Annotated in this window: 57 protein-coding genes and 3 tRNA genes (1 of these 60 only partly in view); 26 read left to right on the forward strand and 34 right to left on the reverse strand. The window is 68.5% G+C overall.

Annotated elements, in window-relative coordinates; translation table 11 throughout:
* Positions 1 to 1608 carry the 3' portion of a sigma-70 family RNA polymerase sigma factor gene (locus KIT89_RS08545; RefSeq protein ID WP_297600296.1) on the forward strand. 291 nt of this gene lie to the left of the window's left edge, so the window shows 1608 of its 1899 coding nt (coding positions 292–1899); its start codon lies beyond the left edge, outside the window; it ends in the stop codon at positions 1606 to 1608.
* 42 nt (positions 1609 to 1650) lie between these two features.
* Here KIT89_RS08545 and KIT89_RS08550 read toward each other — a convergent pair whose 3' ends face one another.
* Positions 1651 to 1986 carry an Lsr2 family protein gene (locus KIT89_RS08550; RefSeq protein ID WP_297600298.1) on the reverse strand — a complete coding sequence of 112 codons (336 nt, stop codon included), beginning with the start codon at positions 1984 to 1986 and terminating at the stop codon, positions 1651 to 1653.
* Between the two features lie 223 nt (positions 1987 to 2209).
* On the opposite strand from KIT89_RS08550, the gene KIT89_RS08555 reads away from it, so the two are divergent.
* The 4 genes from KIT89_RS08555 to KIT89_RS08570 all read left to right on the forward strand — a co-directional run bounded on the left by KIT89_RS08555 (position 2210) and on the right by KIT89_RS08570 (position 5798).
* Positions 2210 to 3109 (forward strand): ABC transporter ATP-binding protein, encoded by a 900-nt coding sequence (locus KIT89_RS08555; RefSeq protein WP_297600300.1) that lies wholly within the window; start codon positions 2210 to 2212, stop codon positions 3107 to 3109.
* Positions 3106 to 3963 (forward strand): ABC transporter permease, encoded by an 858-nt coding sequence (locus KIT89_RS08560; protein WP_297600303.1) that lies wholly within the window; start codon positions 3106 to 3108, stop codon positions 3961 to 3963. Before KIT89_RS08555 ends, KIT89_RS08560 begins: the two co-directional genes overlap by 4 nt.
* 63 nt (positions 3964 to 4026) lie before the next feature.
* Positions 4027 to 5175 (forward strand): sensor histidine kinase, encoded by a 1149-nt coding sequence (locus KIT89_RS08565; protein WP_297600305.1) that lies wholly within the window; start codon positions 4027 to 4029, stop codon positions 5173 to 5175.
* Positions 5172 to 5798: a response regulator transcription factor gene (locus tag KIT89_RS08570; RefSeq protein WP_297600307.1), complete on the forward strand. Its 627-nt coding sequence runs from the start codon at positions 5172 to 5174 to the stop codon at positions 5796 to 5798. Before KIT89_RS08565 ends, KIT89_RS08570 begins: the two co-directional genes overlap by 4 nt.
* On the opposite strand, the gene KIT89_RS08575 is transcribed toward KIT89_RS08570, so the two are convergent.
* Genes KIT89_RS08575 through KIT89_RS08590 form a run of 4 tightly spaced genes read right to left on the reverse strand, consistent with a single transcriptional unit; the run spans position 5795 to position 8714 of the window.
* Complete coding sequence (locus KIT89_RS08575; RefSeq protein WP_297600309.1) at positions 5795 to 6898, reverse strand: UDP-N-acetylmuramate dehydrogenase; 1104 nt, start codon at positions 6896 to 6898, stop codon at positions 5795 to 5797. The genes KIT89_RS08570 and KIT89_RS08575 overlap by 4 nt on opposite strands.
* Before the next feature lie 4 nt (positions 6899 to 6902).
* A complete protein-coding gene (locus KIT89_RS08580) occupies positions 6903 to 7319 on the reverse strand; it encodes a MaoC/PaaZ C-terminal domain-containing protein (protein ID WP_297600311.1) in 417 nt (138 codons plus the stop codon).
* Complete coding sequence (locus tag KIT89_RS08585; RefSeq protein WP_297600313.1) at positions 7316 to 7765, reverse strand: MaoC family dehydratase N-terminal domain-containing protein; 450 nt, start codon at positions 7763 to 7765, stop codon at positions 7316 to 7318. Before KIT89_RS08585 ends, KIT89_RS08580 begins: the two co-directional genes overlap by 4 nt.
* A 28-nt stretch (positions 7766 to 7793) precedes the next feature.
* Complete coding sequence (locus KIT89_RS08590) at positions 7794 to 8714, reverse strand: hypothetical protein (RefSeq protein WP_297600314.1); 921 nt, start codon at positions 8712 to 8714, stop codon at positions 7794 to 7796.
* A gap of 398 nt (positions 8715 to 9112) precedes the next feature.
* On the opposite strand from KIT89_RS08590, the gene KIT89_RS08595 reads away from it, so the two are divergent.
* Positions 9113 to 9706: a hypothetical protein gene (locus KIT89_RS08595; RefSeq protein WP_297600317.1), complete on the forward strand. Its 594-nt coding sequence runs from the start codon at positions 9113 to 9115 to the stop codon at positions 9704 to 9706.
* Positions 9707 to 9721: 15 nt separating this feature from the next.
* Here KIT89_RS08595 and KIT89_RS08600 read toward each other — a convergent pair.
* From KIT89_RS08600 to KIT89_RS08625, 6 genes are all read right to left on the reverse strand, one after another.
* Positions 9722 to 9795 (reverse strand) — tRNA-Met (locus KIT89_RS08600).
* A gap of 31 nt (positions 9796 to 9826) precedes the next feature.
* Positions 9827 to 9898 (reverse strand) — tRNA-Thr (locus KIT89_RS08605).
* A gap of 45 nt (positions 9899 to 9943) precedes the next feature.
* Positions 9944 to 11782: a glycoside hydrolase family 13 protein gene (locus KIT89_RS08610; RefSeq protein ID WP_297600318.1), complete on the reverse strand. Its 1839-nt coding sequence runs from the start codon at positions 11780 to 11782 to the stop codon at positions 9944 to 9946.
* Complete coding sequence (locus KIT89_RS08615; RefSeq protein ID WP_297603949.1) at positions 11779 to 12696, reverse strand: sugar ABC transporter permease; 918 nt, start codon at positions 12694 to 12696, stop codon at positions 11779 to 11781. Before KIT89_RS08615 ends, KIT89_RS08610 begins: the two co-directional genes overlap by 4 nt.
* A gap of 58 nt (positions 12697 to 12754) precedes the next feature.
* On the reverse strand, positions 12755 to 14305 hold the full coding sequence (locus tag KIT89_RS08620; protein ID WP_297603950.1) for an ABC transporter permease subunit: 1551 nt from the start codon (positions 14303 to 14305) through the stop codon (positions 12755 to 12757).
* Between the two features lie 162 nt (positions 14306 to 14467).
* A complete protein-coding gene (locus KIT89_RS08625) occupies positions 14468 to 15694 on the reverse strand; it encodes a maltose ABC transporter substrate-binding protein (RefSeq protein WP_297600320.1) in 1227 nt (408 codons plus the stop codon).
* A gap of 295 nt (positions 15695 to 15989) precedes the next feature.
* On the opposite strand from KIT89_RS08625, the gene KIT89_RS08630 reads away from it, so the two are divergent.
* Positions 15990 to 17693, forward strand: a complete 1704-nt coding sequence (locus tag KIT89_RS08630) for an alpha-amylase family glycosyl hydrolase (protein ID WP_297600321.1) — start codon at positions 15990 to 15992, stop codon at positions 17691 to 17693.
* On the opposite strand, the gene KIT89_RS08635 is transcribed toward KIT89_RS08630, so the two are convergent.
* The 3 genes from KIT89_RS08635 to KIT89_RS08645 form a co-directional block, all read right to left on the reverse strand.
* Positions 17690 to 18796, reverse strand: a complete 1107-nt coding sequence (locus KIT89_RS08635; RefSeq protein ID WP_297600323.1) for a peptidoglycan DD-metalloendopeptidase family protein — start codon at positions 18794 to 18796, stop codon at positions 17690 to 17692. The genes KIT89_RS08630 and KIT89_RS08635 overlap by 4 nt on opposite strands.
* A 157-nt stretch (positions 18797 to 18953) precedes the next feature.
* Positions 18954 to 19781: an inositol monophosphatase family protein gene (locus tag KIT89_RS08640; protein WP_297600324.1), complete on the reverse strand. Its 828-nt coding sequence runs from the start codon at positions 19779 to 19781 to the stop codon at positions 18954 to 18956.
* Positions 19781 to 19865, reverse strand: a tRNA-Tyr gene (locus KIT89_RS08645). The genes KIT89_RS08640 and KIT89_RS08645 overlap by 1 nt, the downstream gene beginning before the upstream one ends.
* A gap of 142 nt (positions 19866 to 20007) precedes the next feature.
* On the opposite strand from KIT89_RS08645, the gene KIT89_RS08650 reads away from it, so the two are divergent.
* Positions 20008 to 21045, forward strand: a complete 1038-nt coding sequence (locus KIT89_RS08650) for a LacI family DNA-binding transcriptional regulator (protein WP_297600326.1) — start codon at positions 20008 to 20010, stop codon at positions 21043 to 21045.
* Here the strand turns inward: KIT89_RS08650 and KIT89_RS08655 are convergent.
* Positions 20990 to 21775: a lytic transglycosylase domain-containing protein gene (locus tag KIT89_RS08655; RefSeq protein ID WP_297600329.1), complete on the reverse strand. Its 786-nt coding sequence runs from the start codon at positions 21773 to 21775 to the stop codon at positions 20990 to 20992. The genes KIT89_RS08650 and KIT89_RS08655 overlap by 56 nt on opposite strands.
* A gap of 15 nt (positions 21776 to 21790) precedes the next feature.
* Between KIT89_RS08655 and KIT89_RS08660 the strand changes: the two genes are divergently transcribed.
* The 4 genes from KIT89_RS08660 (at position 21791) to KIT89_RS08675 (ending at position 25140) form a co-directional block, all read left to right on the forward strand.
* Positions 21791 to 22279, forward strand: coding sequence for a YajQ family cyclic di-GMP-binding protein (locus KIT89_RS08660; protein WP_297600332.1), 489 nt, complete (start codon positions 21791 to 21793; stop codon positions 22277 to 22279).
* 43 nt (positions 22280 to 22322) lie between these two features.
* Positions 22323 to 23813 carry a cardiolipin synthase gene (cls, locus tag KIT89_RS08665; protein ID WP_297600335.1) on the forward strand — a complete coding sequence of 497 codons (1491 nt, stop codon included), beginning with the start codon at positions 22323 to 22325 and terminating at the stop codon, positions 23811 to 23813.
* An 89-nt stretch (positions 23814 to 23902) separates the two neighbouring features.
* A complete protein-coding gene (locus KIT89_RS08670; protein ID WP_297600338.1) occupies positions 23903 to 24313 on the forward strand; it encodes a DUF1801 domain-containing protein in 411 nt (136 codons plus the stop codon).
* A 374-nt stretch (positions 24314 to 24687) separates the two neighbouring features.
* Complete coding sequence (locus KIT89_RS08675; RefSeq protein WP_297600340.1) at positions 24688 to 25140, forward strand: hypothetical protein; 453 nt, start codon at positions 24688 to 24690, stop codon at positions 25138 to 25140.
* Positions 25141 to 25167: 27 nt separating this feature from the next.
* On the opposite strand, the gene KIT89_RS08680 is transcribed toward KIT89_RS08675, so the two are convergent.
* Genes KIT89_RS08680 through KIT89_RS08690 form a run of 3 tightly spaced genes read right to left on the reverse strand, consistent with a single transcriptional unit; the run spans position 25168 to position 28437 of the window.
* Complete coding sequence (locus tag KIT89_RS08680; RefSeq protein ID WP_297600343.1) at positions 25168 to 26520, reverse strand: FAD-dependent oxidoreductase; 1353 nt, start codon at positions 26518 to 26520, stop codon at positions 25168 to 25170.
* A gap of 48 nt (positions 26521 to 26568) precedes the next feature.
* Positions 26569 to 27633 (reverse strand): polyprenyl synthetase family protein, encoded by a 1065-nt coding sequence (locus tag KIT89_RS08685; protein WP_297600346.1) that lies wholly within the window; start codon positions 27631 to 27633, stop codon positions 26569 to 26571.
* Positions 27634 to 27666: 33 nt separating this feature from the next.
* Entirely contained in the window at positions 27667 to 28437 is a 771-nt protein-coding gene (locus KIT89_RS08690) for a class I SAM-dependent methyltransferase (protein WP_297600348.1), read from the reverse strand.
* 81 nt (positions 28438 to 28518) lie between these two features.
* On the opposite strand from KIT89_RS08690, the gene KIT89_RS08695 reads away from it, so the two are divergent.
* Positions 28519 to 29766: an isochorismate synthase MenF gene (locus tag KIT89_RS08695; protein WP_297600351.1), complete on the forward strand. Its 1248-nt coding sequence runs from the start codon at positions 28519 to 28521 to the stop codon at positions 29764 to 29766.
* Positions 29767 to 29769: 3 nt separating this feature from the next.
* On the opposite strand, the gene KIT89_RS08700 is transcribed toward KIT89_RS08695, so the two are convergent.
* The 3 genes from KIT89_RS08700 to KIT89_RS08710 are packed head-to-tail and all read right to left on the reverse strand — an operon-like array spanning position 29770 to position 32638.
* Positions 29770 to 30594 (reverse strand): PPK2 family polyphosphate kinase, encoded by an 825-nt coding sequence (locus KIT89_RS08700; RefSeq protein ID WP_297600354.1) that lies wholly within the window; start codon positions 30592 to 30594, stop codon positions 29770 to 29772.
* A gap of 27 nt (positions 30595 to 30621) precedes the next feature.
* Positions 30622 to 32313 (reverse strand): 2-succinyl-5-enolpyruvyl-6-hydroxy-3-cyclohexene-1-carboxylic-acid synthase, encoded by a 1692-nt coding sequence (gene menD, locus KIT89_RS08705; RefSeq protein WP_297600357.1) that lies wholly within the window; start codon positions 32311 to 32313, stop codon positions 30622 to 30624.
* A complete protein-coding gene (locus KIT89_RS08710) occupies positions 32285 to 32638 on the reverse strand; it encodes a PLD nuclease N-terminal domain-containing protein (RefSeq protein ID WP_297600360.1) in 354 nt (117 codons plus the stop codon). Before KIT89_RS08710 ends, menD begins: the two co-directional genes overlap by 29 nt.
* Before the next feature lie 60 nt (positions 32639 to 32698).
* Here KIT89_RS08710 and KIT89_RS08715 point away from each other — a divergent pair, with 60 nt between their 5' ends.
* The 5 genes from KIT89_RS08715 (at position 32699) to KIT89_RS08735 (ending at position 36158) form a co-directional block, all read left to right on the forward strand.
* On the forward strand, positions 32699 to 32953 hold the full coding sequence (locus KIT89_RS08715; RefSeq protein ID WP_297600363.1) for a DUF4229 domain-containing protein: 255 nt from the start codon (positions 32699 to 32701) through the stop codon (positions 32951 to 32953).
* A 98-nt stretch (positions 32954 to 33051) separates the two neighbouring features.
* Positions 33052 to 33525 carry a thioredoxin family protein gene (locus KIT89_RS08720; RefSeq protein WP_297600366.1) on the forward strand — a complete coding sequence of 158 codons (474 nt, stop codon included), beginning with the start codon at positions 33052 to 33054 and terminating at the stop codon, positions 33523 to 33525.
* Positions 33526 to 33533: 8 nt separating this feature from the next.
* Positions 33534 to 34277, forward strand: a complete 744-nt coding sequence (locus tag KIT89_RS08725; protein ID WP_297600369.1) for a cytochrome c biogenesis CcdA family protein — start codon at positions 33534 to 33536, stop codon at positions 34275 to 34277.
* Positions 34270 to 35025: a response regulator transcription factor gene (locus KIT89_RS08730; protein WP_297600372.1), complete on the forward strand. Its 756-nt coding sequence runs from the start codon at positions 34270 to 34272 to the stop codon at positions 35023 to 35025. The genes KIT89_RS08725 and KIT89_RS08730 overlap by 8 nt, the downstream gene beginning before the upstream one ends.
* Positions 35022 to 36158: a sensor histidine kinase KdpD gene (locus tag KIT89_RS08735; RefSeq protein WP_297600375.1), complete on the forward strand. Its 1137-nt coding sequence runs from the start codon at positions 35022 to 35024 to the stop codon at positions 36156 to 36158. The genes KIT89_RS08730 and KIT89_RS08735 overlap by 4 nt, the downstream gene beginning before the upstream one ends.
* Here the strand turns inward: KIT89_RS08735 and KIT89_RS08740 are convergent.
* The 3 genes from KIT89_RS08740 to KIT89_RS08750 form a co-directional block, all read right to left on the reverse strand.
* The gene (locus tag KIT89_RS08740) at positions 36155 to 37132 is read right to left on the reverse strand and encodes a 1,4-dihydroxy-2-naphthoate polyprenyltransferase (protein ID WP_297600378.1); all 978 of its coding nucleotides are present in this window, start codon (positions 37130 to 37132) and stop codon (positions 36155 to 36157) included. The two genes, KIT89_RS08735 and KIT89_RS08740, sit on opposite strands and share 4 nt — an antisense overlap.
* Before the next feature lie 10 nt (positions 37133 to 37142).
* Entirely contained in the window at positions 37143 to 38276 is a 1134-nt protein-coding gene (locus tag KIT89_RS08745; protein ID WP_297600381.1) for an AMP-binding protein, read from the reverse strand.
* A gap of 104 nt (positions 38277 to 38380) precedes the next feature.
* Entirely contained in the window at positions 38381 to 39424 is a 1044-nt protein-coding gene (locus KIT89_RS08750; protein ID WP_297600384.1) for a serine hydrolase, read from the reverse strand.
* Positions 39425 to 39536: 112 nt separating this feature from the next.
* Here KIT89_RS08750 and KIT89_RS08755 point away from each other — a divergent pair, with 112 nt between their 5' ends.
* Positions 39537 to 40133: a TetR/AcrR family transcriptional regulator gene (locus KIT89_RS08755; protein WP_297600387.1), complete on the forward strand. Its 597-nt coding sequence runs from the start codon at positions 39537 to 39539 to the stop codon at positions 40131 to 40133.
* A 122-nt stretch (positions 40134 to 40255) separates the two neighbouring features.
* Here the strand turns inward: KIT89_RS08755 and KIT89_RS08760 are convergent, their stop codons facing one another.
* A complete protein-coding gene (locus KIT89_RS08760; RefSeq protein ID WP_297600390.1) occupies positions 40256 to 41170 on the reverse strand; it encodes a 1,4-dihydroxy-2-naphthoyl-CoA synthase in 915 nt (304 codons plus the stop codon).
* A gap of 41 nt (positions 41171 to 41211) precedes the next feature.
* On the opposite strand from KIT89_RS08760, the gene KIT89_RS08765 reads away from it, so the two are divergent.
* Together KIT89_RS08765 and KIT89_RS08770 are read left to right on the forward strand one after the other, a co-directional pair.
* A complete protein-coding gene (locus KIT89_RS08765) occupies positions 41212 to 42201 on the forward strand; it encodes an o-succinylbenzoate synthase (protein ID WP_297600393.1) in 990 nt (329 codons plus the stop codon).
* A 78-nt stretch (positions 42202 to 42279) separates the two neighbouring features.
* Positions 42280 to 42876, forward strand: a complete 597-nt coding sequence (locus tag KIT89_RS08770; protein WP_297600396.1) for a hypothetical protein — start codon at positions 42280 to 42282, stop codon at positions 42874 to 42876.
* Between the two features lie 113 nt (positions 42877 to 42989).
* Here the strand turns inward: KIT89_RS08770 and KIT89_RS08775 are convergent, their stop codons facing one another.
* Positions 42990 to 43418: a peptidoglycan-binding domain-containing protein gene (locus tag KIT89_RS08775; RefSeq protein WP_297600399.1), complete on the reverse strand. Its 429-nt coding sequence runs from the start codon at positions 43416 to 43418 to the stop codon at positions 42990 to 42992.
* Positions 43419 to 43566: 148 nt separating this feature from the next.
* Positions 43567 to 44529 carry a c-type cytochrome biogenesis protein CcsB gene (gene ccsB / locus KIT89_RS08780; RefSeq protein ID WP_297600403.1) on the reverse strand — a complete coding sequence of 321 codons (963 nt, stop codon included), beginning with the start codon at positions 44527 to 44529 and terminating at the stop codon, positions 43567 to 43569.
* Positions 44530 to 44637: 108 nt separating this feature from the next.
* Here ccsB and KIT89_RS08785 point away from each other — a divergent pair, with 108 nt between their 5' ends.
* Complete coding sequence (locus tag KIT89_RS08785) at positions 44638 to 45333, forward strand: thioredoxin domain-containing protein (RefSeq protein WP_297600406.1); 696 nt, start codon at positions 44638 to 44640, stop codon at positions 45331 to 45333.
* Here KIT89_RS08785 and KIT89_RS08790 read toward each other — a convergent pair.
* The 4 genes from KIT89_RS08790 to KIT89_RS08805 are packed head-to-tail and all read right to left on the reverse strand — an operon-like array spanning position 45330 to position 48904.
* A complete protein-coding gene (locus tag KIT89_RS08790) occupies positions 45330 to 46910 on the reverse strand; it encodes a cytochrome c biogenesis protein ResB (protein ID WP_297600408.1) in 1581 nt (526 codons plus the stop codon). The genes KIT89_RS08785 and KIT89_RS08790 overlap by 4 nt on opposite strands.
* Complete coding sequence (locus KIT89_RS08795; RefSeq protein ID WP_297600411.1) at positions 46888 to 47652, reverse strand: cytochrome c biogenesis CcdA family protein; 765 nt, start codon at positions 47650 to 47652, stop codon at positions 46888 to 46890. The genes KIT89_RS08790 and KIT89_RS08795 overlap by 23 nt, the downstream gene beginning before the upstream one ends.
* Positions 47649 to 48275 (reverse strand): TlpA disulfide reductase family protein, encoded by a 627-nt coding sequence (locus tag KIT89_RS08800; protein ID WP_297600415.1) that lies wholly within the window; start codon positions 48273 to 48275, stop codon positions 47649 to 47651. The genes KIT89_RS08795 and KIT89_RS08800 overlap by 4 nt, the downstream gene beginning before the upstream one ends.
* Positions 48272 to 48904, reverse strand: coding sequence for a histidine phosphatase family protein (locus KIT89_RS08805; RefSeq protein WP_297600418.1), 633 nt, complete (start codon positions 48902 to 48904; stop codon positions 48272 to 48274). Before KIT89_RS08805 ends, KIT89_RS08800 begins: the two co-directional genes overlap by 4 nt.
* 84 nt (positions 48905 to 48988) lie before the next feature.
* Between KIT89_RS08805 and aspS the strand changes: the two genes are divergently transcribed.
* Positions 48989 to 50329: an aspartate--tRNA(Asn) ligase gene (gene aspS / locus KIT89_RS08810; RefSeq protein WP_297600421.1), complete on the forward strand. Its 1341-nt coding sequence runs from the start codon at positions 48989 to 48991 to the stop codon at positions 50327 to 50329.
* A gap of 165 nt (positions 50330 to 50494) precedes the next feature.
* Here the strand turns inward: aspS and KIT89_RS08815 are convergent, their stop codons facing one another.
* Positions 50495 to 50674 (reverse strand): YegP family protein, encoded by a 180-nt coding sequence (locus KIT89_RS08815; RefSeq protein WP_297600423.1) that lies wholly within the window; start codon positions 50672 to 50674, stop codon positions 50495 to 50497.
* A gap of 232 nt (positions 50675 to 50906) precedes the next feature.
* Positions 50907 to 51266 carry a hypothetical protein gene (locus KIT89_RS08820; RefSeq protein WP_297600426.1) on the reverse strand — a complete coding sequence of 120 codons (360 nt, stop codon included), beginning with the start codon at positions 51264 to 51266 and terminating at the stop codon, positions 50907 to 50909.
* Between the two features lie 107 nt (positions 51267 to 51373).
* Here KIT89_RS08820 and KIT89_RS08825 point away from each other — a divergent pair, with 107 nt between their 5' ends.
* From KIT89_RS08825 to KIT89_RS08835, 3 genes are read left to right on the forward strand one after another with little or no spacing between them, the layout of a single operon-like run.
* Complete coding sequence (locus KIT89_RS08825) at positions 51374 to 52342, forward strand: ring-cleaving dioxygenase (RefSeq protein ID WP_297600429.1); 969 nt, start codon at positions 51374 to 51376, stop codon at positions 52340 to 52342.
* Complete coding sequence (locus KIT89_RS08830) at positions 52339 to 52980, forward strand: alpha/beta hydrolase (RefSeq protein WP_297600431.1); 642 nt, start codon at positions 52339 to 52341, stop codon at positions 52978 to 52980. Before KIT89_RS08825 ends, KIT89_RS08830 begins: the two co-directional genes overlap by 4 nt.
* A 51-nt stretch (positions 52981 to 53031) precedes the next feature.
* On the forward strand, positions 53032 to 53718 hold the full coding sequence (locus KIT89_RS08835; protein ID WP_297600433.1) for an RraA family protein: 687 nt from the start codon (positions 53032 to 53034) through the stop codon (positions 53716 to 53718).
* Here KIT89_RS08835 and KIT89_RS08840 read toward each other — a convergent pair.
* Entirely contained in the window at positions 53705 to 54688 is a 984-nt protein-coding gene (locus KIT89_RS08840) for a nucleoside hydrolase (RefSeq protein ID WP_297600435.1), read from the reverse strand. The two genes, KIT89_RS08835 and KIT89_RS08840, sit on opposite strands and share 14 nt — an antisense overlap.
* Positions 54689 to 54748 lie beyond the last annotated feature (60 nt).

Here is a 54748-nt window from a genome sequence, read left to right on the forward strand (position 1 = left end):
ACCGTCAACCCCGACGCCGTCGACGAGATCGTCGTCGAGCCCGAGACCTCTGCGCTCGAGAGCATGGTCGTCATGCAGGCGTTTCGTCGCCTGCCCGAGCGGTGGCGCACGGTGCTGTGGTACACCGAGATCGAGGGAATGGAGCCCGCCGAGGCCGCGCCGCACCTGGGCCTCAGTGCGAACAGCGCCGCCGCTCTCGCCTATCGCGCGCGCGATGGGCTCAAGAAGGCGTGGTTGCAAGAGCACGTCGGAGACGTCACGCGCTCGCGCGAGTGCCAGTGGGCCGCGTCGCACATGGGCTCGTATGTTCGGGGCTCGCTCTCGCGTGCGAAGCTCGAGCGGTTCGACCGCCACCTCGACTCGTGCGCTCACTGCGCGGATCTGGTCGATGAACTCAACGACCTCGGCCGCAAGCTCGCGAGTGTCATCTTGCCGATCACGATCGGCGGGGCAGCCGCCGCAGCCGTCGCGCTGCGCGAACGTGACGCCACGACGACGCTTGACGCGGCCGCAGTGGGGCGTCGATCGGGCATCAGCGAGCGCACCGCCGCGGTGGCGTCTGTGGTACTCGCCGCGATGGCCATCACCTCAGCCTTCGCGATTCCTGTGTTGCCGTTCTCGATGGCACCAGATTCTGCTGCGGTCGACGATGTCGCCGCGCCCGTGGTGGCTCCTCCACCCGATTCCACCGCGCGGCCGGCTGAGGTGCCGGCACCCGACGACGACGACGCGCCCGAGCAGCCCTCGACGACCCCACCGCGGCCTGCTCCGATCGCCGCCCCACGACCCGCCCCGCTACCGCCGGTGGTGCTCTGGCCCGCCGACGGCACCCTGACGAACGAGGCGCGACCCGTGTTCAGCGGCACCGGAACACCCGGTGCCCGCGTCAGCGCCTGGTTCGCCGGCAGTGGTGCGGTCTCGGCGACAGTCGGCACTGGCGGCCACTGGCAGCTCACGCCGTCGAACCCCTTGCCCGATGGTGTCTGGAACCTCGGCTTCACCCAGATCGACCGCGCTGGCACCCACTCATCAACCACCACGATCACACTCGCCATCGACACCATCGCCCTCGCCCCCGTCATCGACGCGCTCCCCGCCGACCTCGTTTTCTTGCCTGAGCTCTCGGGCCTCGCCGAGCCGGGCGCCTCGGTGACGGTACTGATCGAGGGCGCGCCGGTCGCCGAGGTGTCGGCCAATGGTGACGGCGTGTGGTCGACACCTCTGCCCGACCCTGGAGAAGATGCTGGCGTGGCAATCACCGCCCAACAGGTCGACCGCGCGGGCAACGTCTCGCCCGAGTCAGATCCGATGCCTCCGTTGAACTTCGTGCGACCGTGGTTCGCCGCGCCCGCCGAGGGCGCTGTGCTGCCGTCGCAAGGAGGCGCGACGGTCGTGGCACTGCAGCTCGCCGGTGAGCCGGGTTGGCGTGTCGAAGTGCTCATCAACGGGGTCGCAACGGGCAACATCCATACGCTCGAGGCCGACCCTCTCGTGCGCCTGACCCCCGCGTTGGCCGACGGCAGTCACACGATCGGCCTGCGCTACATCGACCCCGGCACGGGCCGAGTGGGTTCTCTGCACCACATCACGTTCACGATCGCCTCGTAGCCGGCACCCTGCCGAGGGCCGGGGCGCCGCGCGGCCGCCCGCCTAGCGCTGCGCGGCGGCGTATGCCTCGCGCACGTCGGCAGGTATGCGCCCGCGGTCGCCGACCGTGTAGCCGTTGCGCTGCGCCCACTCACGCACGGCGGCGGTGTCGCTGTTGCCGGCCGAGCGCTTGCGCGGTGCCGCCCCAGAGCGGCGGCCCGTCGAGCGTGCTTTCGCGATGAACGGTGCGAGGGCATCCCGCAGCGTCTGCTGATTGCCGCGCGACAGGTCGATCTCATAGCTCGCGCCGTCGAGCGCGAACGTGACGGTGCCGCCGTCGCCCGGGGCGATCACGGTGCCGTCGAGATCGTCGACAAGTTCGGTGGTAATGCGCTTCACGGTATTTCCCCCTCGATATGCGGCAATTTCCCCACAGTTTATCGCCCGTGCCGTTCGCCATTCAGGCTGGCGTTTCACAGATGGCCGAATAACCGATCACCAACGGATGCTCAGCCTGAGTTGCGAACACGCGCGAGACGTGGCCGGGGTCAACCGGTCGGTTGACGCGCAATTCAGCCGGGCGGCCGTTTCGGTGCGGCGGTGCACCCGCGATGCTGAACTCATGACAACTCACGAGAACGTCGTCGAGGTGCGCGAGCTGCGCAAGACCTATGGCACCTACACCGCTGTCGACGGCATCACGTTCGATATTCACCGGGGCGAGACCTTCGCCCTGCTCGGCCCGAATGGTGCGGGCAAGTCGACCACGATCGAGATTCTCGAGGGCTACCGCGATCGCTCGAGTGGCGACGTGCGTGTGCTCGGCGTCGACCCTGAGAAGGCGATGCTCGACTGGAAGGCTCGGCTCGGCATCGTGCTGCAGTCGAGCGGCGAGAGCGGCAATGTGACCGTCGCCGAGCAGCTTCGGCACTTCGCCGCCCTCTACCCGAACCCCCGCGATGTCGATGAGGTGATCGCCGCGATCGGGCTCGAAGGCAAAGAGGGCGCGCTGATTCGCACGCTCTCGGGCGGTCAGCGGCGCCGCGTCGACGTGGCCGTCGGCATTGTGGGCCGCCCCGAGCTGCTGTTTCTCGACGAGCCGACGACGGGCTTCGACCCCGAGGCCCGCCGCAACTTCTGGCAGCTGATCCGGTCGCTGCAGAGCGAGGGCACGACCATCCTGCTCACGACGCACTACCTCGACGAGGCGGCGCAGCTCGGCGACCGGGCGGGCGTCATCGCCCAGGGGCGCATGGTCGACCTCGCCCCGATCGACGAGCTCGGGGGTCCGGATGCCCGGGTTCCTGTCGTGCGCTGGCGCGAGAACGACGCAGCACGAGAGCAGCGCACTGAGGCTCCCGCTGCGCTCGTCGCCGAACTGGTGGCGCGCCTGGGCGGCGAGCCCGAGGGGCTCGAAGTGATTCGCCCGAGCCTCGAAGACGTCTATCTCGACCTCGTCGGTCGAGAGCATGCGAGCGAGCTGGGCGCTGAAGCCCTCAACGAGATGGAGGCAGCACGATGACTGCGACGATGAGCACCGAGCGGCTACGCCGCACCGAATCGAGCGTCGGCCGCGCCCTGCGGCTGGGCTTCTTGCGCATCGGTTATGAAGTGCGCGCCTATTTTCGCCAGGGCGACACCGTATTCTTCACCTTTCTCTTTCCGGTGGTGATGCTGACCATTTTCTCGGTGTCGTTTAGCGAATCGAGTTTCGGGCAGACGGCGTCGGGCGAGACGATCACGGCGGCGTGGTTCTTTCTTCCCGCCATGCTGGCCGCGGGCGTGCTGCTGAGCGGTCTGCAGAATCTCGCCATCGATATCGCCGTCGAGAAGAGCGATGGCACTTTGAAGCGATTGGCGGGTTCTCCGCTGCCGGTGGTGAGCTATTTCATCGGCAAGCTCGGCCAGTCGTTCACGACGGGGCTCTTGCAGGCCGGCGTGCTGCTGCTGCTCGGCTTCACGGTGTTTCAGGTGCCGCTGCCCGAGAGCGCCGAGAGCTGGGTGACCTTCGCGTGGGTGTTCTCGCTCGGAGTGCTCTGCTCGGCCATTCTCGGCATCGCGCTGAGTGCCGTGCCCCGCAGCGGCAAGAGCGCGACGGCGGTCGTGATTCCGATCGCGCTCGTGCTGCAGTTCATCTCGGGCGTCTATTTGCGGTTCACCGACCTGCCCGAGTGGTTGCAGAACGTGGCGGCGGTGTTTCCGCTGAAGTGGATGGCGCAGGGCATGCGCAGCGCCTTCCTGCCCGACGAGCTCGTCGTGCTCGAGCAGGGTGAGTCGTGGAACCTGCCCGGCATCGCGATCGTGCTCGCCATCTGGCTCGTCGCGGGGCTCATCGTGACGAGCCTCACCTTCCGCTGGATTCGCAAAGACGCGTGAGGGTCAGGATGCTACGCTCGCGCACCTCGATCGACCCGGCCACCCGTGGCTAGGCTCGGTCGCATGACCGCCCGCCGAGTGTGGAGCGCCGCCGTGCTGGGCATGGCGGCGCTCTTGGCGACGCTGCTCGTCATCACGGTCGACCCGCCGTGGCGGCTCGCTCTCGGCTTCGCCGGTATCGCCGTGTTGGTCGTCGGCTGGTTCGCGTTCGGGATGCGGCGCGTTGATGACCCTCGGGGGGCTCCCCTGCTCATCGCCGCCGTCGCGGTGGCGTGCGCCCTCATGGTCTCGGGCACTCCGACGATGGCCATCGTGCAGGGCATCGCCTACCCGATCGCCTGGGTGTTCTGCGCGAGCGTGCGCCGGGCGGTCGTGAACAACATCGTGATCGCCGCGGGGGTCACGACGGGTTTCATCGTGAGCTTGGGCGCTTCGCCGTCGGCGCTGCTGCAGACCGCGTTCACGATGGTCATCTCGCTGGGCTTCAGCCTCATCATGGGCTTCTGGATCGCCCACATGAGCGAACTCGGCGAGCGCAACGGCCGCTTGCTCGCCGAGCTGCAGGGTGCGCAGTCGCAGATCGCCGCGCTGCACCGAGACGCGGGTGCGACGGCCGAGCGCGAGCACTTGGCGCGCGAGCTGCACGACACGATCGCGCAAGACCTGACGGGGCTCGTCATGCTCGCTCAGCGGGCACGGCGCGAACTGGGCGACGCCGACACGTTGCGCATGATCGAAGAGAGCGCCCGCGCGACCCTCGCCGAGACGCGTGCGCTGGTCGCCGCCGGCGCGGCACTGGGCGACACCGACGAGGGGCTCGCGCCGGCGCTGGCTCGCCTCGCCGAACGGTTCGCACGCGAGACGGGCGTGCAGGTCGACTGCGTCGTGCAGCCCGACCTGGCGCTCGGCCGCGATGCCGAGGTGGTGGTGCTGCGCTGCGTGCAAGAGGCGCTCGGCAATGCGCGCAAGCATGCGCGGGCATCCCGAGTCGGCATCGAGGTGACCACCGCCGATGGCGACCCGAACCGCGTTCGGCTCGTCGTGGCCGACGACGGCATCGGGTTCGACCCCGAGTCGAGGGCCGACGGCTTCGGGGTGAGCGGCATGACCGATCGGCTGTCGCTCGTGGGTGGCGTGCTCACCGTGCGCAGCGCCCCGGGGTCTGGCACGACGATCGTGGCCGAGCTGCCGAGTGCGACGGTGACCTCATGAGCGACAGTGTTCGCGTGCTCGTCGCCGACGACCACGCCGTGGTGCGCGCCGGCATCGTCGCGCTGCTGGCTGCCGAGAACGGCATCGAGGTGGTCGGCGAGGCGAGCGACGGCGAGCAGGCGGTCGAGCTGGCGGTGGCGCTGCGCCCCGATCTCGTGGTGATGGACGTGCGGATGCCCCGCCTCACGGGCGACGAGGCGACCGCCATCATTCGGCAGCGAGCCCCCGAGGTTCGCGTGCTCGTGCTCACCACCTATGAGACCGACGCGAGCATTCTCGCGGCCATCGAGGCCGGAGCGAGCGGCTATCTGCTGAAGGCTGCGCCGGCCGACGAGCTCATCGCGGGGGTGCGCTCGGTGGCGGCGGGCGAGGTGGCGTTGTCACCCACCATCGCCGCCCAGCTTGTCGCCCGGGTGCGCGAGCCAGCGCCCGTCGCGTTGACGCCGCGCGAAACCGAGGTGCTGCGGCTCGTCGCAGAAGGGCTGTCGAACCGCGAGATCGGCGAGCGGCTGTTCGTCGGTGAGGCGACGGTGAAGACTCACCTGCTGCGCACCTTCGAGAAGCTCGGGGTCAGCGATCGCACGCGCGCCGTCACCCTGGCGATGGAGCGCGGGCTGCTCTAGAGCTGCTGGTTGATGAAGACCGGTTCGGGGTGCAGTGCCACGCCGAACTCGCTCATCACGCGGGTCTGAATGTAGCGGGCGAGTTGCGCGATCTCGTCCGCTGTCGCGGTGCCGTGCGGGTTGGTGAGGGCGAGCGTGTGCTTCTTCGAGACGGATGCCCGTGACCCCGGCAGCGCGAACCCTCGAGTGATGCCCGAGTGCTCGATGAGCCAGGCCGCACTGAGCTTCACCGTCGACTCGACGGGCGGCGGCGGGGGTGCTGGCTCGGCGCCGAGCGGCACGGCGAGGGCGGGCGGGTCGGGCTGCTGCGCCCACCGCGGCGCTTCGGGCGGCAGCGTTCTGGCGAAGCTCTCGCTGACGATCGGGTTGGTGAAGAACGACCCGGCGCTCACCGAGTCGGGGTCGTGCTCGTCGAGCACCATGCCCTTGCCCGCGCGCAGTGCGAGCGTGGCCGAGCGCACGCCCGCGAGCAGTGCGCGATCTCCGATCTCGACGCCGAGCGAGTCTGCCAACTGGGCGTAGGCGACGGGTCTGCTGCGCGCGTCGTCGTTCACTTCGAGCGCGAGTTCGACGCTCAACACCACGACTGGCCACCCCTGCTTGATCGCACTCGTGCGATACGCCAGCCGCAGCTCGGGGGCCGGCACGAGTCGACGCTCGCCCGAGATCAGGTCGAGCACCTCGACCGACACGAGGCTTTCGGCCAGCTCTTGACCGTATGCGCCGATGTTCTGAATCGGGGCGGCTCCGGTCGAGCCGGGAATGCCGCTGAGCGCTTCGACGCCCGCCCAGCCCTGGTCGACGGTGTGGGCCACCAGGGCGTCCCACGGCTCACCGGCTTGCACGCGCAGCCTGATCGGTCGGCGCGAACCCTCCACGTCGGGCAAGCGTTCGACGCCGCGCGAGCGCACGAGAATGACCGTGCCCGGCACGCCTTCGTCACCGACGAGCACATTCGAGCCTCCGCCGAGCACGATCCAGTGCTCGCCCCTCGATTGAGCGTCGAGCACTGCGTCGACGAGCTCGTCGGCCGTCGTCGCCTCGACGATGCGCTCGGCCTGGCCGCCGACCCGCAGTGTGGTGAGTTCTGACAGCAGCATGCGGTCAGTCGAACGCGGTGACGCGAACCTGGGCCTTGCCGAGCACCGTCTGGTCGGCGAACGCCACGGTGAGGTCGATGCGAGCGGAGGTGTCGTCCACTGCACCGACCGTTGCCGTGATGGTGAGGTCGGCGCCGTCACGGGGGTCGACGACGACGGGGCGCGTGAACCTCACCTGGTAGTCGCTGACCCAGCCGCGGGCATCCGCCCAGTCGATGACGGGCTGCACGGCGATGCCCATCGTGAGCATGCCGTGGGCGAGTACGCCGGGCAGTCCGACCTCGGCGGCGACGTCGTCGCGGTAGTGAATGGGGTTGAAGTCTCCGCTCGCGCCCGCGTAGCGCACGAGGCTGTCGCGCGTGAGGTGCACGGTGCGTTCGGCGACAACCTGGCCGGTCTCGAGGCCATCGAGCAGGCTCATGAGTCGTCCCCTCTGATGACGAGCGTCGAGCTGCTCGTGACGACGTGGGCTCCGGTGGCGTCGGTCATGGCCGACTCGCTCGTGACCATGGCGTTGCCGCCGAGCGTCTTGATGCTCGTGACGCGCAGAGTCGCCGTCAGTTCGTCACCGGCGACGATGGGGCGCGAGTAGGAGAAGCGCTGGTCGCCGTGCACGACGCGGCTGAAGTCGATGCCCGCGTCGGGCTCGGCCAGCAGCTGCTGCAGGGTGGCCTCGGCGATGACGATCGGAAACGTCGGCGGCGCGACCACGTCGTCGAAGCCTGCGGCTCGCGCCGCGTCGACATCGTGGTGCAGGGGCGCGGTGGCGAAAACCGCGCGGGCGAACTCGCGCACCTTCTCGCGGCCGACTAGATACGGGGCCGTCGGGGCGAACGCGCGCTCGGTCAGTTCAGGGTTCACGGGCACACTCTCAGTCTAGGCGGGCCGGCGCAGCTCAGAAGAGGGTGGCGCCGAGCACGCGGTCGAGCATGCCGCGGCCGAGCGCACGCTCGGCGGCGAACCCGCGTGCCTCGCCGCGCACGAGCAGCTCAAGCCCTCGAGTCGCGGCAATCGCACGCAGCGCGAGATCGTCGCGCTCGGTGGGTATGCGGCCGTACCCGTGCAGAAAGGCGGCACGCAGCCATGGCTCATCTCGCCAGGGCCCGTACTCGAGCCAGAGCAGATCGGTGATGCGCGGCTCGAACTGCACTGCGCTGAAGTCGATGAGCCTGACCCGGCCGCCGGGGTCGATGACCCAGTGCCGGGGTTCGAAGCGGCCGTGCACGGGAACATGGTCGAGCTCACCGAGGTCTATGGCGGCGACGATGCACTCGCGGGCTCGAGCACGCTCGAGGGCGAGGCGCTGCCCACGCTCGTCGGCGGGGTCGGTGCCGTCGCCCCACAGTCGTTCGGCGGCGACGCTCCAGCGTTCGAACTCGGCGGCGATTGCCGGCCCGAACAGCGCGTGGCGGCGAGGAGGCTCGGCGTCGTGCAGTCGACGCAGCACATCGCCCGCGCGCTGGTGAATGTCGCCGTCGCGCTCATGCGGAGTGCCTGCTGCCGCTTCGCCGAGCAGTCGCGATAGCACGAGCAGTCTCAGTGCGGGGTCGCTCAGCACGATGCGCGGCGCATCGCCGCCGAGCGCTGCGGCGTACTGCTGCAGGGCTGTTGCTTCGCGGTGGTGGGGTGCGGCATCCCGATGCCATTTGACGACCACCTGCTCGTCGCCCCTCGTCACCACGTGCAAGACGCGCGATGCGCGATGCGCCCCCCAGTGCTCGACGACGACGTCGACCGGGCCGAGGGTGCGGTGCACGCGGTCGAGCACTTCGGCGTCGCTCGCGAGTCGCGTGGGGGCATCGACGGTGATGCTCATGGCCACTCCTTCTCACGACCGGGTGCCCCTATGCGAAACCCCGGCCCGCCGTCGTCGGCGTTCCGGGGTCTCGGGGGGCTGTGTGTCAGCGGGCTGCTACTGGCAGCTTTCGCACTGCAGCATGTCCATCGGGTCGACGGGCACGGCGTAGCCGCCAACGGTCTCGTTGTCGTTGTCCATGATGGACCTCCTTCACTGCGTTGTTCTCTGGTCTGTGTAGGCGCCGAAGCGACTGGGTCATCACTATATAACGGGAATCACACGAATGTCATTCCCCTACATGTTGTGTTTTCGGCGTGTCGCGCACTTTTTTCGACTCGACGTTGCGGCCCACTCGCAGGGCCGCCGCTCTACGCTGGTGCTGCCCCTCTTTGCTCCGCTACGCACCTAGAGAAACCATGCGATTTCTGCCCCGCCGCACCACCGACGACACGATGTGGTGGCCGTCGACGGTCGGCGGTGCCGCGCACCTCGTCGACGAGGGTGTTCTCGTTGCCCGCTCGGCCTTGCGCATGACTCTCAAGAATCTCGTCATCATGCATTCGCTGCGGGATGCCCAGCCGTGGCAGCACGACACCATCACCTCGCTCGCGCGCGACGCCGTGGCCGACCTCATCGCCGAACTGGGCGCCACGGCCGATCGCCTCGAAACGGATGTCGAGCGCTTCGCCGCACGAGCCGGCCGTTCGAGTCGCACGCAACGGCATCGCGCAGAACTCTCTCGGCTCACGATGCGCGCCCGCACCGCGCGCGGGGTTGTCGAGCGCTTGCGCGAACTACACGACGACCCCGAGGCGATCGACGCTCTCGTGCGCGTCGCCCGCGACGACATGCTCACCGAGCTGACGCAAGCCCGGCTGCAGCCCGAACGCGAAGCGATGCAGCAGTCTGACGACGAGCGTCGTGCCGCGATGGAGAGCGTCAAGGCAGACCTGCTCGAACTGCAGCAGCAGCGCGAGGCGTGGCGCGAACTGCGCGAGTCGGGGTGGTAGCGATCGACGAGTCGGTAGCGAGGGCGGGACTCGAACCCGCGACACCACGATTATGAGCCGTGTGCTCTAACCACCTGAGCTACCCCGCCGGGCAAGACACCCCCGCGAAGGAGTATCCAGAGCCCCGAGTCAGGATTGAACTGACGACCCCTTCCTTACCATGGAAGTGCTCTACCACTGAGCTATCGGGGCGTGGCCGCGCGCGAAACCGCAAACGGCACCAGAGAAGATTAGCACCTAGTCGAGGGGCGCTACCCCCGGCAACTGCCACGCGGTGAGCGCCATCCCGGTCGATCGCACGCGCGTGCCGTCGAGCGTCGCCGAGCCGATGAGCCGCTCGCCGCGACCGGCGATGGCGCTCGCCGGCAGCGTCACGTCGACGTCGCCTCGCGCGGCGAGTACGAGCACGCTCTCATCGGCGGTCTCGCGCACGAAGAGCAGGCTGTCGTCGTCGACGTGCAGCCAGCGCATGCCGCCGTGACTCAGCGCCGGATGCTCGCGCCGCAGCCGCACGAGGCTCGCGTAGAGCTCAATCGGGTCGGCATAGTCGTCGAGGCGATCCCATGGAATGGTGGTGCGCGAGTGCTCGCCGTTTTCGCCCGTGAAGCCGAACTCGTCGCCCGCGAACACGACGGGAATGCCGGGCAGGGTCATCGAGAGCCCGGCGGCGACTGCGATCGCCCCCGGGCGGGCGCGGTTGGCGAAGCGCGCAGTGTCGTGGGTGTCGAGCGCGTTCATGCCGTGCAGGCGCGAGCGCCACGGCATCGCCCCCGTGAAGCGTCGGTGGGCGTGGTAGACCTGCGTCGCCGTGTACTGCGGCATGACGGGGTAGGGCAGCCCGAAGAACCAGTCGATCTCGCCGGGCGTGCTCAACCACGCCCACACGGGCCGTGTGAAGTTGGCGTAGGTCATGGCGCCGTGCCAGCCGTCACCCTGCAGGTCTTTCGCGGCGTCGTTCGTGTATTCCGCGAGCAGCAGGGTGTCGGGGTTGATGTCGATCATCGTCTGGCGAATGGTGCGCCGCACCACGTGGTTGAGGTCGTCGTCGCCGAACCTGCCGGTCATGTTGGCCACGTCGATGCGCCAGCCGTCGAGCGAGAAGGGCGGCTTCATCCACTTCGCCACGACCGAGTCGGGGCCTTCGATGAAGCGTCGACGCAGCTCGAGCGAGTTCCAGTTGAGCTTGGGCAGGCTCGGCACTCCGAGCCACGACTCGTAGTCGCGCTGCTCGGCGTCGAGCCAGTAGTAGAACTCGCTCTCGGGAGTGCCGGGCTGCTCGTGTGAGGCGCGGAACCACTCGTGGGCATCCCCCGAATGATTGCTCGTGAGGTCGCCCATGACGCGGATTCCGCGCTCGTGCGCTGCGGCGGTGAGCCGCGCGAGGGCCTCGTCGCCGCCGAGCAGCGGGTCGACCCGGTCGAAGCTGTGGGCGTCATAGCGGTGGTTCGAGCGTGCAGGAAAAAACGGTGTCAGGTAGAGCAGCGTAACGCCCAGGCGCTCGAGGTGGTCGAGGTGCTCGGTGATGCCGTCGAGGTCACCGCCATAGAACTGCACGGGTGTCGAAGGGCCCTGGTAGATGGGCTCGTCGCTCCACTCGGCGGGCTCGGCCCACTCGGGCAGCGGCCGAGCATCGGCAGCGGCCGAGCGCGCGAAGCGGTCAGGAAACACCTGGTACATGACCGTCTCGGCCCCCCACGCGGGCGGCGGCGCGTGCGTGACGAGCTTGAAGTCGTCGTCGTCGCGCGTCTCGATGTCGCTCAGCCCCGTGCTGCACAACCAGTCGACGCGGCCGTCGTCGTGCTCGAGCACGAAGCGATAGCCGTGCACGGGGTTGCCGACCGTGATCTCGGCCTGCCACCACTGCGCGCCCGCGATCTCAGCGATGCGCCTCGCCTCATCGAAACGAGGTTCGTGATCGGGGTTCGATCGAGTGCGCACCGCGACGATGCGCCCGTATTCGTTCGGGATGCGCACGCGCACCCGCACGACGTCACCGAGCCGCGGGCTCGGGTTCGAGACGTAGAGCGCCGAACCGTCGTGGTGGGGTTCGAGAGCGAGCGGCAGGGCCGCGGTCACTTGACCGACCCCGCGGTGAGGCCACCGATGATGTACTTCTGCAAGTACAAGAACAGCGCCATGACGGGGATGGCCGCGAGCACGGCGCCGGCGGAGAAGATCGTCCAGTTGCGCGAGGTCTCTTGCGAGACGAACTGGTAGAGCCCCACCGCGAGCGTCTGCGATTGCGGGTTCGTGAGCACGATCGAGGCGATGACGAACTCGCTCGTCGTCGCGATGAACGACAGCAGGCCGACGACGGCGAGAATCGGGGCGACAAGGCGCAAGATGATCGTGAAGAAGATGCGGGCGTGGCTCGCGCCGTCGATCTTCGCCGCCTCGTCGATCGACACCGGCACCGTGTTGAAGAAGCCGTACATGAGATAGGTGTTCACGCCGAGCGCGCCGCCGAGGTAGACCAGAATGAGGCCCGCTTGCGTGCCGATGCCGATCTGCGGAAACACTTCGCCGATGCCGCTCAGCAGCAAGAAGATGGCGACGACGCCGAGCAGCTGCGGAAACATCTGCACCAGAATCAGCGTGAGCAGCCCGACGCGACGCCCCGTGAACCGCATGCGCGAGAACGCATAGGCGGCGAGAGCACCGAGAAAGACGGTACCGGCTGCGGCGACGAGCCCGATGACCATCGTGTTGATGAACCACGCCGCGTAGGGCTGCTGCGGCAACTGGAACAGCCTGACGTAGTTGCCGAAGTCGATCGTTCGGAAGAGCGTGTTCGAGCCGACGAGCGTGCCCGTGGGGTTGAGCGATGCCGAGAGCACATAGAGCAGCGGAAACGCCGCGAACGCGAGCATGACGAGACCGATGAGGTGCCGCCAGCCGGTGTCGCGCGCCCAGAACAAGAAGCCCCGCCTGCGGCGTTCGGGAATCGTGGTCGGGCGCTCGCCCCGCTGCGTGGTCGCCCCAGCGACCATCGGGTTCAGGCGGCTGCCGATCTCGGCGCCCTCGGCGGGGTTGAAGGGGTTCGTCATGTCAGTTCAGCTCCTCGAGCACCTTGGTCTGACGGAAGCTGATGATCGAAACCGTCGCGACGATGAAGAAGATGAGAATGGCGAACGCGCTCGCGAGCCCGTAGTCGCGGCCGGTGCCCTCACCGAACGCCACCTTGTAGACGAGCGTGATGAGAATGTCGGTGGCCCCGGCGTCGACACCCGCGGTGACGTCGCGCGGCCCGCCGCCGGTGAGCATGTAGATGATGTTGAAGTTGTTGAAGTTGAAGGCGAACGACGAGATGAGCAGTGGCGCCACCGAGACCAGCAGCAGCGGAAACTTGATGAGCCTGAACACCGCCCAGGGTTGCGCACCGTCGACGGTGGCCGCCTCGGTGAGCTCTTCAGGAATCGACTGCAGCGCCCCCGTGCAGATGAGGAACATGTAGGGGAACCCGAGCCACAGGTTGACGAGCAGCACGCTGAACTTCGCCAGCCACGGGTCTGTCAGCCAGGGGATGGCGGCGCCGCCGAACAGCACCTGGTTGATGAAGCCGAAGTCTTGATTGAAGAGGCCGAGCCAGACGAGCCCCGAGAGAAAACCCGGAAACGCGTAGGGCAAGATCATGATGAGCCGGTAGGCCTTCTTGCCCCGCATGTTCGGCTTGTTGAACACGATCGCCAAGAAGAGCCCGAGCGCGAAGGTCGTGGCCACCGAGAGAATCGCGAACGCGAAGGTCCAGATGGTGACGCTGATGAGCGGGCCGCGGATGTTCTCGGTCGTGAAGGCCTTGACGAAGTTGTCGAACCCGACGTTGATCGTCCACCCCGGAATCAGCTCACGGCCGGCGTCGTTGACGAAGGCGCCATCGCCGCCGTCTCGATAGACCCTGCCCTCACGGTCGATGAAGGTGTCGGTGGCCTCGTCGTAGGTGAGCGACGAGAGATAGAGGTAGGCGTTGCTGCCGTCTGGCGTGCGCAGGGCACCGTCATTGGGGTCGTCGGTGAGCGGAACCGCGATGTTGGTGATGGCACGCTGATTGCCGAGCAAGTCGTTGAAGGTGAGGGTCGTGAACCCCGGCAGCGAGTCGGCGCGGCCCGTGGAGTCGGTGCCGAAGTCGGTGACGCGTTCGAGCGGTCGCTCGTCGCCGCCGAGAAAGACCCCGCCATCGGGGTCGGTGACGAGAAACGAGTACTCGCCGAACTGCTCGAGCACCGTGATGCGAAAGGCCGGCGAGTCGGGCACGCGCGACTGCGCGGTCAGCAGAATGGTGGTGATCGCGTCGTCTTTCGAACCGTTGCGCCCGTCGCCGTAGTTGGTGAAGGCGATGTAGCCGCTGTAGACGACGACGAAGATCTGAAAGACGGCGAGAAACAGCAGCCCGGGGGCGAGGTATTTCGCGGGCAGCCAGCCGGGCCGCAGATAGATCCAGTTGATGATGACGGTGACGGCGAGCACGGCGCCGAAGGCGACCCATGACTCTTGCAGAAAGAGCATGAAGAGCCCGAAGACCGCGATCGCATCGATGATGCTCAAGAGGGCGATCTTGATCAGGATGCCCCGCACACTGCTGCTCGATCGCGGCGGCTTCATCGCCTGCCCGGGTGGGGCTGCATGCACCGCGAGGGCGGTCGCCGAAGGGGGGTTGCTCATGGTTCTCCGAACATCATCGTCGCGGCACCGAAGTGGTGCCGGAAGACCATCGGGGCAGTGTGGGCTCCGATGGCTTCCGGCACCAGGGTTATAGCGGTGAGATTAGCCGTCGATCTTCGACTGGATGCTCTCGACCATGGCGCGCCACAACTCGACCGGGTCACCCTGGCCGTTGATGATGGCAACCTCGGTCGAACCCCAGTCAGACCACACGACGTCCATCGCAGGAACGTTCGGCATGGGGTTGCCGTTGGCACCCACCTCACCGAACGCGGCGACGTCGGCGTTCGACTTCGCGGCCTCGAAGGCGCTCAGCAGTGCCGGGGCACGGCCACCGACCTCGTAGAGAGCGGTCTGCACTGCCTCGGTGCCGATGTAGTTCACGAGAAACTCGTTGGCCGCGAGCGTGTTCTCGCTGCGCGAGCTGATGAAGAAGCCCTGCACGCCCACGAACGGTGCAGCAACCTCGCCACCGGCCGACGGAATCGGGTCGATCGAGTAGTTGATGCCCGCTTCTTGGATGGCCGGCAGGTTCCACGGGCCGGTCAAGAAGAACGGCGACTTGCCGGCGACGAATTCTTCGCGGGCGATGTCACCCGAGATGTTGGTGTTGAGAATGCCGGCGGCACCCCACTCGCGCAGCTTGATGGCGAACGCCTCGCCGCCCTCGTTGCCGAGAGCGAGAGCCGAGGGGTCGTAGGTGCCGTCTGCCGTGATCTCGAACACCGGAGCGCCGAACGAGGCCTGCAGCGGGTAGAGGTGGTACGGGTCGGCGGCGTTCGGGTCGAGGCCCACCAAGAAGGGGTACTCGGCGCCCGATGCCTGACCGGCGGCGATCAGGTCGTCGAACGTGGCCGGAACCTCAGCGACGAGGTCGACGTTGCGCAGCATGGCGATGTTCTCGACCGAGTAGGGCAGACCGTAGTTCTGGCCTTCGTAGCTCATGGCCGTGATCGCGACCTCTTGGAAGTCGCCGGCCTTGTCGCCGAGCTCGAGCGGAGCGACGACGCCGTTCTGCACGAGCTTGCCGAGCCAGTCGTGCGCGCCCACGACGATGTCGGGGCCGTTGCCCGTGGGCGCCTGGGTGATGAAGTCGTCGCGAATCGCGCCGAAGTCTTTGGTGACGAGCTCGACGGTCACGCCGCGCTCTTCTTCGAACTGCGCTGCAATGCTCTCGAGCACGCCGGCGCGGTCTGCGTCGACCCAGACCGTGAGCGAGCCCTCGTACTGCGGGGCCTCGGGCTCAGCGGCAGAGCATCCGGAAAGAACGATCGCGGTGGCCGCTGCCATCGCTCCCGTCATCATCAAGCTGCGTGATGTCACCTTCATCGGTGGTCACCCTTTCGTGTGCGGACGACCCCGGTGCCGACCGGTGCGGGATGCCCTGCACGATGTGCAGCGCCACCCGACGCTCGAGAGGCCGTTCTCTTGGTGTGCTCGCGGACTGCAAGCGCTTCCATTAGGCCATATGCCCCGCTATTCTGCAAGCGCTTCCATTCGAGATGTCACGAATTTGTTATGGAGAGAGCGAGAAGCCCCGTGATCAGGCCAAGAACGGCAAGAAAGTGCGCCCCAAGCATGGAACCGGTCTCACGAACGGGCGTGGTGACATAAAGTGGCCCACATGCCTCACGACATCGCCACCCCAGTGACGCGACCCATCGAGCACCAGGGCACCGCCCGGCCCGGCTCTGAATGGTGGCGCTCTGCCGTCATCTACCAGATCTACCCCCGCTCGTTCGCCGACGCCTCGGGCGACGGCATCGGCGACCTCGCCGGCATCACCGGGCGCTTGCCCGCCCTGCGCGAGCTCGGCGTCGACGCCATCTGGCTCTCGCCGTTCTTCCGCTCGCCCCAGCGCGACGCCGGCTACGACGTGAGCGACTACTGCGACGTCGACCCCATCTTCGGCACGCTCGACGACTTCGATGCGCTGCGCGACACGGCGCACGACCTCGGGCTGCGAGTGATCGTCGACCTCGTGCCCAACCACTGCTCGAGCGAGCATCCATGGTTCATCGAAGCCCTCGCAGCCGGCCCCGGCTCGTCCGAGCGCGAACGCTTCATGTTCCGCGAAGGGCGCGGCGAGCACGGCGAGCTGCCCCCCAACAACTGGCAGTCGATCTTCGGTGGCAACGCGTGGACGCGCATCACCGAAGCCGACGGCACCCCCGGGCCCTGGTATCTGCACATCTTCGACACCTCGCAGCCCGACTTCAACTGGCGAAACCCCTGGGTCTGGCAGCAGTTTCGCGACATACTGCGGTTCTGGCTCGACCGCGGAGTAGACGGCTTCAGAGTCGACGTCGCGCACGGCCTCATCAAGAAAGACGGCCTGCCCGACATCGTCGAGCCCGAACCCGGCGAGAGCCTCGCCGAAGCGATGATGAAGCCCGACGAGGTGCCCTACTGGGCGCAGCCAGAAGTGCACGATGTCTGGCGCGACTGGAACCGCGTGCTCGCCGAATACGAAGGCGACCGCGTGCTGTGCGCCGAAGCGTGGGTCGAACCGCTCGAGAAGGCCGCCCTGTGGGTGCGACCCGACGAGATGCACCAGGCCTTCAACTTCAGCTACCTCGGCACGCCGTGGGAGGCAGAGCGGCTGCGATCGGTCATCGACGAATCGATCGCCGCCTTCACGGGCGTCGGCGCCCCCAGCACCTGGGTGCTCTCGAACCACGACGTCGTGCGCCACACCAGCCGCTACGGCCTGTCGACCTACGGCGCGGCACCCGCGAGCGGCATCGGCCCCAAGACCGAAGACAAGCCAGACGACGTGCTCGGCCTGCGCCGCGGTCGCGCTGCCACCGCACTCATGCTGAGCCTGCCCGGCAGCGCCTACCTCTACCAGGGCGAAGAGCTGGGCCTGCCCGAGGTGATCGAACTCGACGACCACGTGCGCGAAGACCCCACCTTCCACCGCACCAACGGCGAGGTCTACGGGCGAGACGGCTGCCGCGTGCCGATTCCGTGGGAGTCGTCAGCGCCGGCCTTCGGGTTCAGCAGCTCGGGCGACAGCTGGCTCCCGCAGCCGGCGCACTTCGCCCGGTTCGCCCGCGATGCCCAGCACGGGGTCGAAGGGTCGACGCTCGAGCTCTACCGCGCCGCGCTCGCACTGCGCGCCGCGCACGAGCTCGGCATGGGTGCTGTCGACTGGGTCGAAGGCTTCGGCCCCGACGTCGTGGCGCTGCGCAACCGCGACGTCACCGTCATCGCCAACCTTGGCTCCGCACCGGTCGAGCTGCCCGGCGGCGAGATCGTGCTGGCGAGCGGAGAGCTCGACGGCCGCACCCTGCCCACCGACACGACGGTGTGGCTGCTGGCCTAGCTCGCGTTCGCCTGCAACCAGGCGAAGGGGTCGATGGCGATGTCGTCGATGCGAATCTCGAAGTGCAAGTGGGCACCCGTCGACACACCGGTGCTGCCCACCGTGCCCACGAAGTCGCCCACCTGAATCTCTTGACCGACGACGAGCGGTGAGCTGTCGCGCGTCATGTGCGCGTAGGTGCTCGTCACCCGCTGACCGTTGATGACGTGGGCGATGATGGCGTGGTTGCCGAAGCCACCGCTGTGCTCGGCCTTGATGACGATGCCGTCGGCGATCGCATAGATCGGCGTGCCAGCGCCCGGGTTGAAGTCGAGGCCCTGGTGGTAGCTCGAGCACGAACGGCACGGGGCCGCGCGCTCACCGAAGCCTGAACTGATCGGCACCGCGTAGGGGAACGGCCAGCGCACAGCGCCCGTGCCGCTCGTTGAGTAAGAGAAGTTGCGGTTGCCGTACTTCAGTCGCAGCATCTCGGCGTATGAGGTGACGCTCCACTCGTCTCGCGATGCCGTCGTCGCGGCATAGTTCTCGCCCGCCTCGACGTCGAGCACCTGGCCCTCGGCGGGCGGCGAGGCGTTCGACGCGTCGGTGAGCGTCATGGCCGCCATGGCGTTCGACGACGGCGGAGCCGACGGGTCGAACAGCGCCGTGGCGGGCACCGAGGTGCCGACGAGCAGCGCGGCGGCGGCGAGCATGACGATCGGGGGGAAGGCGCGCTTGGCGATGCGACGACGCAACGGCGGGCGAGGCGCGACCGCCTTCTGAGGCTCGGGGGCGGTGAGCGCGGCGACCGGGGGCTGAGCGGCGACGAGCGCAGGCTGTGAGCGCTTCGCCGATCGCTCGGGGCGACGCGCCCCTGCGCGCGAGCGCGGCGACGAGGTGCGCGCCCGCTCGGCTTCGCGCTGCGCGCGACGGCTCAGCGGCACGAGGTCGGTCGAGCGGCTCGAATCGATCGGCACGAGCGCAGCGGTGGCGACGTCGGCGACGGGCGACAGAGCAGAGGATTTCTCGGTGAAGGTGAAGCCCAGAGACTCGAGGTCAGCAGTGGGGGTGTCTCGGGAGTTCTCATCTGAACTCCCCGACAGCCACGGGAACTCGTCGTTCACAGTGTCAGTCAGCCTCAGTGGTCAGTGCCGCGAGCCGGGCAAACACGCGCCCCTTCGTGGTGCGTGAGGGGCCCATGCTCGACATGGCACGCGAATTATCACGGATTGGTAAACCTTACCCCCGCGCCGCCGGTCAGCGAAAGTCCTTGAAGCTGATTCATAGATCAGGTACCGCGCCGACCTCGTGCAGCACGGCTTCGAGAGCTGCAGCGAGTTCGGGATGCGCGGCGAGCAGAAAACGATGATCGCCGCGAGCGCCGTGCGCCCCCGACACGCGAGCCCCGGCCTCGGCGGCGATGAGCCCGCCCGCCGCGTGATCCCACGGGCTCAGCGTGCGCTCGAAGTAGGCGTCGACGCGACCGCATGCCACCGCGCACAGATCGAGCGAGGCGGTGCCCATGCGTCGCACGTCGCGCACGAGCGGCAGCAGACGCGCCACCGCCGCGCCCTGCTCGGCGCGCGTGTCGGCAAGGTAGGCGAACCCGGTGGCGACGAGCGCCTGTGAGAGCTCGACGGCGGGATTCACCTGCAGGCTGCGCTCACCCACGTGCGCACCGCCGCCGGCCGTCGCCGAGAACAGTTCACCGCTGGCAGGGTTGACGACCACTCCGGCGAGCGCGCGCCACGACTGAGGGTCGGCCTCGCCTTCGACGACCGCGATGCTCACCGCATAGTGCGGAACGCCGTAGAGAAAGTTGACCGTGCCGTCGATGGGGTCGACCACCCAGGTGAGCCCGGTCGTGCTGCTGTCAGCCGCCGACTCTTCGCCGAAGAAGCCATCGCCAGGCCGCTGCTCGGCCAGCCGAGCCCTGATGAGGTCTTCGACATCGCGGTCGACCTGCGTGACGACGTCGACCGCCGACGACTTGCGGTCGGCCACCTCGACGGTGCCGCGCCGCGCGTCGGCCACGAACTCTGCCGCCTCGAGGGCGATCGTTCGCGCAACCGTCAGCAGTTCGGCAGCGGGGCGCGATGTGAGAGACATGGTGGCGAGTGAGGGATTCGAACCCCCGAATGCTGAGCAGTCTGATTTACAGTCAGATCCCTTTGGCCGCTTGGGTAACTCGCCATGCACGCCCGACCGGTGTGTTCACCGAGCGGATGCGCCCGTCAAGAATACAAGAGCGGCGGGGTGCGCGTCACCACGCAGCATCGGCGCCGTCACCACTGCGGTTATCCTGACCACAACAAGAGAGCGAGGCTGCCATCGCATGACCGGCATCGACGACGTCGCCCGTCGCGCAGGAGTCTCGACGGCCACCGTCTCGCGCGCCCTCAGCGGCCGCGGGCACGTCGCCGCCTCGACCCGCGAGAAGGTCGAAGCCGCTGCCGCCGAACTGGGCTATGTGGTGTCGGCGAGCGCCTCGAGCCTCGCCACGGGCCGCACCCGCAACATCGGCGTCGTCGTGCCCTTTCTCAACCGCTGGTTCTACACCTCGGTCATCGAAGGGGCGCAGCGTCGCCTCATGCAGTACGGCTACGACCTCACGCTCTACAACCTGTCTGGCGACGACCACGAGCGGTCGAAAGTCTTCGACGACCACCTGCTGCGCCAGCGGGTAGACGCCGTGATCGCCGTGAGCCTCGAACTGACCGCCGCCGAGATCGCCTCGCTGCACGCGCTGAGCAAGCCCCTCGTCGGCGTCGGCGGGCCGCTGAGCGGCGTGCGCACGCTCAGCATCGACGACGTGGCTGTCACCAAGCTCGCCACCGAGCACGTGCTGTCGCTCGGGCACACGCGCGTCGGGCACATCGGCGGCGACGTCGATCGCGAGCTCGCCTTTCACCTGCCCACGAACCGGCGGCTCGGCTACGAGGCGGCGCTGCGCGAAGCGGGGCTCATCCCCGAACCCGACCTCTACTTTCCGGCCGTGTTCACCATCGAGAGCGGCTACACCGCGGCGAAGCAGATGCTCGGCAACCCGCGCCTTCGCCCGACGGCGATCGTCGCCGCGAGCGACGAGATGGCGATCGGCGCCATTCTGGCGGCGCGCGACATGGGGCTCGACGTGCCGGGCGAGCTGTCGGTGATCGGCATCGACGACCACGAGCTCGCAGCGTTCTTCGGCCTGTCGACGGTGGCGCAGTACCCCGAGCTGCAGGGTGAGCGCGCCGTCGAACTGCTCATGGAAGAACTGCAGCCCCGCAGCGGTCACGACCTCGACGACGAGAACACTCCGCTGCCGTTCGAGCTCATCGTTCGCTCGACCACTGCTCGGCCGCAACGGCGTAGCGCTGCGACGCGGTAGCGACCGCGTCGAGGTAGCTGCTCGGGCTGTTGTAGGCCGCGATGCCGGCACGCCACGACTCTTCGTCGCCGAGCGTCGGCACCGCGCGGCACAGGTAGTTGGCGGCCGCGAGCGCGGCGTCGTCGATGTTGTGCGGGTCGGCGACGCCGTCGCCGCTCGCGTCGATCATCCAATTGCGCCACGTCGCCGGAATGAACTGCATCGGCCCGATCGCGCGGTCGAACTCGGTGTCTCCGTCGAACTCGCCGCCGTCGGTGTCGGCGATGAGCGCCGTGGTCGAGCCGTCGAGGGCGATGCCGATGATGGGCGGGCTCACGGTGCCGTCTTCGGCGATGGATGCTGAGCCATAGCTGCCGTGCCGCGACTCGACCCAGCCGATGCCGGCGAGCGTGTTCCAGCCGAGCTCGCAGTCTGGCCGCTCGTCATGCTTCGCGAGTGCGGCGCCCGCGTAGGCGGCAAGAGCCCGCGGGGTGATGCCCGTGGCCTCGGCGACCGCGGCCACCCACTGCGGGTCCACTCTGCCCGAGACCCCCGGGCGAGTCGGAGTCGCCGCTTCGGGAGGCAGCGGCGCGGGTGCGGCCCAGCGCGGCGGGGGCTCTGCGGGGGGCTGGGGCGCAGCATCCACCACCGCTACCGGTGGGCGGGGCGTCAGCAGATGCACGAGGCCGGCCACGACGAGCGTGCCGAGCACGAGCCCCACGATGAGTCGGGTGATCGCGGCAGGGCTCATGGTTACGATGGTCGCATGGCTGATTCCTCATTCGACATCGTGAGCAAGGTCGACAAGATGGAGGCGGAGAACGCCGTCAACCAGGCGCAGAAAGAAGTCGCGCAGCGCTACGACTTCAAAGGCGTCGGGGCGTCGATCGAGTGGAGCGGCGAGAAGCTGCTGCTCAAGGCGAGCGCCGAAGAGCGCGTCAAGGCTGTGCTCGAGGTGCTCGAGTCGAAGATGATCAAGCGCGGCATCGGTGTGCGCAGTCTCGACACCGGCGAGCCCTACGCGAGCGGCAAAGAGTTTCGCATCGAGGTGGGGCTGAAGAACGGTATCTCGAGCGACGACGCAAAGAAGATCTCGAAGATCATCCGCGACGAGGGGCCGAAGAGCGTGAAGAGTCAGATTCAGGGCGACGAGCTGCGAGTGCAGTCGAAGAGCCGCGACGACCTGCAGGCCACGATGGCGCTGCTGAAGGGCAAAGACCTCGACGTCGCGCTGCAGTTCGTGAACTTCCGCTGACGCTCGCACCGGCCGCGTCACGCGCGCTCACTAGACTGCGCCCATGACCGACGACGTGACGATCAGCGGCGTGGGGGCCTGGATCGCGCTCATCGTCTCGCTGCTGGTGCTCGTCGCGCTGTTCGCGATCGCGATCGCGGCGCTCATCGTTGTTCCGCGCAATCGCCGGCCGCCGAGTGCGCTCGCCTGGCTGCTGCTGATCTACATTCTTCCCTTCATCGGGTTCTTGCTGTTTCTCATGCTCGGGTCGCGTCGCCTGCCGAAGCGTCGACGTGATCAGCAAGACGAGATCAACACCTACATTCTCGAGACGACCGACGGCATGGATCGAGTCAGCAAAGACTCGCCGTGGCCGCCCTGGCTCGAGCCGATCGTCGAACTGAACCGCAACCTGGGGGCGATGCCGCTCGTCGGTGGCAACACCGCCAAGCTGTACACCGACTACTCGGGTTCGATCGCGGCGATGACGGCCGCTGTGCGGCTGGCCGAGCGCTCGGTGCACGTCGAGTTCTACATCATGTCTGTCGACGATGAGACTGAGATCTTCTTCGAGGCGCTGGCCGACGCCGCGGCACGAGGGGTGACCGTGCGCGTGCTGTACGACCATGTCGCGTCGCTGCGCGTGCCCGGCTACCGTCGGCTGCTGAAGAGGCTCGACTCGATGGGGGCCGAGCATCGCGCGATGCTGCCGATTCGGCCGTGGCGGGGTCAGTGGCAGCGGCCCGACTTGCGCAATCATCGCAAGTTCTTGATCGTCGACGGGTCGATCGCGTTCACCGGCTCGCAGAACCTGATCGCTCGCCACTATCACCGCCGCACCCGCCGCGATGGTTCGCAGCTGGTGTGGGAAGAGCTCATGGTGCGGTTCGCCGGCCCGATCGTGGCGGGCATCGAGGCGCTCTTCGCCACCGACTGGTACAGCGAGACGGGTGAGCTGCTGCTGCGTGAGACGGTTATTCCGCCCGAGATCGACCCCGGGCAGGGTCTCGATGCGCAGGTGGTGCCGAGCGGGCCGGCGTTCGAGGGCGAGAACAATCTGCGGCTGTTCAACTCGCTGGTCTATGCGGCGCAAGAGCAGATTCAGATCTGCTCGCCCTACTTCGTGCCCGATGAGTCGATGCTCTACGCGATCACCACGGCGGCTCAGAGCGGGCTCGACGTGCAGTTGTTCGTCTCTGAGATCGGCGATCAGACTCTGGTCTTTCACGCGCAGCGCTCGTACTACGAAGAGCTGCTGCGCGCCGGTGTGCGCATCTGGCTCTACCGTTCGCCAACGGTGCTGCACGCCAAGCACTTCACCGTCGACGACGAGGTGGCGATCATCGGCTCGAGCAACATGGATATGCGCTCGTTCAGCCTCAACCTCGAAGTGTCGGTCATGGTGCGAGGCGAGTCGATCATTCGCGAGCTGCGTGAGATCGAGCAGTCGTACCGCGACAATTCGACCGAGCTGCTGCTCGACGACTGGTTGCGGCGCCCGGCGCACATGCGCATCTTCGACGATCTGGCGCGCGTGACTGCAGCGGTGCAGTAGGGGCGAGTTCGAGGGGCGCGGCTCGGTGGGCGCTGCTCAGGAGACGCCGCTCAGTAGACGCCGCCTCTTCTCGGGCGTACCGTGTCGGCATGACGCAGAAGACGTTGCCGACCAACGTGCCGGTCGACGAGTTCTTGTCGACGCTCGACGCCCGGCGCGCTGCCGAAGGTGCTGAGCTCGTCGACCTCTACCGCTCGGCGACGGGAGCCGAACCGGTCATGTGGGGGCCGTCGATCGTCGGCTTCGGGCAGTACGCCTACACGTATGCGAGCGGGCATGAGGGAGTCTGGCCGCGCACGGGGTTCTCGCCTCGCAAGGCCAAGCTGTCGCTCTACGGTCTGCAGAGTCACCCCGACTCGGCCGCTCTGCTCGATCGACTCGGGCCGCACACCTCAGGCGCAGACTGCGTCTACGTGACGAGGTTGTCGGCGATCGACCTCGACGTGCTGCGCGAGCTCATCACCCTCGGATGGTCCACCACCGCCGACACCGCCCTCTGACGCGCAGGCTTCTCGCAGCCTCCTCCTCCCGCCGCCCGCGACCTCGCCGGCCACTCCCCGCTCCCGCATCCCCGCATCCCCGCCTCGCCGCGGGGAGGCGGTTCACACTTCGGCCTCCTTCCACAACAGCGGAAGCGGTGAATCGACGTCGCCCTGTCCGCTGTTGTGGAAGGAACACACAGTCAATGCCGGGGTGGGACGAAGCGCCCCGGTTGCACCGCGATACATACGGTGTATGCATTGGGTGTGATGTGTGCCGCAGGTGGGGCGGCGTGATCGACGTCGCCTCCTTCACAGGGGCTGACGTCGCGGGCGCATTCTCGCGCGAGCGACAGAGAGTGCGACGCCGAGCATCCTGACTCCATGCTTTCTCGATGCGCGGATACGGAGGCTTCGAAGAGTTCATTCGGTCGCGAGGCGGCATCGTCGCCCGCTACGAGCTGCTCGCGGCGGGGTGGACCGCCGACGAGCTGCGCATCGCGTATGGCAACTACGGTCGACCACCCCGATTGCGCAGGGGTTGGTACTTCTCGAGCGACGTACCGGAGGTGGTGCGTCGCGCATGGAAGCACGGGGGTCCGCTCGCGTGCGTCAGTGCGCTGCAGTGGCACGGAGTGCTGCCTAGCACAGCAGACAGTAACGAGCCCGCGCACAGCTCGGCCCTGCACATCTGCCTGCCCCGGCATGCTCACCGTCGACGCGTCGAAGCCAACTCTCCGCTGCGGGTGATCAGGCACTGGCACGACGCGTGCCTTCGCGAGGGCAACCGATGGGCGGTGCCCATCGAGGTCGCACTCGAGCAGCAGCGATGGTGCACCGCCCGGTGACCGGGCACCCCACCCGGCGACCTGCACTCAGTCTCGCGAGATGCGAATCATCTCGTCGCGCGGCACGACCTTGATGCGCTCGCGGCCCTGCGCCTGGCCGAGAGCGACTTCGTGGGCGTCGAGGCGGTGCCATCCGTCGAGGTTCGTGAAGAGCACACCGCGCTCGTCGAGCAGATCGACCACGGCCTGCTCGTCGGGCTCAGCAGGGCTCCACCACGACCCCTGGTCGGTGACCAGATGCTGCACCGTCTCCATCGCATCACTCTTCGTGTGGCCGATGAGGCCGACCGGGCCGCGCTTGATCCACCCCGTGGCGTAGACGCCCGGCAGCTGGCGGTTGTCGTCGCCCAGCACCTGACCCTCGTGGTTCGGAATCACCCCGTGCCGCTCATCGAACGGAATCTCGGGCAACGGCGACCCGAAGTAGCCGACCGCGCGATAGATCGCCTGCACCGCCACCTCGCGAACCTCGCCCGTGCCGCGCACGCCGCCGGCACCATCGGGCTCAGTGCGCTCATACCGAAAGCCCGACACCGCACCCTCGGCGTCGGTGAGCACCTCGCGCGGCAGCGCATAGAAGTGCAAGTGCAGCCGGCGAGACGCCGACCCTGTTTCACGAGCCCGCCACTGGGTGAAGATGCGGTCGATGACCGTGATCTGCTTGTTCGACTCGATCGCCCGACGCGACGCTTCGTCATAGTCGAAATCTTCATCGTGCACGATGACATCGACGTCGCGAAGCTCACCGAGCTCGCGCAGCTCGAGCGGCGTGAACTTCACCTGCATCGGCCCGCGGCGGCCGAACACGTGCACGTCGGTGACCGGCGATGCCTGCAGGCCCCGGAACACGTTGTCTGGCACTTCAGTAGGCAGCAGATCTTCAGGGTGCTTGGCGAGCATGCGCGCCACGTCGAGCGCCACATTGCCGTTGCCGATGACCGCCACCGACTCGGCCGTCAGCGACCACTCGCGCGGCACGTCGGGGTGGCCGTCGTACCAGCTGACGAAATCTGCCGCGCCATAGCTGCCACGAGCATCGATTCCGGGAAGGTCGAGCGCAGCATCCCGAATCGCGCCCGTCGAGAAGATGACCGCGTGATAGTGACGCTTCAGGTCGTCGAGCGTGATGTCGACGCCGTAGCGCACGTTGCCGAAGATGCGAATGTCGCCCGAGTCGAGCACGTCGCGCAGCGCATTGATGATGCCCTTGATGCGCGGGTGATCGGGGGCGACGCCGTAGCGCACGAGCCCATACGGCGCCGGAAGCTGCTCGAAGAGGTCGATCGAGACATCGAAAGGGCGCTCGTGCTTGAGCAGAATGTCGGCGGCGTAAATGCCGGCCGGGCCGGCACCGACGATGGCGAGCCTGAGCTTGGTCATGCGAGTTGACGTGCTTTCTGTGCGAGGGGTGGGCGGCACGAAGACCGGCTACGTGCTGCGGTCGACGACCGCTTCGGCGAACTTCGACAGCGCCAGCTTCACCGGCCCATCGGGCAGAGGGCTCAGAGCGGCGACAGCTTCATCAGCCCAGCGCCGCGCCTCATCGAGCGTCTCGATCGTCACATCGTGCGCGCGCAGCTCGGCGATCGCCGCCGCAAGCTCTTCTTCAGAGTCGTCGACCTCGACGTGCCGCTCGATGCGCGCGAGCAGCGCCGCCGCGTCACCATCAGACAGCGCGGCACGACGCAAGAACAGCAGCGGCAGGGTGGCGACGCCGCTGCGCAAGTCGGTTCCTTGCGGCTTGCCCGTGTCAGAGTCAGGCTCGGCGAGGTCGATGACGTCATCGATGAGCTGGAACGCCACACCGATCTTCTCGCCGAACGCCACCACCGGGGGCCCGAAGTGCTCGGGCGCGTTCGAGAAGATGACACCCATCTGCGCCGCCGCGGCGATGAGCGAACCCGTCTTGTCGGCGAGCACCTGCAGGTAGTGCTCGATCGGGTCGTCATCGAGGCGCGGCCCCAGAGTCTCGTGCAACTGCCCGAGGCACAACCGCTCGAACGTGTCGGCCTGCAGCTTGATGGCACCCTCGCCGAGGCCGGCCACGAGCTTGCTCGCCCGAGCGAACAGCAGGTCGCCGGTGAGGATCGCCACCGAGTTGCCCCACACGCTCTGCGCCGACGGCACACCGCGGCGCATCTCGGCTTCATCCATGACATCGTCGTGATAGAGCGACGCCAAGTGGGTGATCTCGATCGCTTGCGCCGCCGTGATGACGGCCTCGTTGTTGCCCTCGCCCAGTTGCGCTGTCAGCAGCGTCAGCACCGGCCGGATGCGCTTGCCGCCGGCCTCGAGCAGGTAGCGCGAGGTGACGTCGGCCATGTCGTCGGCGAACGAGACCTCGCGCAAGAGGCCCTCTTCGACCTCGACGAGCCCGGTCTCGATCGCGTCGGCGAACCGGCGCTCTTCACTCGACGCGAACAGCTTCTCGCCGAGGCCGAGTGACGCGCTGAGCGTCTTGCTGCGGCGAGCGAGCGGAGGAAGGCGAGTCAACGGTCTACCGATCTGTCTGGGCGCGAAGTGCTGCTACTCGGCGGTCTCGCCGGAAACGGACGAAGGTCGAGGTGCGCGGCGGCGCGCACGGGAAGCGCGCACCTGCGCGTCGGCCGGCTTGTGGCCGCGGTGCAGGGCGACGACGCCCGCCGACAGGTTGCGGTAGCCGACGCGCGTGAACCCGGCAGCGCGCAGCCACTGGCTCAGCACGCCCTGCTCGGGCCAGGCGTCAATCGACTCGAAGAGGTAGCGATAGGCCGAAGGGTTCGAGCTCGCGGCCCCGGCGATGATCGGCATGACGTGCTTCAGGTAGAGCTGGTACGCCCCGCGCAGCAGAGCCATGGGGGGTCGTGAGAACTCGCACACCACGACGCGCCCGCCCGGCTTGAGCACGCGGTGCATCTCGGCCAGGGCCACGTCGGGGTGCTGCACGTTGCGCAGCCCGAAGCTGATCGTCACCGCATCGAACTCGTCGTCGTCGAACGGAAGCTTCTCGGCATCGCCCTGCACGAAGGTGAGGTCGGGGTGCCGCCGGCGCCCCTCGTCGACCATGCCTGCCGAGAAGTCGAGGGCGATGACCGTTGCTCCCGTGCGGGCGAGCGCGGCCGAACTGGTGCCGGTTCCGGCGGCGATGTCGAGAATGCGCTCACCCCGCTTCGGGTCGACAGCGCGCACGGTGGCGATGCGCCAGAGCGTCGCGTTGCCCCCCGACAGCACGGTGTTGGTGCGGTCGTAGCCGCGGGCGACGCCATCGAACATCGCCGCGACCTCGCGCGGTGTCTTCGACAGATCGGCCCTCGTCACGCCAGCAAGTCTAGTGAGCGCCTGCCCCGGGTTCGCCGTGAGCGGCCTGGGGAGGTGTCGAGTGCCCAGTACCCTGAGCAGGTGCCAGATTCTGCCGCGACCGGGGCTCGCCTGCGCGCGGTCACCGACGTGGTGGCATCGCACGACGACCTGCTTCAGTTCGCCGACCCGGCCCACCCGCTCGCGGCCCTGCGGCGCGGCGACGGCATCGTCGGAATCGGCGTCGCCGCCCTTCTCACCTTCACGGGCCCGCAGCGCCTCACCGACGCGGCTGACGCCTGGCGGCGCCTCTGCGCCGACGCCGACGTGGTCGACGAGGTGCATGCTCCGGGCAGCGGGCTCGTGGCATTCGGCACGTTCGCGTTCGCTGACCATTCCAGCGCGACCAGTGTGCTCATCGTTCCTGAACTCATCGTCGGCCGCCATGACGGCATCAGCTGGCTCACGCGCATCGGCCCGTCAGACGCGGTCGACTCGTCAGCCTCGGCCGCCGCTGCTGCGATCGGTGAGCGACCGCGCGCGACCCTCGCCGCCGCATCGCTCAGCCGAGAGGGCTTCACCGAAGTGGTCGGTCGGGCCGTCGACGCTATTCGCGCGGGGCGGGTCGAGAAGGTGGTCATCGCGCGCGATGCCGTGGCGAGCATCCCGCACGATGCCGACCGTCGTTCGCTGCTGCGCGAACTCGCCGACCGCTACCCAGACTGCGTGACGTTCGCCGTCGACGGCCTGCTCGGCGCGAGCCCCGAGACTCTCGTGAGCGTGCACGCTCGCGAGGCGAGTGCGCGAGTGCTCGCGGGCAGCACAGCGCGCGGCGCGAGCACCGCAGACGATGCCGCGGTGTGCGCCGAGCTGGCGACGAGCCAGAAAGATCTCGACGAGCACGCCTTCGCGGTGCGCAGCGTGCTCGACGCGCTGCACCCCCACGTGCGCGCGATCACGGCGAGCGAGTCGCCCTTCACGCTCAAGCTGCCCAACCTGTGGCACCTCGCGACCGACATCGAGATGCAGCTGGGCGATGGCGCGAGCGCACTCGACCTGGTGGCGGCACTGCACCCGACGGCGGCCGTCGCCGGTTCGCCTCGGGATGCTGCGCTCGAGCTCATCGCCGAGCTCGAGCCCTTCGATCGCGGGCGCTACGCCGGCCCCGTCGGGTGGATCGACTACGACGGCGACGGCGAATGGGTCATCGCACTGCGCTGCGCCCGCGTCGACGACGACGGAACGCTGACGGCGTACGCCGGCGCGGGCATCGTCGCCGACTCTGACCCAGACTCTGAGCTGGCCGAGACGCGGCTCAAGTTTCGGCCCATCGCCGAAGCGCTGCGGTAGCGCTCAGCTCGCCGCGAGGCGCGCCTTCTCGACCTCGACGTCGAAGTCGGCCACCGGCCACTGCGGGTCGATGCCCTCGAGCGCGTCGATGAGCAGCGACTGCACGGCGAGGCGCGCGAACCACTTGCGGTCGGCGGGCACGATGAACCACGGGGCGTGGTCGGCGTCGGTGCGGGTGATGGCGAGCTCGTAGGCGCGCTGGTAGTCGTTCCACAGCAGTCGCTCGTCGATGTCGCCCGGGCGGTACTTCCAGTGCTTGTCTGGCCGTTCGAGCCGCTCAGCCAGTCGAGCCTTCTGCTCATCGGCGCTGATGTGCAGCATGACCTTCACGATGCTGATGCCGCTGTCGACGAGGCGGCGCTCGAACTGCACGATGTCGTCGTAGCGCTGCTCGATCTCGTCGGCCGGCGCCAGTTGTCGAACCCGGCCGATGAGCACGTCTTCGTAGTGCGAGCGGTCGAAGACCCCGATCTTGCCTGGTGCGGGCAGCTGCTGCTCGATGCGCCACAGAAAGTGGTGCGCGAGCTCGTCGGGGGTCGGCTTCTTGAACGCCGCGAGCTGCACCCCTTGCGGGTCGACGGCTCCGACGACGTGACGCACGATGCCACCCTTGCCCGCGGTGTCCATCGCCTGCAGCACGAGCAGCACGCGCCGGTTCTCGCCCGCAGTGCTCGCCGCGAAGAGTCGCTCTTGCAGCTCGCTGAGGCGATCGGCCCCGGCGGCGAGCGCCGCCTGGCCTTCGCTCTTGCCCCCGTCGAACCCTGGTGTCGCCGAGGTGTCGACGTCGTCGAGGTGCAGCTCAGAGGGGGCACGCAGCAGTGAATGCATGCCTCGGATGCTACCGCGCACCCACGGTCACGGCTCGAGCGGCACCTCGACGAGCAGCAGTGGCTCGGGCGCCGTGAGCGCGTCGTCGAGGTCGGCGCGCGTGGTCGCACGCCGGTATGCCCAGCCGCCGGCCGCCGCGAGGGCGGCGAAGTCGACCGCGTGCGGCGTGCGCATGACGCGGTCGAAGTCGTCGGGGTCGGCCGAGTCGGCCACTTCGAGCTCGTCGAAGATCGTGCCACCCCGGTCGTTGCCCACGAAGACGTGCACGCGCAGCCCCTCGGGCAGTGCGACGAGCAGGGCACCGGCGTCGTGCAGCGCCGCGAGGTCGCCCATGAGCACGCGCGTGGTGCCGGCATGGTCGCCCCGTGCGGCCGCGAGCGCGATGCCGGTCGCGGTCGAGATCGTGCCGTCGATGCCGGCGAGACCCCGGTTGGCGTGCACGCGAATCGCCTTGCCGGGCACGATCGCATCGGCGACGCGGATGAGGCGCGAAGCCGCCACGACGAGACGATCGTGGGGCCAGGTGGATGCCCACAGAGCCCGCGCGAGCATCCCTCGGTCGATCGGCGCACGCAGCACCGCCAGCTCGGCCTTCGCGAAGGCGGCGCGCACGCCGCGGTCGCCCGGCACGGCGAGCGTCAAGTCTGGAGCGGGGTCTTCGGGCGCCTCGCTCTCGAGCACGGCGCGCGACATGCTCACCCATCCGCCCACCCAGCGCCGCACCACCGCCGGGTCGGGTGCTGCGGTGACGCGCACTCCGTCGACGATGCGGGCGCGGCGACCGGGGTTGTAGTCGTCTGCGCCCGGCGAGCGCACGACGATGACCTCGACGTCGCCGCGTTCGAGCAGTTGCGGCACTTCGCGGCTCAGGGTCGGATGCCCGAGCACGATGGCCCGACCGACGGCGTCACCGTGCGGGCCGCGCAGCACGTCTCGGTAGGCCGCGACCATGTGGCGGCCGAATCGGGCTCCGCTCGACACTTCGGCGATGAGGGGTGCGCCGAGGTCGACCGCCAACTGCTCGGCGGCGGCGCCAGCGCCATGGCCGGCGATGACGACGGTGGCGTCGTCTGGGCGCAGATCGACCACGATCTCAGCCGGTTCTCCGCGACGCGGCGGCGAGCCGGCTGTCACATCGGGGTCGACAGTGACCGGCCCGCTGAGCGGTTCGCGAAAGGCGAGGTTGACGTGCACGGGGCCCTCGACACTCGCTCGCACCGCGAGCTCGGCGAGCTCGCGCGCTGCGACTGGCTCGGCCGGGTCGCCGGTGGGCGCCGAGACATCCCAGTCGGCGCGCACGAGGTCGCCGAAGATGCCGGGCTGCTGCGTGGTCTGGTTGCTGCCGATGCCGCGCAGCTCTGCCGGGCGGTCGGCACTCAGCACGATGATGCCGACCCCCGAGTGGTGAGCTTCGAGCACTGCCGGGTGCAGGTTGGCGATGGCGGTGCCCGAGGTGCAGATGACGGCGACGGGTCGGCCGCTCTCGACGGCGAGGCCGAGCGCCGTGAACCCGGCGACGCGCTCGTCGATGCGCACGTGCACCGTGACGACGCCGGCGCGGTCGCGCGCCGCGGCGGCGAGCGCGAGTGCTTGAGACCGCGAGCCGGGGCTGACGACGATGTCGGTCACACCGTGGTGCACGAGCCCGTCGAGCAGAGCCGCCGCGAAGGTGCTCGCCGGCGACGAGGCGTCAGCGCTCGGGGTCGGCGGGGGTGTCATCGTCGAGGTCGGCGAGTTCTTGCTCGAGTCGACGCAGCCGCTCATCTTGCTCGGCACGTCGAGCGATCTCGTCGGCGCTCAGGGTGCTCAAGAAGTCGGGGTCGTCGTCGGGGGCGACGGGCCGCGCCGGGTTGCTCGAGCGGCGTGCCTTGCCGACGAAGAGCCACAGCAGACCGCCGATGACGGGCAGCAGGGTGACGACGACCGCCCACAGCGCCTTCGGAAAGGCGCGCACCCGCGAACGCTCGGTCAGCAGCACATCGACGAGCGTGTAGATCGTGAACGCCACGGCGACCACGATGAGCACGATGAGCAGCCTGGTCATGCTCGAAGTCTACGCCGGGGGTCTGGGCGGGCACCGAGAGTGCCCTCGTAGACTGCACGGGTGAGCCCCTGGATTCTGTACAGCCTCGTGCGCCTCGGCCTCTTCGCCGCGACGTTCGCCGTGCTGCTCGTGCTCGACTTCGACTGGTGGTGGGCGGCGATCGTGGCGAGCATCATCGCCCTGACCATCTCGTACATCTTCTTCGCGCGCCTGCGCGATGCGGTGGCCGCCGACCTGCACGCCCGCCGCACCCGCCCGGCGGGCGACCCCGACGCCGCGGCAGAAGACGTCGGCGGCGACGCGACGCGACCGTAAGGGCTTCGTAAGAATCGCGAGGCGCATCGGCGCCGCATCGCACCTACGCTCGTTGATGCGGCCGCAGGCGGTCGTGCACCGAACGAAAGAGTGCTGAGATGACGTTTCGCTTCACTGTCGCCACTGCGGCGGCCATCGCTCTGCTCGCCGGCGTTGCCGGATGCTCCGCCGAGGCCGAGCCGCCCATGACGCCTCCCCCTGCCGCAACGGCGTCGCCTCCGCCCGCCCCCGTCGAGGGCGACGACGAGTCTGAGCCGGCGGTGCAGCCCGGCGCCTACGTCAACTACTACGACGGCGCAATCGCCGCCACTCCGGGAACGAAGGCGCTGTTCTTCCACGCCTCGTGGTGCCCGAAGTGCCGCGATCTCGAAGAAGACATCCTCGCCAACACGATTCCTGACGGATTCACCGTGTTCAAGGTCGACTACGACTCGGCCACCGAGTTGCGCCAGCGGTACGGCGTCACGGTGCAGACGACCATCGTCTACGTCGACGATGACGGCAACGCCCTCGCCAAGGGAGTGCTCTACGACGACACCACGCTGGCGGCCCTCATCGCGGCAGCACCCTAGGGGCCGAGATGGAAGGGCTCATCGTCGTCAGCCTCGTCGCGGGCATCCTCACGGTGGCTGCGCCGTGCGTGCTGCCCCTGCTGCCCGTCATCATCGGCGGCTCGATCGTGGCCGACGACGCCGACCCGCGCCGGGCGCGCTGGAGGCCCTACGTCATCGTGGCCTCGCTCGCGATCAGTGTCGTCGCGTTCACGCTGCTGCTCAAGGCGACGACGGCCCTGCTCGGTATTCCGACGCAGGTCTGGCAGATCATCTCGGGCGTCATCGTCATTCTGCTCGGCATCAACCTGCTGTTTCCGGCGATCTGGGAGTCACTCTCGACACGGCTCGGGCTCGGGGCTCGCAGCAACCGCGCACTCGACGCCTCGGTGCAGCGGCAATCGGTGGGGGGCGACATTCTGACGGGCGCCGCCCTGGGGCCGGTGTTCAGCAGCTGCAGCCCCACCTACGCCCTCATCGTCGCGACCGTGCTGCCGGTGTCGTTCGCCGAAGGCCTGCTCTATGTCACCCTCTACGCGATCGGGCTCGCGATACCCCTGCTGCTCGTCGCGCTCGCCGGGCGCAGCGCCGCACGCAGGCTCGGCTGGCTCGCCGACCCGCGCGGCTGGTTTCGGCGCACGATGGGCGTCGTCTTCGTGATCGTCGGCATCGCGGTCATCGTCGGCGGCGACAAAGCCCTGCAGACCCTGATTCTCGACCTGGGGTGGTATGACCCGATCGCCGACCTCGAAGGCGTGCTGCGCGGTGGTTGAGCCGTCGCGACGACCGGGTTCAGCCGATCGACCGCTCGACGGTCGTCGCGTGCTCGTCGTCGACGACGACCCCACTCTGCTCGAGATCGCCGCCGCCTACCTCAGTGCCGCGGGCGCCGCAGTCGACACCGCCGCCGACTCGGTCACGGCGCTGCAGCTCGCCACGCAGCAGCCGCCCGACCTCGTGGTGCTCGACCGCATGATTCCCGGCGTCGACGGCATCACCGTCGCGCACCGCCTCCGGCGCGAGTCGAGCGTGCCGATCATCATGCTCACCGCGCTCGCAGAACCCGAACACCGCATCGAAGGTCTCGAGGCGGGCGTCGACGACTATGTGGCGAAGCCCTTCTCACCGCGCGAGCTGGTGCTGCGCGCCGAAGCGCTGCTGAGGCGTGCTCGAGCCGGGGGCGAACCAGAGAGCGATGTCGTGCTCGGGCGGCTGCGCCTCGACGCCGCACGACGAGAGCTGCGACTCGACGGCACGGCGCTCGCGCTCACCGCTCGCGAATACGACCTGCTCGCCTACCTGGCGCGACGCCCCGACCGCACAATCAGCCGAGACGAGTTGCTCGCCGACGTGTGGGGGTGGACGATCGGAGACGTGTCGACCATCACCGTGCACGTTCGACGCCTGCGCGAGAAGCTCGAGGCCGACGCGGGGGCTCCGGAGATCATCCAGACCGTCTGGGGGGTCGGCTACCGACTGAACAGCAGCGCCCTCGACGACGACGCGGAGCCCTCACGATGACGGCTGGCGACTACGGCCAAGTGATCGCGACGTCGGCCGTCGTCGCGCTGGCGGTCGGCGCGATCGCCCTCGTGCTCTTGCGGCTCACGCGGCGCGCACCCCTGTTCGTGCACGTGGTCGTCATCGTGGCGGCCGCCGTCGCCGCCGTGGGCGGAGGCATCGCCGTGACGGCGAGCGCCATGTACATCTCAGACGACGACACTCGAGTCGCGCTCGCCGTGACGGCCACGAGCGGCGTCGTGTCGCTCATCATGGCGGCGGTGCTCGCCATGGGCCTCGCGAGAGACGCGCGCGGCCTCGGCCGAGACGCGCGGATGCTCGGCGCCGGCGAGCAGGTGACCCCCCGGCAGCGGTCGACCGCCGAACTGCACGCCGTGCAGAACGAACTGGTCGACTCGAGTGAGCGGCTGCTCGCCGCTCGAGACGCCTCAGAGCGGGCAGAGCAAGCCAGGCGCGACCTCGTCGAACGCATCGCCCACGACCTGCTGGCACCCCTCGCGAGCATTCGCGCGATCGCCGAGACACTCGAAGACGGCATGTCTGCCGAGCCCGAACGGCACGCTCGACAGCTGGGGTCTCACGTGACGCGGCTCACCGCGCTCATCGGCGACCTGTTCGCACTCTCGCGCATCGACGCCGGGTCGCTCACGATCACCCCCGAGCGGGTCTCGCTCAGCGACCTGGCGAGCGACGTCGTGGCCGACTACGCCCCGCTCGCCGCGCACCATGAGGTGACCCTGCGGGTGGTCGACGGCCCCGGCGTCACCGCCGACGTCGACCCGCGCGAGTTCAGCCGCGCTCTCACCAACGTGCTCATCAATGCGATCGAGCACTCGCCCGCGGGGGCGAGCGTGACCGTTGGGGTCGACACCGTGGGCGGCGACGAGGAGCGCGCTCGCGTGACCGTGCGCGACCACGGCCCCGGTGTCGACGCCGACGACCTGCCGAAGCTCGGCGTGGCCGGGTGGCGGGCCACCTCGGCTCGATCGACTCCTCGCGTCGGCATCGCTGGCGGAGCAGGACTCGGTCTCGCCATCACCCACGCGATCGTCACCGCGCACGGCGGCGAGGTCGTCGCGACGAACGCCGAGCCGGGGCTCGCCGTGTCGCTGCTGCTGCCCGTGCGGGCTTAGAACGCGATCGCCGCGGCGAGCGCCACACCCGTGACGAGCGCCGCGAGTGACGTGAGCTTGAGGGCGAGCACGAGCTCGCCCGGCGTGCGCGCCATCAGCACGATGAGCGCCACGGGTGCCGTGATGAGCAACGTGAAGTAGACGAGCGGCGCCCACGTGAACAGCAGCGCGAACGGCACGAGCATGCCGTAGACGCCCGCGAGCAGCACGACGAAGACGATGCGCGATGGCAGATCGCCGAACCGCACCGCGAGCGTCTTCTTGCCCACTCGAGCGTCATATTCTCGATCGCGAATGTTGTTGACGAGCAGAATCGCCGCGGCGAAGAGACCCGCGATGACGCCGGCGAAGACGGCCTCGAGCGGCAGCTGCTCGATCTGCACATAGGTCGTGCCGACGGTGGCGACGAGACCGAAGAAGATGAACGCGACCAGCTCGCCGAACCCGGCATAGCCGTAGGGCTTCTTGCCGCCGGTGTAGAACCAGGCCGCCGCGAGGGCGACGGCACCGACCGCGAGCAGCCACCAGATGGTGGTCAGCACGACGATCGCGATGCCAGCCGCCGCCGCGAGCGCGAAGAAGACGAGAGCCACGGTGAGCACCGTGCGGGGCTTCGCCGCACCCGAACCGGTGAGGCGCGTCGGCCCCACACGCAGGGCATCGGTTCCGCGCACGCCATCGCTGTAGTCGTTGGCGAAGTTGACGCCGATCTGCAAGAAGACCGCAACCCCGAGGCACAGCAGGGCGATCGCCAGGTTGTAGCCGAGCGTGTAGTACGCCACCGCGGTACCCATCGCCACGGGCGAGATAGCCAGGCTCAGGGTGCGCAGTCGCGCACCCGCCACCCAGTCGCGCCAGGTCGCCGCGGCCACCTTGGCCGGGTTGCCCGATGCCGCCGTCGCCTTCGCGGGGTTCGTGCGCTTGGTCGTCTTCTTGGCGGGCCTCTTCGCTCGCGCCTTTTTCGTCGTAGCCACGGCGGTGAGTCTAGTGACCCGCGGTCACCCGCTGCGCGATCGCGAGCCGGTCGGGTTTGCCGCTGGGCAACAGCGGAAGAGCATCCACCGTCATGATGCGATCGGGCCGCGCCTCAGGAGCCAACGCTGCCCCGACGGTTCGTCGCAGCTCATCGAGCGACGGCCGCGCCGTCGTTACCACGACGGGCACTTCGCCCCACTCGGGGTGATGGCCGGCCACCACCACGGCGTCACCGAGGCCCGGCTGCTCGCGCACGATGCGCTCGACATCAGAGAGCCGCACCTTGAGCCCGCCCGTGACGATCGTGTGATCGACCCTGCCGGTCACGCGCAGCACGCCGTCGACGATCTCGCCGGCGTCGTCGGTGCGATACCACCGCGCACCGTCGTGCTCGACGAACGCGGCCGCCGTGCGCTCGGGGTCGTCGAGGTAGTACTCGGCGAGCGTCGGGCCCCCGAGTTCGACCTGGCCGTCGACGATGCGCACCTCGGCCTGCCCGATCGCGACGCCGTCGTAGACCACACCACCGCAGGTCTCGCTCGAGCCGTAGGTGCGCGTGAGGTTCCAGCCCAGGGCCGTCGCGCGTGCGATGAGCGCCGCGGGGGTCGCCTGACCCCCGACGAGAATGCGCGTGAAGCCCGCGAGCGCGCGGCGCACGTCGTCGTCGGCCTCGGCCTCGTCGACGAGTCTGCCGAGCTGTGCCGGCACGAGCGCCGTGCACCGCACGGGGTCGTCCATCGCCGCGACCGCCCCGAGCACTCGCTCGCTGGTGAGTCGCCCCGGCGGCACCGCGATCGGAGTGGTGCCCGCCGAGAGCGACCTCGCGAGCACGTTGCTGCCCGCGATGTACTGCACGGGCAGGGCGAGCAGCCACTGGGCCCGGCCCACGGCACTTTCGGTCGCGGCGGCACTCGCGAGCACCGCGTCGGCGCTCAAGGCCACGCGCTTGGGCCGGCCCGTGGTTCCGCTCGTTTCGACGACGAGGGCCACGCGCTTCTCGACCTCGAGCGGAGCGGTGTGCACCGGGTTCACACCCCCACCGCGAAACAGCACGGCTGGCCCGTCACCGCTCAGCGCCTCACGCAGAGCGGCCAGACAGGCGAAGGGGTCTGCGGTGTCGACGACGGCAAGGGCTCGAGTCACGCTGCAACGCTACCCCGCACCTGTGGGCAGATCTGGCGCAGATGGGCGCTGCACTCTGACAGTGCGCCCATTTGCGCCAGATCTGACCCGTAGACCGTGGGGGCTCAGGATGCTGCTGCCGCGGCCGTGCGGATCATCAACTGATAGGGCAACTGGCGCTGCGCGAGCTGGTTGACGGTGCCGACGACGAAGACGCCGCTGCGAGCATCCCGATAGAAGACCACGCCGCTCGCCCCCGAATGCCCCTCGAACGAGAACGAGCGGAAGCCGGTGAGCACTGCCGGAAGCCGAAAGCGCATGACACCGGTGCCGTACTCGAGGGGCGAGAAGATGCGATGCCAGTCGGTGAGCATCTCGTCGAGCAGGCCTGCGGTGAAGAGCGAGCCGTCGAAGAACGCCTGCAGGAAGGTCACGCCGTCGCGCAGCGTCGAGACGATCCCGCCCTGCCCTCCGCACGAGGCGAGCAGCAGCGGCAGGCGCAGATCGCGATCACCGTGCCTGATCACCGCCATCTCGTCGAAGCGGTCGAGGTCGTCGAGGGTGAATACCCAGGTGCCCGCGAGGCCGAGTGGCTCGGTGATGCGCGCCCGCACCGACTCGGCGAACGAGCGGCCGTCGAGGCGAGTGATGACGCTGTCGAGCAGTTGAAAGCCGGTGTCTGAGTAGAGGCCGCGGCCACGGCGGGCGGGCGTCATGGCGCGGCTCCACTCGACGACGTCGGCCTCGCTCCACGCGAAGTCGGTGTCGAGGGCACGCTCGAGCGTGTTCGGCCCGTCGGGTCGGGGGCCTTCGAAGAAGTCGGCGAGGCCCGCCGTGTGGCCCAGCACCTCGCGCACGGTGATCTCGCGGCTGACGTCGCGGCCCCCCTCCACGGCCTGGCCGCTGAGGTCGAGGTCGGGCAGGTAGTCGGCGATCGGGGCATCCCAGTCGAGCCGGCCCTCATCGCGCAGTTGCGCGATGCACACGGTGGTGAAGAGCTTGCTCACGCTCGCGACGAAAAACGGGCGATCGAGGTCGCCGTGGTGCACGTCGAGTGCGGGCGTGTCGCCCTTCGCGGGGGCGACGACCCGCCACAGCAGTTCTCCGGTGCGGCGGTCGGCGTCGCTCTTGGCGATCAGGCGGCGGATGCGCTGCTCACGGTCAGTCATGATGCGGTTTTCTCCTCGGGGTGGTCGTGCAGTGTCGTGGGGCGCCGCGCTCGTGTGTTGACGGCGTTAACATTCGATCCCTTTTCTACACGTCGATGTGTACACTGTCAACATGGGGGCGGTGACGAGAGGGCGAACGGGCTACCACCACGGCTCGCTGCGTGAAGCGCTCATCGACGCTGGTGAGCAGCTCGCCCGGGCCGACGGCCTCGACGGTGTCACCGTGCGCCGCATCGCCGCAGCGTGCGGGGTGAGTGCCGCTGCCGTCTACCGGCACTTTCCGAGCGGCGACCACCTCATCGCGGCTGTCGCGCAACGAGCCCGCGAGATCATGGCGCGCGACATGTTCGCGCGCCTCGACGACGCCGCCGAGCGCCCGCCGCTCGACCGGCTGCGCGAAGTCGGCGAGTCATACATCGCCTTCGCCCTCGCCGAGCCGCAACTCTTCACGCTCGTCTCGATGCCCATGACCACCCCGCCCGACCGGCCCGACGACCCCAACGCGGCCGACCTCGTGCGCGACATCGTGCTCGAGTTCGAGCCGCCCGGCGTCGTCGACGAGCAGCGCGTGGCGAGCCGCGTCATGCTCGCGCAGGCGAGTGCACACGGGCTCGCCGTAATCCTGCGCGACTTCGTGCCCGACCCCGCGGTGCGCGAGCAACTCATCGCCGGGGTGCTCGACCGCGTGGGCGCGGGGCTCGAAGCCTAGGGGTGCCCGCAGCGAGCATCCATCGGTCCCGTATGACCATCCACGCGCTCGGCGAACGCAATAGCGAACCGATCGCCACACACCGCACCGCGCACCGAGCTCCGCTCAGTGCGGCGCGGCAATCAGTACTGCCAGGGGAAGGGCGACCAGTCGGGCGCGCGCTTCTGCAGAAACGAGTCGCGACCCTCGACGGCTTCGTCGGTGCCGTAGGCGAGCCGCGTGGCCTCGCCAGCGAAGAGCTGCTGGCCGACCATCCCGTCGTCGGTGAGATTCATCGCGTACTTGAGCATGCGAATGGCCGTCGGGCTCTTCGTGAGAATCGTCTCAGCCCAGTCGAGCGCCGTCGGCTCGAGGTCAGAGTGGGGCACGACGGCGTTGACCGTTCCCATCTCGTGGGCGCGATCGGCGTCGTACTCGCGCGCGAGAAAGAAGATCTCGCGCGCGACCTTCTGGCCTACCTGCTTCGCGAGGTAGGCGCTGCCGTAGCCGGCGTCGAACGAGCCCACATCGGCATCGGTCTGCTTGAAGCGCGCGTGCTCGCGGCTCGCGATCGTGAGGTCGCTCACGACGTGCAGCGAATGCCCGCCACCGGCCGCCCACCCCGGAACGACCGCGATCACCACCTTCGGCATGAACCGAATCAGCCGCTGCACCTCGAGAATGTGCAGCCGACTCGCGCGGGCCGGGTCGACCGTCTCGGCCGTCTCACCTTCGGCGTACTGATACCCGCTGCGCCCGCGAATGCGCTGGTCGCCCCCCGAGCAGAACGCCCAGCCGCCGTCTTTCGGGCTCGGGCCGTTGCCGGTCAGCAGCACGACCCCGATGCGGGGGTTCTGCCGCGCGTCATCGAGGGCGCGATAGAGCTCGTCGACCGTGTGCGGACGAAACGCGTTGCGCACCTCCGGCCGGTCAAACGCGATGCGCGCGATACGCCCCGACGTGTCGAGGTGGTAGGTGAGGTCGGTGAGGTCGTCGAAGCCCGGCGCGGCCACCCAGCGCGCGGCGTCGAAAGTGTCAGAAACGTGCGGCTCGGCCATGCCGCCAGCCTACGCGCGAGGCCCGGTGTCACACTGGGGGCATGGATGCTCGCCCCGAGCTCGACGACGTGCTCAGTCGCGCGCACGTGGTGAGCGTGCCGCTCGTCGCGCGATTCCGCGGCGTGGACCGCCGCGAGGTCGTGCTGCTCGACGGCCCCAGTGGATGGAGCGAGTTCAGCCCCTTCGTTGAATACGACGACGCCGAGGCGAGCACCTGGCTGGCCGCGGCCCTCGACTTCGGCTGGCGCGAGTCGAGTGCACCCGCGCTGAGGGAGAGCATCCCGGTGAATGCGACGCTGCCGGCGGTCGCCCTCGATGAGATCGCCACTGTGCTGAGCCGTTTCGGCGAGTGTCGCACGGTGAAGATCAAGGTGGCCGAGCGGGGCGAGTCGCTCGCCGACGACATCGCCCGCGTGCGCGAGACGCGGCGGCTACTCGGCCCGGCGGGCCGCATTCGCCTCGACGCGAACGGCGCCTGGAACCTCGATGAGGCCGAACACGCCGTGCGCGCGCTCGAGCAGTTCGATCTTGAGTACGTCGAACAGCCGTGCGCAACGGTGCCTGAACTGGCCGAACTGCGCAGACGCATCCACCGCATCGACGTGCTCGTGGCGGCCGACGAGAGCGTGCGCAAGGCGGCCGACCCGCTCGAGGTCGCGCGGGCCGAGGCCGCCGACCTGCTCGTCATCAAGGCGGCCCCGCTCGGCGGCATCGACCGCGCGCTGGCGATCGTGGCCGAGGCCGGTCTGCCCGCGGTGGTGTCGAGCGCGCTCGACACGAGCGTGGGGCTCGCGATGGGGGCCGAGCTCGCCGCGCGCCTGCCCGCGCTTGACTTCGACTGCGGGCTCGGCACGGCGGCGCTGCTCGCCGACGACGTCACGACGGCCTCGGTGAGCCCGCGAGACGGCGCGATCGCGGTGGGTCGAGTGACCGCCGATCCGGATGCCCTCCGCCGCCTCGCCGCCGACGACACCCGCACGGCCTGGTGGCGCGAGCGGCTCGCTCGGTGCCACACCCTGCTTGACCGCTAGGCAATAACTGCTCACCCGAGGTCGTGACCGACCCCGCTACTCTCGAGGAGTTGAGTTCTCACCCCCGAAGGAGGCACCATGCGCCACGCCACTCTGGCTCTCACCGCTGCGGCACTGCTCGTGCTGGCCGGCTGCTCGGCGGGCGGTGAGACCGAGGCCGAGGTCGACCCCGACACGAGTGCGACCGACACGGCGCCCGAACCCGCGCCGGTCGACCCCCTCGACCCTGCCTGCCTCGTGGGCGACTGGGTGGTCACCGAAGACCAAATGCAGAGCTTCTACGACGCGCTCATGGGCGAGATCGAGGGCATCACTTTCGTCGCTACAGGGTTCGCCGGCCTCAGCTTCACTGACACCGACTACCGCTGGACTCCAGAGTTCACGCTCACCCTCGAGATCGTCGGCGCCGAAGGCAAAGGCGTCACGACGGGCACCCTGGGTGGCACGTGGACGGCGACTGAGGGTGTCATCACGACGAGCGTCGGCGACAACAATCTTTCGGCCGAAGTCACCGTCAACGGGGCCACGCAAGACGGTTCGGCGCTACTCGGCTCGATCATCAACAGCGACCCCATCAACGACACGCCCTTCGACTGCAGCAACCCCGACGCTCCGGTGCTGCAGTTCGAGACCGCGACGGGCCGCACCCCGGTGGTGCTGGCGCGCGCAGGCTAGTCGAGACTTCCGCCGCTCTGAACCGCAACCCTTCCCGGGGTGGAGCCCAGAGCGGCGGAATAACGCAGAACGGCGGCGCACCCACGTGGGGTGCGCCGCCGTCAATGCTTGCTCTAGAAGGTGCCCTCGTTGAGGCGCGTCTGCAGCGCCTTGACGGTCTGCGGGCCGACAGCACCGTCGGCGGTCACGCCGAGGTGGTTCTGCAGCGCCTTCTTGCTCTGGGGGCCGAAGACCCCGTCAGCGGTGACGCCGAGCTTCGCCTGCAGCGCCTTGGTCGACTCGGGCCCGAAGACCCCGTCGACTGCGACACCGAGCACGGTCTGCAGTGCCTTCGTCGTCAGGGGGCCCCACTCGCCGTCTACGTCGAGCGAAGCCTTGGCCGCAGCCGCAGGGGCCGCGGCTGCCGGCGCCGCAGCGGCCTTCGCCTCGCGCGCTGCTTTCGCCTCGGCGAACGCCTTTTCATTGCGAGCCTGGATGCCCGCCTTGCGTGCCGCGTCGCTGCGTGCCTTCTTGGCCGCGTCGTCGTCGTCGATCTTCGCCATGAACTACTCCTCGATGTCGAGCCCGAGCACTGCCGTCGTCGACGACACCGGGCATGGTGGCGTCACGGTAGCACAGGGCGGTGACGCGGCGGGAGGGGCAGGGCGGCGCGAAACTCACAGCCCCGACAAGGCTTGTCCGAATCGGGGCCTACAGCCCCGAGTAAGAGTGCAACCCGGTGAAGGCGATGTTGACGACCGTGTAGTTGAAGATCACGGCAGAGAAACCGACGATCGCCAGCCAGGCAGATCGGTCGCCGCGCCAGCCGCGCGTCGCGCGAGCGTGAATGTAGCCGGCGAAGAGAGTCCAGATGATGAAGGTCCAGACCTCTTTGGTGTCCCACCCCCAGTAGCGACCCCACGCGCGCTCGGCCCAGATGGCGCCGGCGATGAGCGTGAAGGTCCAGAACACGAAGCCGACCACGTTGAGTCGGTAGGCGAGCGACTCGAGAGTGGCCGAGCCGGGCAGTGTGTCGAGAAACCGCAAGCCCTCGACCTTGCGCACTTCGCGCTGCGATCGCAGCAGCTGCATGATCGAGAGCCCGGCGCCGAGGGCGAAGAAGGCCGTGGCGAGCACGGCGACGAGCACGTGGATGACGAGCCAGGCCGACTGCAGCGCCGGCGGCAACGGCACGACGTCGACGTAGAAGTTGACGGTGACGATGCCGAGCGACAGCAGCGTGAACCCGGTGAAGTAGGCGCCGAGGTAGCGCACATCTTTCCAGAACTGCACGGCCAAGAAGGTGCCCATGCCGACGGCCGTGGCCGTGAGCCCGAACTCGAACATGTTGGCCCACGGCACCCGGTCGGCGGCGACACCGCGCAGAATGGTCGCGCCAAGGTGCAGCACGAACCCGAGCACGGCGAGGGCGAAGGCTACACGCTGGTACCGCGTCGCACCCACCGGCTCGGTGACCGCCTGCGCCTTCTCGAGCGTTGTCGTCGACGTCGACGCTTCGTGGGCAGAGCGCGTCGTCGTCGCCGTGCTCGAGGCCTCGGCGGGCTTCAGCGACGAGCGCTTGGCGAGGTCGAGCGTGAAGAAGATGAAGGCGATCGTGTACACGCCCATGGCCGAGTAGACGGCGACGAGTGACACGGCGACGAGGTTCTGCATGAGGCTTCTATCGTACGGTCGAATGCTGAGAAGGCCCCCGGTCGCGAGCGCTCGCTCGGGCCATAAGGCCCTGGGGCCTCACACCTCGCCCACGCGATAATTGCCCTCATGACCACGAAGCCCGCCAAGAAGCCAATGTCACCTCGCACTGCTCAGTTCATCGCGATCGGCGTAGCCCTCGCATTCATCGCGGCGATCGTCACGATCGTCGCCATCTCACTGGGGGGCGGGCGAACAACGGATGCTCTGCCGGAGGTCACGCCGAAGGGTGACGCCCAGGTGCAGCGGGCCGATTCACACTTCATCAACGACCCAGCACAGCCTGAAGTGACCATCGTCGAGTTTCTCGACTTCCAGTGCCCGGCCTGCGCCGTGGCGGCAGGGGCTGTGGCCGACGTCATCGACACTTACGGCGACCGTGTGGCCGTGGTGGTGCGCAACTTTCCGCTGACGAGCATCCACCCCCATGCTGTCGACTCAGCCGTCGCCTTCGAAGCAGCCGCCGCTCAGGGGGCGACCGTCGAGATGTATCGTGCGCTCTTCGCGACCCAGCAGCAGTGGAGCGGCCAGAGCGGGTCTCAGGCCGCCTACTTTCGCGACCTTGCTGAGCAGCTGCAGCTCGACATGGATGAGTACGACCGCGTGGTCGCCGACCCCGCCACACTCGAGCGAGTCGCGCGCGATCAGGCTGACGCCCTCGGGCTCGGCCTGCAAGGAACCCCGAGCTTCTTCATCGACGGCGAGCGCGTGACGATCTCGACCCTCGACGAGCTGAAGGCACTCGTCGAGCAGCGGCTCGGCTAGCGCGTCGAGAGGGTGTCGAGGTGCCGGTCGGCGAACTCGCCGACCGCTCGCTCGAGCCCCGGGTCGTCGCCGCGCGCGAGCCCCGCATACTGCAGTCGCACGCCCTCGCCCTCGGCCGTCGCGACGACCCACAGTCGCCGACGCGGAACGAACAGGCTCGTCAACAGCCCGGCGAGCACGAGTAGCGACGAGATCAGAACACCCGCTTGCGTGGGGTCGTGGTGAATGTCGAGGCTGACGAAGCGCGGCAGGCTCGTGAACTCGACGCTGCCTCGGCCGCCGGGCAGCTCGGCCGACTCGCCCAGAGTGAGCACGATCGAGTCGACGCCGGTGTCGCCTCCGGTGATCTGCTCAAGCTCATCGGTGTTGAGCGAGTAGGCGTTGCGCGGCACACCCTCGTCGAGCCCGAGATCGCCTTCGAAGGCGTTGAGGGTGAGCACGGGGTTGTCTGGTTCAGGAAACACTGATGTCAACGCGCCCGAGTCGAGGGCGATCGCCGAGGGGTAGAAGAACCCGATCATGCCCAACTGCTCGTCGAGCCCGTCGGGCACTTTGACGACGCCGAGGCTCGTGAGGTTGGCGTCGGTCGGCAAGAACGGCACAGGTTGGCTGAAGACCGGGGTTCCGTCGGCGTTGAACACGGTGATCCACGGCGCGAAACCGTTGCCCAACAGGTAGGCGTTCGTCGCCCCGATGGGCAGCGGCTCGTTCACTTTCACCGTCTCAGCGCGGGCCTCACCGTTCTCGACGACCGTCACCGAGGCCGTGAAGTCGAGCGGAATCGGCATGCCCGTCGTGCGATCAAGGTCATACACGGCCTCGAAGGCGTCGAGCCTGATCGAGAACGGGTCGAGGCGAGCCTCGTCGAAGAAGCGCCCGGGGCTGAACGAATCGAAGCTCGTCAACTGGTTGGTGAAGGTCTGCCCCTGCACGATGACCCGCTGGCCGTTGTAGCCGAACCCGCCCGCGAGCCCGACGGTGGCGAGAATGCCCACGAGGGCGGCGTGAAAGACGAGGTTGCCGGTCTCACGCAGGTAGCCGCGCTCGGCACTGAGCGAATCGCCGAAGCGTTCGACGCGAAAACGCTGACGATGCAGCAGGTCGCGCGCGTCGCCGAGAGCCGTCTCGACGTCGACGGATGCTCTCCGCTCGGTGTGCCCGACGAGCCGGTCGAGGCGTGCCGGCGTGGCGGGAGGTTTCGCGCGCAGGGCTCGCCAGTGGTGCTGGGTGCGCGGAATGATGCAGCCGATGAGCGACACGAAGAGCAGCAGGTAGATCGCCGAGAACCACACCGACGAGTAGGTGTCGAAGACCTGCAGAGCGTCGAGCACCTCGAACAGCTCGGGGTTGTCGCGCTGAAACCGCACGACGCCGTTCGGGTCGGCCGAGCGTTGCGGCACGAGCGAGCCGGGTATCGCAGCGACGGCCAGCATCAGTAGCAGCACGAGCGCGGTGCGCATGCTCGTCAGCTGCCGCCACGCGAAGCGCGCCCAGCCGACGGCGCCGAGCTTCGGCTGAGCGATGGGTGCGGCGGGGCGCTCGCTGTCGTGGTGGTCAGAGGGGCGTAACGGTTCCACCGATCACCGCCCCGAGGCTCGAGACGAACAACTGCCAGAGCCCGCTGACCATGGCGACGCCGATGACGATGAGCAGGGCTCCCCCGATGATGTTGATGACGCGAATGTTGCGCTTGAGCCACGCCGTCGCGCCGGCGACCCAGCGAAAGCCGAAAGCGACGAGCACGAACGGCACCCCGAGCCCGAGGCTGTAGGCGGTGCCGATGAGCGCTGCCCGCCCGAGGTCGCCCTCACCGAGCACCATCGCGTTGACGGCGATGAGGGTCGGGCCGATGCACGGCGCCCAACCGAGACCGAAGACGATGCCGAGCAAGGGCGCACCCGCCACCCCTGTCGCCGCCGTGATGCGCGGCGACAGCGAGCGCTGCATGAAGCTCACCTGGCCCACGAAGACGAGCCCCATGAAGATGACGATGACCCCGGCGATGCGAGTGATGAGGTCGAGCCACGGCAGCAGCAGCAGCCCCGCAGTGGCGAACACGATCGAGAAGGCGACGAAGACCAGGGTGAAGCCGAGCACAAACAGACCCACCCCGAGCAGCAGTCGCCCACGGCCCCGCTCGAACTCTTCGGCCCGCGTGAAGCCGCCGACATAGGCGAGATAGCCCGGCACCAGGGGCAGCACGCACGGTGACGCGAACGCCACGAAGCCCGCAGCGAGCGCGATCGGCAGAGCAAGCAGCAGGTTGCCGCTCAGCACGATCTCGCCGATGGGGTTCACCGCGGCGGCGAGCGCGCTCACGATGGTTCGGCGAGCAAGTCGGTGATCATCGAGCGCAACACGCTCGGTTCGGTGATGAGCCCTGAGATGCGCGCGGCTACCCGGCCCTCGCGGTCGAGCACGAGCGTCGTCGGCACAGCATTGGGCGCCACCTGACCGGCGAACGCGAGCCGAACACCGCCGTCATTGACGTCGATGATCGACGGATAGGTGACTCCGAACTCGGTCGCGAAGGTCAGCGCCGTTGCGGGCTGGTCATAGATGTTGACGCCGAGAAAATTGACACCGTCGGCGGCGAACCGCCGCCAGAGCGCCTCGAGGTCTGAGGCTTCGAGGCGGCACGGAGGGCATCCGGCATACCAAAAATTGACCACCAGAACGTCGCCGCGAAAGTCGTCGCTTGACACGCTGTCGCCGTTCTCGATGAGCCCCACAAACTCGACCGGCGCAGCGCGGTCGGCAGCGGTGATGACCGTGTAAGCCCCATCACCCGAGATGTAGCCCTGGCCAGAGCCCGAGCGGTACTGCTGGGCGAGAGAGTCGTTCGCGGTGCAGCCGGCGAGCAGGGCGACGGCCGACGCGAGCGCGAGCCCGGCGAGGGCGATGCGGGCCGGGGTGCGGCGGGTCGGGGTGCGGCGGCTCACACTGCTCCTAGGTCGGTTGCCTCTGCCGTCAAGTCTGCCGCGGGCTCCTGATAGTCGGTCTCAGTGAAGCGCCCGTCTGCCCACGCGAAACTCGTCACGCTCGACAGCGAGCAGCGTCGCTTGCGGGGGTCGTGGTGCAGGGGCTCGCCGGCGAGCGCGCGATGGGCCATCCAGATCGGCAGCTGGTGGCTCACCATCACCACCTCGCCAGCGTCGACCGACTCGCGGGCCTCGTGCATGACCGCGAGCATGCGAGCGGCGATATCGGCGAACGGCTCACCCCAGCTCGGCTTGCGCGGGTTCACGAGCAGCGGCCAGTGCCGCGGGTCGGCCAGTGTGCGGCCGTTCATGCGCTTGCCCTCGAAGCGGTTGGTCGGCTCGATGAGCCGCTCGTCGGTACGAATCGAGAGCCCGAAGCCCTCGGCCCACGGCGCTGCCGACTCTTGCGTGCGCTGCAGCGGGCTCGCGTAGAGCGCCGTCACCGAGTGGCCCGCCAGCAGAGTGACGGCCGCCGCCGCCATGCGCTGCCCGAGGTCGCTGAGCCTGAACTCTGGCAGTCGGCCGTAGAGCACGCGATCAGGGTTGTGAACCTCGCCGTGCCGCACGAGGTGGACGAAGTCGGCGGGCATACTCTCAGTCTAGAGTTCGGCGGCTTGGCGGCCGCCGGTAAGCACGCAGGAGCATCCGCCACCTCGCCGGTAGGCTTGGGCCTCGTGACTCGCACCCGTATCGCCCAACTCGCCCCCCTCGCCGACGGCCCCGTAATAGTAGCCGGATGGGTCGAGACCGTGCGCGATCAGAAGAAGGTGCAGTTCGTCATTCTGCGCGACGAGTCGGGGGCCGTGCAGCTGGTCAACCCTGCAACACGAGACCTCGACGAGGGCGCCTCGGCCGAGGAGCTCGCCGCGGCAGCGCTCACCGAGACGATCGGCACACTCGCCCACGGCACCATGGTGCGCGTCACGGGCGAGCTCAAGCACGACGAGCGCGTCAAGCTCGGCGGCATCGAGGTGAAGATCGGCACGCTCGAGGTGGTGAGCGAAGCCGTGCCCGAGACGCCGATCGCCGACGACTCAAGCCTCGACAAGCGGCTCGACTGGCGCTTTCTCGACCTGCGTCGCCCCGAGGCCTCGCTCGTCTTCAAGATTCAGACCACGTTCGAGCACGCGCTGCGCACCTGGTGGGTCGAGCGCGACTTCATCGAGATTCACACCCCCAAGCTCATGGCGAGCGCATCAGAGTCGCGTGCCGAGCTCTTCGAGATGGAGTACTTCGAGACGAAGGCCTACCTCGCCCAGAGCCCGCAGTTCTTCAAACAGATGGCACAGCCGGCCGGCTTCGGCGCCGTGTTCGAGATCGCTCCGGCCTTTCGCGCCGACCCCTCGTTCACGTCGCGCCACGCGACCGAGTTCACGTCGATCGACGCTGAGATGAGCTGGATCACCTCGCACGACGACGTCATGCAGATGCACGAGCAGGTGCTGACGTCGGCCTTCGCTGCCGTCCTCGAGAAGCACGGTGCGGCGATCAACGCCGCCTACGGGGTCGAGTTGGCGGTGCCGTCGACGCCGTTTCCGCGCATCCCCTTGGCCGAAGCGCGGCAGATCGTCGCCGACGGAGGCTATGAAATTCCTCGCGCCGATGGCGACCTCGACCCCGAAGGCGAGCGCCGCCTCTCGGCGTGGGTGAAGGCCAACCACGGTCACGACTTTGTCTTCGTGACCGACTACGCCTCGGGCATTCGGCCGTTCTACCACATGCGCCGCGAGGGCGACCCGAGCATCACCAACAGCTACGACCTGCTCTACAACGGCGTCGAGATCTCAACGGGTGCACAGCGTGAGCACCGCATTGACGTGCTCATCGCGCAGGCCCGCGAAAAGGGTCTCGAGCCCGAAGAGCTCGAGTTCTACCTCGACTTCTTCCGCTATGGGGTGCCCCCGCACGGCGGCTTCGGCATGGGCCTCGCGCGCGTGCTCATGCTCATGCTCGGCCTCGGCTCGATTCGCGAGACCACCTACTTGTTCCGCGGCCCGACGCGCCTGCTGCCGTAGGCCGGCCGCGCTGGTGTGCCGCCTCGATTCACGTCGGCGCCTCGCGCGCACCTCCCGTCACCACCCGCTCGCGCGAGTCGCGCTTCGTGGCAAGGGTCGCGACACATGGCGCGACCCTTGCCACATTGGGCGACTCTGGCAGTGGCTGCCGCGCGCGACCGCGCCTCAGGTCAGGTCGACGACGGTGGCGCCAGCAGCGCCCTTCATGACCGACTCGACGGCGCTCTTCGCCGACGCTTTGGCCACGTAGTTCTCGCTCACTGCGAGGGTCTGGCCGTTCGACGCGACGATGCGCCAGAAGTAAGGCTGGCTGGTGCTCTTGCCCTTGACGATCTCGAACTTCACGGGGTGCTCCTGTTGTCTCATGAGCGGCCCACGCCACTCTTAGTCGCGATGCTAGGGCGCGCAGTCGCGACGCGCCAGGGGCCGTGGTCAAGTATTGCTCTCACCGATTCCGACACTTCGCACGCATTTCTGAGCACGATGAGTCGGAATCGTTGAGAGTTGCGGGCGAAGTCGAGGGCGACGGCGGCGGCGACGACGTGGGCAACGCGGGCGGCGCGGGCGGCGCGGGCGCTCAGACGTCGAAGTCGGGGCGAATACTCCACCCCGTGTGGCTCTCGAGCCGCGCCATGAGCGTGAGTGCCTGCAGCCGTGCGTGGTCGTCGCTCACCGTGGAGTAGACGTCGATCGCGAGCGGCGGGGGCTCGCCGAACTTGGGGATTTCGATCTCGGCCCAGGCTCCGTCGCCGCGCTGTGCGCCGTCGAGCAACACGAAGGGGCGCACGGTGCGCTGTTGTTCGACTCGACCGTCGACGGCGAGGGCGACGATGGCGAGAGCATCCACTTTCGTCACCGCGCTCATGACAACGATCGTGGCGCAGTATTCCGCGGGCTGGTCGGGGCGGCGCAGCTTCTGCCGCAGCGGGTTGAGCATGCTCTCACGCTAGGCGGCGAAACTGAGCGCGCGCCGGGGCGGGAATACCTCACACTTTCTATGCGTTTGCATCGATATCATTGGCGCGACACGCGAAGGAGACCATCATGACCGTCGCCCCCGAAGGCCTGCACCACGTCACCGCGATCGCCGGCGACCCGCAGCAGAACATCGACTTCTACATTCACGGCCTCGGCCTGCGGCTCGTCAAGAAGACCGTCAACTTCGATGACCCCGGCACCTACCACCTGTACTACGGCGACGAGTCGGGGCGACCGGGCAGCCTCATGACGTTCTTTCCGTGGCGCGGCATTCAGCAGGGTCGCGTCGGCGCGGGCCAGTCGACCTCGACCGCCTTCTCGGTGCCGGCCGGGTCGCTCGGCTGGTGGGTCGACCACTTCGCCTCGATCGGCGCCGACGCGCGCATCACCTCGACGAGCTCGAGCGAAGAGCGGCTGCTCGTGGCCGACCCCGACGGGCTGCAGATCGAACTCGTCGCCACGAGCGAGCACGACCCGCGCGACCCGTGGGACTCGGCGAGTGTTCCGGCTGAGCACGCGATTCGCGGCCAGCACTCGAGCGTGCTCACCGTGCGCGACGCCGAGCAGACGATCGGCCTCATGGTGAACGACTTGGGAATGCGCGTCGTCGAGCAGAACGGCAACCGCACGCGGCTCGCCTCGGGCGACGGCATGCCCGGCGCGCTCGTCGACGTGCACGCCTCGACCCTCGCGCCGGCCGGCCTCACCGCCGGCGGCACCGTGCACCACATCGCCTTCCGGGTGCCCGACCAGGCGACGCAGCAGCAGTGGCGAGACGAACTCGCGAGCAAAGGCCACCGCGTCACCGAGATTCTCGACCGGCAGTACTTCACCTCGATCTACTTTCGCGAACCAGGAGGCGTGCTGTTCGAGATCGCCACTGACACCCCCGGCTTCGACATCGACGAGCCGCTTCTCGAACTCGGCCGCTCGCTCAAGCTGCCCCTATGGCTCGAGCCCTCACGCGAGCAGATCGAGCACGCGGTGATTCCGATCGCACTGCCCGACGAGAACAATCCGGGGGTGGCGGCATGATTCAGGATGCTCTCCCCACGATCAACCTCGACGAGTGGCCCCACCTCTTCACCGAGGGCGCCACGGCCGACGCACCCGTCGTGCTCACCCTGCACGGCACGGGCGGCGACGAGCGCGAGATCGCCGCGCTCGGCACCGCCCTCGTGCCCGGAGCCGCGGTGCTCTCGCCGCGCGGGCGCGTGCTCGAAGGCAGGGCGAACCGGTGGTTCCGTCGGCTGAGTGAAGGCGTCTTCGACGTCGACGACGTCATCGCGCGAGCCGCAGAGCTCGCCGCCTTCGTGGTCGCCGCGCAGTCGAGGTATGCGCTCGAGAACCGCACGCTCATCGCGACGGGGTTCTCGAACGGGGCCAACATCGCACTCGCGACCGCGCTGTTGCACCCCACCGTGGTATCCCGCGTCGTCGCGTTCAGCGGCATGCACCCTTTCGGCGACCGTGAGCTGCAAGGCTCGTCGCAGGGGGTCGAGCTGCTGCTGCTCAACGGAGACCATGACCCGATGGCGCCCGCCGCGAGCGTGGCGCAGCTGGAGGGGTTTGCGAGCGGGCGGGGAGCATCCGTCACCCGTCACACCCGACCCGGCGGCCACGGCGTCGACGGCAGTGAGGTGCAGGCCGCGAAGGTCTGGTTGGCCCGCTGACACTCGGCCGCGCGTATGCCAGTCTGGCTGCCTGCGTGATCGGAGGACTCAGTGAGCGACACCCTCGTGCCATCGACTGCGGCCATCGCCGACACCTGCGTGCGGCTCGCCGTTGAGGTTCGTCTCGGGCCGGCAGAGTTGCGGCCGATCTCGGCGCATGCGCCCATTGCCGGGCCAGCCTTGCCCGTGACCCATGCCGGCAGCGTTGACGCCTTTCTGGCAGCAATCGACGATGCTGAGCCCGGCGCCGTGCTTGTCGTCGACAACGGTGGCCGGCATGACGAGGCATGCGTCGGAGACCTCGTGGCCCTCGAGGCGAAGGCGGCCGGAGTGGCAGGCATCGTCATCTGGGGTCGCCATCGCGATACCGCGCAAATCATCGACATGGGGCTGCCCCTGCACAGCCTCGGCGCCCGCTCGGTGGGGCCGCGGCGAGTGCCGCCACCGGGCCGCAGCATGACGGTCGCGTGGCTCGACGGGGTCGAAGTCACGAGCGACGACGTGGTCGCGGCCGACGACGACGGTGTGATCATCGTCAGTGCCGCCGACTGGCAACGGGTGTCGGCGAGCGCGCTGCAGATTCAGCAGGTCGAAGTGGCTCAGGCCAATCGCATGCGTGCCGGTGAGAGCCTGCGTTCACAGCTCGACTTCGCCGGCTACCGGGCTCGACAGCTCGTTGAACCCGACCTCAGCCTGCGCGCCTACCTCGCCGAACGAGGCGGAGCTATCGAGGTATGACACCGGCAGTTGACGAGGTGAGCATCGCGACAAGCCGGTCAGCAAACGTGCCGTCAGTGACGAGTGCGACTCGGCACGAGGCACCGTCTTGGTCAGGAAAAGCTCGGTAGCGCCCGCGAGTGTCGCAGATCGTCGCACCGCGCGACGGGCCATCGGTGCAGTCGACCTCGACCGCGATGCGCGGAAAGACGCTCGGCACGACATCGCCCGTGAGCACCCCCGCCGCGACGGCGTCGTGACACGGTGAACACCGCACGCCGAACGAGTCGAAGCCGTAGCCCCCGAAGTAGAAGTCGCTGACGGCGGCGACGAACTGCGCCGCCGGGGCACTCGACGCGGCGAGCGCCGTGCGGTGCTCTTCGGTGATGATTTCGGTCATCGTCACGTCGAGCGGCACAAGCGTGGTCGGCCACGACGCCCCGAGCACTGCGCGCGCGGCCTCGGGGTCGTGGATGATGTTCGCCTCAGCAGCCGCCGACTGGTTGCCGGCGACGTCGGCGGCGCCACCCATGATGACGATGTCGACAACCCGCTCGGTGAGGTCAGGAATCGCCTCGAGAGCGTGCGCAATGTTGGTGAGCGGCCCCACCGCCAGCAGTCGCAGGCGCCCACGGTAACGCTGCGACAGCTCATCGATGAGGTCGACCGCCGTCAGGTCGCTCAGAGGTGTCGACACCTCGAGCGGCAGCCCCGAATCCCCGAGTCCGTCGTCGCCGTGCACGTGCGTCGCCAAGTAGGTGACCTCGCCGACGAGGGGGTTCTCGGCACCGACCGCCACGGGAACATCGGTGCGCCCCATGAGTTCAAGCACCCGTAGCGAGTTGTGCGCGCATTTCGCCGCCGTGTTGTTGCCGAAGACGCTCGTGATGCCGACCACCTCAACGGCGTCGTGGTGCAGCAGGTAGAGCAGCGCCATGGCGTCGTCGACGCCCGTGTCGCAATCGACGAGAACCGGAGTGCGGTCAGTCATGGCGGCAGTGCCTTTCTCCTCGACGGGCAGAACATCGTCAGCCCATCAGCACCCTTAGCG

The sequence above is a fragment of the Microcella sp. genome (genome assembly GCF_025808395.1).
GTDB lineage: Bacteria > Actinomycetota > Actinomycetes > Actinomycetales > Microbacteriaceae > Microcella.

Excerpts from the sequence above, each read along its gene's own strand:
- KIT89_RS08555 (WP_297600300.1), top strand. The coding sequence starts at position 2,210 with ATGACAACTCACGAGAACGTCGTCGAGGTGCGCGAGCTGCGCAAGACC.
- KIT89_RS08560 (WP_297600303.1), top strand. The coding sequence starts at position 3,106 with ATGACTGCGACGATGAGCACCGAGCGGCTACGCCGCACCGAATCGAGC.
- KIT89_RS08565 (WP_297600305.1), top strand. The coding sequence starts at position 4,027 with ATGACCGCCCGCCGAGTGTGGAGCGCCGCCGTGCTGGGCATGGCGGCG.
- KIT89_RS08570 (WP_297600307.1), top strand. The coding sequence starts at position 5,172 with ATGAGCGACAGTGTTCGCGTGCTCGTCGCCGACGACCACGCCGTGGTG.
- KIT89_RS08575 (WP_297600309.1), bottom strand. The coding sequence starts at position 6,898 with ATGCTGCTGTCAGAACTCACCACACTGCGGGTCGGCGGCCAGGCCGAG.
- KIT89_RS08580 (WP_297600311.1), bottom strand. The coding sequence starts at position 7,319 with ATGAGCCTGCTCGATGGCCTCGAGACCGGCCAGGTTGTCGCCGAACGC.
- KIT89_RS08590 (WP_297600314.1), bottom strand. The coding sequence starts at position 8,714 with ATGAGCATCACCGTCGATGCCCCCACGCGACTCGCGAGCGACGCCGAA.
- KIT89_RS08595 (WP_297600317.1), top strand. The coding sequence starts at position 9,113 with ATGCGATTTCTGCCCCGCCGCACCACCGACGACACGATGTGGTGGCCG.
- KIT89_RS08615 (WP_297603949.1), bottom strand. The coding sequence starts at position 12,696 with ATGGTCGCTGGGGCGACCACGCAGCGGGGCGAGCGCCCGACCACGATT.
- KIT89_RS08620 (WP_297603950.1), bottom strand. The coding sequence starts at position 14,305 with ATGAAGCCGCCGCGATCGAGCAGCAGTGTGCGGGGCATCCTGATCAAG.
- KIT89_RS08625 (WP_297600320.1), bottom strand. The coding sequence starts at position 15,694 with ATGAAGGTGACATCACGCAGCTTGATGATGACGGGAGCGATGGCAGCG.
- KIT89_RS08630 (WP_297600321.1), top strand. The coding sequence starts at position 15,990 with ATGCCTCACGACATCGCCACCCCAGTGACGCGACCCATCGAGCACCAG.
- KIT89_RS08640 (WP_297600324.1), bottom strand. The coding sequence starts at position 19,781 with ATGTCTCTCACATCGCGCCCCGCTGCCGAACTGCTGACGGTTGCGCGA.
- KIT89_RS08650 (WP_297600326.1), top strand. The coding sequence starts at position 20,008 with ATGACCGGCATCGACGACGTCGCCCGTCGCGCAGGAGTCTCGACGGCC.
- KIT89_RS08655 (WP_297600329.1), bottom strand. The coding sequence starts at position 21,775 with ATGAGCCCTGCCGCGATCACCCGACTCATCGTGGGGCTCGTGCTCGGC.
- KIT89_RS08660 (WP_297600332.1), top strand. The coding sequence starts at position 21,791 with ATGGCTGATTCCTCATTCGACATCGTGAGCAAGGTCGACAAGATGGAG.
- cls (WP_297600335.1), top strand. The coding sequence starts at position 22,323 with ATGACCGACGACGTGACGATCAGCGGCGTGGGGGCCTGGATCGCGCTC.
- KIT89_RS08670 (WP_297600338.1), top strand. The coding sequence starts at position 23,903 with ATGACGCAGAAGACGTTGCCGACCAACGTGCCGGTCGACGAGTTCTTG.
- KIT89_RS08675 (WP_297600340.1), top strand. The coding sequence starts at position 24,688 with ATGCGCGGATACGGAGGCTTCGAAGAGTTCATTCGGTCGCGAGGCGGC.
- KIT89_RS08680 (WP_297600343.1), bottom strand. The coding sequence starts at position 26,520 with ATGACCAAGCTCAGGCTCGCCATCGTCGGTGCCGGCCCGGCCGGCATT.
- KIT89_RS08700 (WP_297600354.1), bottom strand. The coding sequence starts at position 30,594 with ATGCATTCACTGCTGCGTGCCCCCTCTGAGCTGCACCTCGACGACGTC.
- menD (WP_297600357.1), bottom strand. The coding sequence starts at position 32,313 with ATGACACCCCCGCCGACCCCGAGCGCTGACGCCTCGTCGCCGGCGAGC.
- KIT89_RS08710 (WP_297600360.1), bottom strand. The coding sequence starts at position 32,638 with ATGACCAGGCTGCTCATCGTGCTCATCGTGGTCGCCGTGGCGTTCACG.
- KIT89_RS08720 (WP_297600366.1), top strand. The coding sequence starts at position 33,052 with ATGACGTTTCGCTTCACTGTCGCCACTGCGGCGGCCATCGCTCTGCTC.
- KIT89_RS08725 (WP_297600369.1), top strand. The coding sequence starts at position 33,534 with ATGGAAGGGCTCATCGTCGTCAGCCTCGTCGCGGGCATCCTCACGGTG.
- KIT89_RS08735 (WP_297600375.1), top strand. The coding sequence starts at position 35,022 with ATGACGGCTGGCGACTACGGCCAAGTGATCGCGACGTCGGCCGTCGTC.
- KIT89_RS08750 (WP_297600384.1), bottom strand. The coding sequence starts at position 39,424 with ATGACTGACCGTGAGCAGCGCATCCGCCGCCTGATCGCCAAGAGCGAC.
- KIT89_RS08755 (WP_297600387.1), top strand. The coding sequence starts at position 39,537 with ATGGGGGCGGTGACGAGAGGGCGAACGGGCTACCACCACGGCTCGCTG.
- KIT89_RS08760 (WP_297600390.1), bottom strand. The coding sequence starts at position 41,170 with ATGGCCGAGCCGCACGTTTCTGACACTTTCGACGCCGCGCGCTGGGTG.
- KIT89_RS08765 (WP_297600393.1), top strand. The coding sequence starts at position 41,212 with ATGGATGCTCGCCCCGAGCTCGACGACGTGCTCAGTCGCGCGCACGTG.
- KIT89_RS08770 (WP_297600396.1), top strand. The coding sequence starts at position 42,280 with ATGCGCCACGCCACTCTGGCTCTCACCGCTGCGGCACTGCTCGTGCTG.
- KIT89_RS08775 (WP_297600399.1), bottom strand. The coding sequence starts at position 43,418 with ATGGCGAAGATCGACGACGACGACGCGGCCAAGAAGGCACGCAGCGAC.
- ccsB (WP_297600403.1), bottom strand. The coding sequence starts at position 44,529 with ATGCAGAACCTCGTCGCCGTGTCACTCGTCGCCGTCTACTCGGCCATG.
- KIT89_RS08785 (WP_297600406.1), top strand. The coding sequence starts at position 44,638 with ATGACCACGAAGCCCGCCAAGAAGCCAATGTCACCTCGCACTGCTCAG.
- KIT89_RS08805 (WP_297600418.1), bottom strand. The coding sequence starts at position 48,904 with ATGCCCGCCGACTTCGTCCACCTCGTGCGGCACGGCGAGGTTCACAAC.
- KIT89_RS08820 (WP_297600426.1), bottom strand. The coding sequence starts at position 51,266 with ATGCTCAACCCGCTGCGGCAGAAGCTGCGCCGCCCCGACCAGCCCGCG.
- KIT89_RS08825 (WP_297600429.1), top strand. The coding sequence starts at position 51,374 with ATGACCGTCGCCCCCGAAGGCCTGCACCACGTCACCGCGATCGCCGGC.
- KIT89_RS08830 (WP_297600431.1), top strand. The coding sequence starts at position 52,339 with ATGATTCAGGATGCTCTCCCCACGATCAACCTCGACGAGTGGCCCCAC.
- KIT89_RS08840 (WP_297600435.1), bottom strand. The coding sequence starts at position 54,688 with ATGACTGACCGCACTCCGGTTCTCGTCGATTGCGACACGGGCGTCGAC.